Origin of the sequence: Sphingomonas paucimobilis NBRC 13935 (assembly GCF_000739895.2) — a bacterium.
Lineage (GTDB): Bacteria > Pseudomonadota > Alphaproteobacteria > Sphingomonadales > Sphingomonadaceae > Sphingomonas > Sphingomonas paucimobilis.
Map to the genome: position 1 here is coordinate 56,495 of NZ_BBJS01000030.1, position 57,671 is coordinate 114,165.

The following is a 57,671-nucleotide window of genomic DNA, read 5'->3' on the forward strand; positions in this document are numbered from 1 at the left end:
CCCCGTCCGCGCCCGGTTCGGGGTGAGCGTCCCCCAGCATCTGGACGCCAATCCGGCAGTGACGCGCGTCGAGACCGACGCGGCGCAGATCTATTATCAGGCCGATTTTCTGACGCCCGCGCAGTGCGACGCCCTGATCGCGATGATCGACGCCAATCGTCGGCCATCGACGTTGTTGTCCGATCGCCCGGACTATGGCTTTCGTACCTCGGAAAGCTGCGACATGAACCGCTGGTCACCCGAGGTGCAGCCGATCGACGAATCGATCGCCCAGCTGCTCGGCATCCCCCCCGAACAGGGTGAGACCATGCAGGGCCAACGCTATGCCCCCGGCCAGCAGTTTCGCGCGCATCACGATTATTTCCACGAAAGCGAAAGCTATTGGGAAAAGGTCAAGGTGCATGGCGGGCAGCGCACCTGGACGGCGATGATCTATCTGAACGACGTGCCGGAGGGCGGGGCGACCTGGTTTCCGCAGGCGGGCATCCGCGTGGCCCCGCGCCGGGGCCTGCTCCTTGCCTGGAACAACATGCTGCTCGACGGCAGCCCCAACGACGCCACGCTGCATGAAGGCATGCCGGTGGTCGAGGGCGTCAAATATGTCATCACCAAATGGTTTCGCGAAGGCAATTGGGTGAGTTGAACGCCGAGGGTTCGCCCCCGCCCCCTTGCCCCCGCTCGGGCCGGCATGGCATGGCGTTCGCGTGACGTTCCTGCCCATCGCTGTTCGCCCATGACCGACGTCCTCGGCATCGCGCAATCCATTCTTGGCCAGCCCTGGCGCTGGCGAGCCCTGTCCGCAGACGCCCGCGACGGGCTGGTCCATGACGATCTGGTGACCCAGTTGCTGCTGGCGCGCGGCTGTCCGCCCGAAGCAGTCGAGGACCATAAACAACCCTCGATCCGCAGCTTCATGCCCGATCCCTCGATCTTTCGTGACATGGACCGCGCCGCCGACCGCCTCGCCGATGCGGTGATCGCGGGTGAGCCGGTGGCGATCTTCGGCGATTACGACGTCGACGGAGCCACCTCCTCAGCGCTCATGGTCCGGCTGCTGCGGTCGCTGGGCCTATCGCCGCGCGCATACATCCCAGACCGCCTGGCGGAGGGCTATGGCCCGACCGAGGCCGCCCTGCTTCGCTTGCAGGCGGAGGGTGCGAACCTGATCGTCACCGTCGATTGCGGCGCCCAGGCGTTCGAACCACTCGCCGCCGCGCACGCCGCAGGGATCGAAGTGATGGTCGTCGATCATCACAAATGCGCCACCCTGCTCCCCCTCGCCCATGCGGTGGTGAACCCCAACCGCCTGGACGAGGATGAGGGTGCGGCGCATGGCCATCTCGCCGCCGTGGGCGTATGTTTCCTGCTGGGAGCCGCGCTCATCCGCACCTTACGCCAGCGCGGTTTCTTCGCCGACCGGCCCGAACCACGCCTGCTCGACCTGCTCGACCTCGTCGCGCTGGGTACGGTCGCCGACGTCGCGCCCCTACGCGGCCTCAACCGCGCCTTCGTGGCGCAGGGACTGAAGGTCATGGCCCAGCGCCGCAATATCGGGCTCGCCTCGCTGACCGAAGCCGCCCGACTAACCCGCGCGCCGACCTGTTCGGACCTGGGCTTCGCCCTCGGCCCGCGCATCAATGCGGGCGGGCGGGTCGGCCGCGCCGATCTCGGCGTCCGGCTGCTGACCACCGAGGACCCGGCCGAAGCGCGTGCGATCGCCGAGGAACTCAATCATTTCAACGACGAACGCCGCGCGATCGAAGCTGGTGTGCAGGCAACCGCCGAGACGATCGTCGATCGTGGCCGGCAAGTGGCGCTAGTCTCCGGCACGGGCTGGCATCCCGGCGTCATCGGCATCGTCGCGGGACGGCTGAAGGAAAAACTCGACCGCCCCGCCATCGTCATCGCCATTGACGAGAACGGCATCGGCAAGGGCTCCGGCCGCTCGATTACCGGGGTCGACCTGGGCGCGGCGATCTTGGCGGCCAAGGAGCATGGGTTGCTGATCGCGGGCGGTGGCCATGCCATGGCGGCCGGTCTGACGGTAGCGGCCAATCGCATTTCCGAACTGGCCGATTTCCTGGAGGATCGGCTGGCGCAAGCCGTCACGCGCGCCAGTGCCGGCCGAGCATTGCTGGTCGATGCCGTACTCGCCCCCGGCGGGGTCAATCCCGCGCTGGTCGGCAGCATGGAGGCGGGTGGCCCCTATGGCATGGGCTGGCCCGCCCCGCGCATCGCCGCCGGCCCCTTCCGCGTCATCCGCGCCGATCTGGTCGGCACCAACCATGTCCGTGCCATCATCGCCGGCGCCGATGGCCGCAGCCTGAAGGCCATGGCCTTCCGCCACGCCGAAACCCCGCTCGGCCAGGCTCTGCTCGGCGCCGGCAGCACGCGCCGCCTGTGGCTGGCCGGCCGCGCCAAGGTGGACGACTGGTCCGGCCGCGACGTCGCCGAACTCCATATCGAGGACGCGGCATGGGCCGACTAAAAAAAGCGCTTGACCGATTCCAAGCCCTCCCTTAGAGGCCCCTCCACGCCACCCGGCGGCCCCTTCGTCTAGCGGTTAGGACGCGGCCCTTTCACGGCTGAAACACGGGTTCGATTCCCGTAGGGGTCACCAGCACCCGCCAGAATGGCGGATTCGCGCGGTTTAGGCGGTCTTCATGGACGCTTTACCCATCCTTGTGTACAAAGGATGCGTACAAAGTGATCCGTATGGCCACCCCCTTCAAAGATCCTCGCACCGGCATTTTCTACTTCCGACGGGTCGTCCCCGCTGCACTGCGACCGTTCTTCGATGGCGCGTCGAGCGAGTATAAGCGCACCCTCGAGACCCGCGATCCCGACGAAGCCCGTCAGCGCTACCACCCGCATGCCGTGATCTATGAGCAGAAGCTTGCCGCGGCTCGTCGCGCATTGGCCAGCCAGCAACTCCGCTCGGCACGTGTGATGGTCGACGATTTTCTCGACGGAGAGTCGGACGAGCAACTCCGCGGCGTGGCGCAGAAGCTCGCCGCGCTCGAGCTCGGGGCATTCGAATATGCCAACGGCCTGACTGACCATGCGCCGGGTGCCCGCTACGACTTCGGCGTGCCGCCGGGCCTTGATGATCTGCGTGATCACGCAAGCCGAACCGCCATGCTGAACGCGGTGCCCGATTTCATGCCCCTGCCGTGGTTGGAGACGCTACAGCGGGTTGCCGCCCTCCCCACCCTCGATCCGATCGAGTGGTTGATCGCAGCGGTGGCCTCCGCCAATGCCCTCAGCTTGCCGCTGGCGCCGGAACTCTATGAGGCAATTGGTCGCGCTTACCTCGACAGGCTCTGCGCCGCCTGCGCCCTCAGTATCGATCCCGCACGAAGCCGTATCCTACCACCCTCGGTCCTTGTGACGGGCTCCGGGCCGATCGTCCCCGCGCTCTCCCCACCTTCGAACGAACCACAGCTGCCGACACCGCCAGCCAAGACGGTGCCGACCATCACCCAGGTTTATGAATCCTGGGCTAAGTTCGAGCCGCGCGAGGCCAAACTCGTCGACGAGTGGCGAACCGCCGTGAATCGCTTCGCCCAGCTTCATGACGACCCGCCCGTCGATCAGATCACGACTTCGATGGTACGTGCCTATCGCCGCACCTGTGCCGGACTTCCAAGCCGGGCAAAGAAAGAGGTTGCCGCCCTGCCCCTGCTGGAACAGGTCGCACTTGCAGAAGCCGAGGGAATGCCCACGCTATCGCCCGCGACTGTTAACAAGGCTTTGTCGGCCATAAGGGTGACCCTCGAACACGCGGTTGAGGAACTGGAGGTCATCGACGGCAACGTCGCCAAGACCGTGAAGTCCATGCCCAAGAAGTCAGTGGAGGACGCACGCCTCCCCTTCGAGCCGGAGGATATGACTAGGATCTTCACCGCGCCTCTGCCGGAACGCAGCGGGGTGGCGCCCCGAACGCTGTTCTGGATCCTGATGCTCGCCCCATTCACCGGTTGCCGCCTCGACGAACTGGGCAAGCTGCGGCCGGGCAATATCAAGACCTATGATGGCATCCCGTACATTGCCATCGAGCCCGATCGTCTGCGCATCCGCCAGGAGCAAGAGGGCCCGGCGAAGCGGATGAAGACTGCCAGCGCCAAGCGGGATATCCCGTTGCATTCGACGCTGCTCAAAGCGGGCTTCCTCGATATGGTGAGCGCGCGCCGCGCAGAAGGCGCGGAATGGCTGTTTCCCGAACTCGAAGCCAATGCCTATGGCAGCCGGACGCAGCGCCTGTCGCGCGTGCTGAACGATTTCCTTGATGCAATTGGCCTGTCCGATGCCGAACTGGTGTTCTACTCGTTTCGTCACACCGGAAAGCGCGCCGTGCGCGGCAAGGTTTTAAGAGAAATTGTCGATTTGCTCTTCGGCCATGCAGATGGATCCGTCAGCACGCTGTATGGGCGCGGCGCCGAAATGACGGTACTCCGCGACGCCGTAGAGAAGATCCAATACCCTTCGGTCGATTGGCAACCGGTGATCGCAACGGGCCGAACAATGACATGAGGACCAGCGCGGCCCGTCAAACTTCACGTTGCTGCTATGATATGCATTCAGCCGTAATGGACGATGATGAGCGGCGGCTACCGACCAGATTCCGACATTCGTATCTAGCGGCGCGCACGTCGCAATCCCAATAGATGCAGTCATTCGGGTTTCTCATGACATCACCCGGACTCAGATCGCCAGCGCTTACCGCACGACATTATTCCGCGGGGATCAGCAGGACGCAGACATCGTCCTTAGGCGACATGATTGTCGTTCGGATCTTCGCGCGGGTCACGCTGACGCGGAAATTCTGGCGCGCCTGCGTCATCGGGCCGACGTTCATGTTGCCGCCGACGATCCGATCTGGGTTGCCCACGATCTCGCCTTTGACCCGCTTCGGCCAGCCTTCAAAGATGATGACCTCGTCGAACTGCTTCCCCTTGGCTTTGTGCATGTTCATCACGACAACACCGGACTCAGGCTTGTGCGCCGTCGCGAAATGCTCCTGAACGAATGACTGACGCGTGATGGCAAGGGCGTTTTTATAGCCGCCGGTGTCGCGCCAATCCTGCGAGAGGCTCTGACGGAGCTGCGTGCCCCGTTCCAGCAGGCGAACATTACGGGCTTCTTGGGCAACCTCCACGAGCCGCTTGCAGCCACCCTCCTCGAGGACGGCGCGAACCGCCGTCCAGTCGGCATCAGGCTGGCCGGTCAGCACAACGGCGCTCGCAGCCTGGTGTACGGCGAACGTCGCCTGCAGGACACTGTTGCCCGGCGTCGCCTTGCCTTTTGCAAGGCATCCATTCCACTTTTCCAGCGCGGACCTGAACCGCGCGGCTTCCTCCAGGTCGCCCTTTGTCGGCGTCGCGCCGCCGCGTCCGCCGAAGAAGCTGCAAAGCACGTCGACGAACTCGTCGAAGCAGCCATTATGACTGCGCTGCTGCAGGAGGAAGGCGATCACCTCGGCGGCTAGGATAGGGCCTTCCATATCGACCGCCGCCGTATGAGCGATCGGCGGCACGTTTCCGAACGGCGCGCGCAGGTTGTCGGACACCAGACGCGTCATGCGCTTGGTGGGGACCAGGATCGCAAGCGACCAGTCGCGCTGGCCTAGCGCGAGGAGCCGTTGCCGGGCCTTCAGCACCTGAGCAACGAGCGAGGCATAGGCTTGATTCGGGTTCGACGCGAACCAATCGGCTTCCACGCCCTGATACGGTTCGTCGCGAAACTTGCCCGTGAGGAGATGATTGCCGAAGATGGCAATATCGGTGCCTTTGCTGCGGTGATTGTCGCCGGCGAGGTCGTGCTCCGACGGCGTGAACGCGGCCCTAAAATGGTTCAGCCGCTCGGGATCGGCACCGATGAAATCGAAAATGCGCTGCTCGGGATCGGCCAGCGCGATCAGCGTGCTGCTCTTCCCAATCGCCTCGACGGCGCGCCATTGCTCGGCGCTGGTGTCCTGAAATTCGTCCAGGATGATGAACGGGTACATGGTCGAGACGAGCTCGCGCACCTTGGCCGAACCGTGCAGCAAGATGGCCACGCGCTCGGCGAACAGGTCGAAGCAGACCTTGCCTTCCTCAGTCGCGAGCCGCATGCGTTCGGCAACTTCCAATGCCGCCTTCTGCGCTTTTTCCTCGTCCGACAGCTTCGACGGGGCCTTGAAGCCGCTGCGGATCGACGACAGCGCAATCGCTTCGTTCGGCGGCGTCAGGATCGTCATCCGCCGCGGAAACCCGACGAGGTAGCCATGGGCCTTGAGTATGCGCCAGAAGAACGAGTGATAGGTATCAACCTCGATCCGCTTCTTTTCCTCCTTGGTGACTGACCGCTCTTCGTCGATCGCCTCGAACACGCGTGAGACGGTCGCGCGCGCGAAACTCAGGAAAAGGATGCGCTGCCCAGGCCGCAATTTTTCACGCGCTATCTTCGCCGCCTTCAGGATCGACACCGTGGTCTTGCCCGAGCCGGGACCGCCGACGACGAGCTGGGGCCCGTCCGCGGCCAGAACTTCCTTTTGTGACGGCGTCAGGTCGACCATGGCACCCTCTAAGCAGCGGGTCCGAGGCCGGTCTGCCCGCCATTCCCGGCCAGCGGCACGGGCGGAGCCGGTGGAGCGGGCGGCGCTGGCGAGACTGGGGGCGCTGGCGGTACTGGCGGTGCCGCAACGGGCGCGGGCGGCGGATCACAGATGGCCTTTAGCGTTATGCAGGCGTCGCGGATCCACGACGGAATCTCGGCCTCGAAACACTGACCTAGAAAATCGGCGATGCCCCAATTGCCTTTGGCCCAACCGAAATACTCTTTGAGCGCCGGGATCAGATTGGCCTTGGGATCGGGATATCTGCCGAGAATGTGCAGCGGCCAATCGAGCGCATCCGAGAACCGCTCGAGCGCGTCCTGAGTCGTATTCTTGAGGATCAGATCCTCGATCCCCTTTTCGTCGTGCATAAAGAGCCGCTCGACCTGGGCCTCGATCGCCGCCTTCGCCGGATCAGTCTGCTTGTCGCATAGCGCGAAGGTCCGCTTGCCAAGGCCCTTATACAGCCCCGCGAGGTCGGCGATCTGCGACTCGGTCCCTGCATCGATAATGCAGATGCCCAGCGCCTCGATCGAGGCATAGGTCGCGGCATTAAGCTCGGCCAGTCGGCGCGCGGCCACGGGGAAGGCGCTGGCCTCGGTCGCCCCTTCGGCGATCAGCACGCGGCGAGATAGAAGACCCTCGCAGAAGCGGGTGCGAAACTCCTGACGGTAGCGCTTGTGCTTGACGCTATCGGGCAACGCGATCTGCGCCTGGCTCAGTGTGCCCACACTGTCCCGTGACAGAATCACAGTCTCGTCCAGCTTGAACTCCTCAAGGACGTAGGGCGAATGCGACGTGACGATCGACTGCGCCGCCAGCTTGCGCAGCTCGTGCACGATCCGCTTCTGCGCATAGGGCGGAATCGCCGTCTCGACCTCCTCCATGGCGAAGATGACGTTCTGCTTGTCCTCGGCGATCTGCGACAGCATCGCCAAGACCAGCATGTTGATCGTGCCGGTGCCCTGCCGGAAGAACGGCGCCGCATGAGTACCGTCGCCGGTCGCGATGAAGGCGGTCACGACCTTGCGCAGGTGCTCGCGCGTCAGGTTCGACACCTTGAGGTGCGGCTTCACGCCCCATTCGCGCGGCACATATTTCTTCAGTGACTTGTCGATGCTATCTAGCACCCCGGAAATGCCGATTGCCGGATCGCTTGCCACGTCGATTCCGGCGAGCGTTCCGATAGTTCCTTCCCACATCTGCGGCCGGATTTCCTTCAGGCGCAGGATGATGTCGAGGAGGCTGCCGTGCTCCAAGCTGAGAGCCCGCGACCCCGTGCGCAGCGAGCGCAGAAAAAGGAAGCCGCAGTGTTGCTTGTCCTTCTTTGAGAAGGGCTCGGGCTTGTCGCCTTCGATCAGGCTGCGCGAATAGAACGTATTGCCGGTAAAATCGTCTTCGTCCGGGTCATAGGCGCCGATGAAGGTGACACGCAGCGCGGCCTTAATGTCCGCTGCATCGATCCCCGCCGGATTGGCATCAGTGAAGAAATCGCCCGTCGCGACGTTGAGCCACTCGATATGCCCGCCGAACCTGGCCTCCTGCTCTTCGGACAGGCCAATGATGGTGACTTCAACCGTGATTTTCGGCGTCTCACCGGGGGCCGCGTCCGCACCCTTATCCGGCTCAGCGCCTTCCTCGGGCGCCGCTGGAGCGACGGCGAGATAGTTGCCCTCGAAAAAATCATGCTCGTCGACTGGCGGGCGCCGGCTCAGTCGATCCGGACCCAGCGCAAGGTCTATTGCTTCGAGAACAGAGGATTTGCCCGTATTATTGTCGCCGATGAGGACAGCGTGGTCAGGCAGGACCAGCGTCGTCGAACTGATGCCCCGAAAATTATCGATCGATACGGCGTAGATCTTCAACGCAGCCCTCCCCGGCGCAATGCAGTTCTAAAGTTTTATCTCTCCACAGTTACCTCGGATTGAATCAGACGTCACTCGCCTTTTTGGAAAATTACCGAGAAGATGGACGAGCGGCAGGGATTTGGAATGCAGCCACTGAGGCCGGTCGAACATTTTTTCGGACAAGGTCCTCATGCCTGCAACATCCGCGACGGAAGCCCCGTCCCCTTCATCGTCCCGATAAAATCATATGCTTCGCCGGTTCGGGGCGCGAACCAATACAGCAGTAGCAGATCCCGCGTCCCGCCTTGATCAAGCGCGCTGCTCGTTGCCCGCGCGACATTGGCGTGAAAGGTTTCCGGATCGGGAGGTGGCCCGATTACGAACGAGATGGTCGATGCGCGCTCCGCCTCGCCCGACGTGATGCCGCTGGTGAAAAAGCTGTCGACGGATTTCTCAATCGTCCGCCAGCCTTCGCGCAGCAAGCGATCGGCAGCCTTCTGCGTCTCGAAGTCGAAGCTCAGAAGCCGATGACCGAACCGCGTCCAGCCCGCAGGCTTCTTGTCCTCGAGGGATCGCAATATCGCCCCCCAAGTTTCGGTCCTGCGGATCGGAAAAGATAGCGTCCCCGCCGCCTTAGCCTCGCTGTAGCCATGCGCGACCTTCGCGGAACGTCCATACAGCCACAGCTCGCCATCGCGGCCCGCGCTCGGTACGTTGAACTGCGTGTCCAGATAGAATGCGAGCAAATCCAGTTCATCTGCGACATACGCCACCTGCCGCTCGAAGGCCTCACGGCGGCTCAGGTAGTGGCACCGCTCGACCTGCATCGTTAGCACCTCCATGACCGTTTCCAGCTCGAAGATGCTCATCGTCGGGGCTATGTCAGCCGTCTCCGGTATCAGACCCGCCTCCTTCAGCCTCGGCCAATGCGCAGAGAGTGGGCCTACCGAATCCAGCACCACGTTCACGCGAACGATGTCACGGATCACGTCGGCATCGATCTCAAGGACACCGTCGTCGGTCCTGAAATTCAAGACGCCGTGCGCGTCCTTCAGCATGCGCTTGAATCGGGCCGACTGGTCCGATGGATCGACAACCAGTTTCCGCAGCGCACCCTTCAGACTGTTCAAGGCGCCGCGTCGAGCCGGACCGTCGATCTTGGCTGACTTTGCCTCGAATACGATGACCGTCTTGTCGACCACCGCTACGATGTCGGATTCGTAGTTCCGGCCATCCGCCGGATCTGTCCAGAGCACCGACCTGTGTATCTCCGCGTCGGGCAGGAATGTCGCCAGGGTCGAGCGCAGCTTCCGCTCCAGCCACTCCGCGCGCTGATCCTCGACTCCCGACTTCGTCGAAGGCAATCTGTTGCAAACCTCCTGAAACGTCTCTGCCAGATTGGTCCCTAGACTATGTGGGTTGCACAGAAAGTATCGGCCGTCGTCCAGCTTTACGAATGGTCTCAGCCTGACAGGGTTATCAAGGTGAAGGTGATGAAGCTGATCATCTCCAACCTCCCCGAAGCGCAAGGAGATTGTGTCGATAAGGCCGAGCAAACCTTGGCTGTTCGCGACGACGGCGGGCGCCACAAGTTCCTCGCTGGTGAAAGTCATCATGGACGCAAACCGGCCTTCGGAGAGCGACCACAGCCCAGCCTCGACCACACGCCGATCATACCGGTGCGGCATCATTTCCGCCTCAACCTTAGCCGCAACCTCTGCGCTGAGCGGCTCCACGAACGCCCGTATCATCGCTATGCCGGATTTCTTTCGCATCCAGCTGCGAAGCCAAGCCATGTGAGACTCAAGACGCCGGTTGATCGTCTCGATCGCTCCCAGCATCACCGTGATGAGATCGTCGGGATCGCACCCATGCTGCCGCCGGAAGGTTTCCCGCACCGCCGCCGCTAGCGCACTAGCATATTCTTCCGTCTGATGAACGTGGCGAGCGCCCCTGATCGCCATCGTCCAGTCGCGCAGCAGTGAGAGCAGTTCCAGCCGATCGTTTTGCTCCAGATCTGCTGTCAGCTTCCGAAGCCAAGTATGCCGGTACGCCTGTCCATTCTCCTCCAGGAGATCGATACTGTCCTGCGTGAAACGGGCAACGTCGATGCCAGCACCTTTGCCATCGTCAACCCGCTCGGCCGACAGCGCCAACGCCTGCAGTATCTCCACGTGCCAGACCTCGATGCCCTTCTTGCCAGGCTCCTTCTGCAGGCCGGCGATCCTGAAGAACATCGCAAAGGCGACGCGCGCAAGCACCTCGACCGCATCGTGTTCGGTGATTAGGACACGGAGTTGAGAGAGAGTTGTCTCGTACGTCCGTTGGGCGGTGTCACCCGCTTCGTTTGCCTTGGCAATTCTTTCGGGCGTCCATCGCTGTCCTTTCGGCATACCCCCCCAGTCGATCACGCGATCCCCACCTTCAATACGGTTTGACGCTTCCTTCGCCATCGCGAACGACGGCAGACCGCTCGCGCGGTAGCAGGATGCAATGTGCCAACGACGGCGATATTGCTCAAGACTTGTGCGGGATTTCTACCGCGCTTTGATCTTTGGGATCGGCGGAGGCATGTCGGAGGAAGCTCACCTCGCGTCACAGGTGCGCGAATAGTAGCTATCCTGGAACCGTCCTTCGAAACCTGCCAGTCCGCGCTCGGCCCAGTTCCAGCTAGGTGCGAGGCAGGGCAGGCGAAAGTTGGTTGTCGGGTTTTGGCGAGAACTGCCGTTGAGCTCGGCGCGAGGGAATGACCGGTAAGTCCCAAGGGCGGCCGCCCCGGTGCCCGATAATGTAGTGGAATGACGTCTCGAGGCGCGATGGTGATAGCCACGTCCTCATACCCTATACGGACGAGGCGACATATTCGGACACGAAGGTAACAATTTCGTTGGCAGGTGTCCGAATTCGCTGGCTCGTCCGTATAGGGTGATAGACCTCGACCAGGGTCCGTCAGGCGGCCTGTGCCCACAGCGTGCACTGCGCGTCGTCATACTGGACGCCCGGCCGCGTGATCTGTCGGCTCAACCAGGCGCTGGCGCGTTCGATGCCCTCGCTCAGATCCTCGGCGGGCTTGCCGTCGATATGCACGATCTCGCGCGGCGCGAGCCGGAAATGCCCACGCACATGGGCCTGCGGCAGGATCAGCCCGCGCTTGCCCGTCTTCGACAGCCACGGGCGGCAGCCGCTCTGGGTGTGGCAGCGGCCATCGCGCGGTAGGAACAGCGCAATGCCAGTCAGCGCCGGGCTCGGACGGTTGCGAAATTCGAGGTGCAGCAGATCGTTGTCGGTCTCGACCGCATGGCGGCCCATCTCGATCTTTTCCTCGATCTCGAGCGCATCGCCACCGGTGATGACGACGCCGGGTTTGAGCTTGCGGCTGCCGAGCAGCAGCTTCACGACGGCGCGGGTGACGGCGGCTTCGTAGGTCGTGGTGGTCATCATTCTATCTCCTTGTTTCATCCCCGCATCGGGGCCGTTCATCATGTCGTTCATCTCAACCCTGGTGCTCGCTGCGGCAGGCGCGCACGATCTGGGCGGCGGCGCACTCCAGTCCGGCAGTGCGGTCCCACAAGCAGTTCCAGGGCAGCCGGGTGCCGATCTCGACTCCGTGGCGGCCGAGCTTCACCGACAGCCCGCCACGAGCGGGCACGAGATGCAGGCCCTGGTCGCGGTCCCGAAAGAAGTTGAGGTCGGTGAGCAGCAGCGGTCCGGTGATCGAGCGCAGCGCGACATCGACGCGGACGGGGTCGATGGTTTCCGGGTGAAAACCATGCCGGATCAGCAGCGTGTCGCGACGCCGCGTGGCGGCACAGCGCAGCAGCGCCTGGTCGAACAGCGGCTCGGTGACCGGCGTCATCGCGATGATGACGTTATGGTCGAGGCATTCGACCGCGCCGGGCAGGCCGGAGTTGCCGAACAGCGGCGCGGGTTCGTCGTAGCCGAGGGCTGCGAGGGCATAGTTCATCAGCGCGACCGAGGCGCTCGGCAAAACATCATGGATCATGGGGGGCATCGAGCCTTTGTGGACGTACGTGATCCCCGGACCGGCTGGTCCGGATCAGGCCCCTTCGATTTTCATTTCTCGCCAGGGCTTCGCTCGGCCCCACCCGATCTTCCCTTCCTCACGCGGCAGCGGTCGCGGCCATCGCGAAAGATGGCGTTGCCGATCACGGCATAGCCCCAGTCGTCGAGCGTGCGGGCGCTGTCCACAATGGTGCCCGAGCGATGGATCGCGGCGGCCGGGCAATGTACCTCGGCCATGGCGGGCACCCAGCCAGCGATGGTGCCGGCGGGCTGACGTTGCCACCATTGCCCAGCGATCAGGGCGGTCAGCAGCAGGATGGCGCTCACGCGGAACACCAACGGAAGGCGGCGCTTCATTTTCTTTCCTCGAGCAGATTGTCGCTGCTGGAGAGGGTAAGCTTCTCGAAATACGCCGGATTGTGCGGTCAGAAGCCGCCCAGCTTGCCACATGTTGCAGCAACTTGAACGTCGTTCCTGCACGGTGGGACTTGGTTCGTTAACGGGTTCCGCTTACACTAGTGCCGTTCGCCAGCAGGCGGACCGAGGCGTGGAAACCTCGTGATGGGTAGCCGCATGCCCGGTCGAAAGAGATTTCGGCCGGGGAGCGGGCGTGGATGTCCAAGGCTCTTCCAGGGCCCAAAGACGCTCGCGCCTGTCTCATCACAGGTTTCCAATCCCCGGCTTACGGGCCGGCATCGCCTCGTTTCACGGGGCGGTGCCGCCGGCTGGGGAAGCCGATGCATCGCCCGACACGGGGGTGCGTATGGTTGCGGGACTTGGCCGCCAATGGCGGAAAGCTTTTCAGACATCATCGGTGATTTCGGCAGCCATGCTGCTCGCGGCCTGTGGCGGCGGAGGCGGTGGCGTCGCTTCGTCCGGTTCATTGCCGACGCCCGCACCCACGTCGACACCCAGCCCAACACCGTCGCCATCCCCCACACCGACCCCGCCGCCCAGTGCTGCGGACAGCGCCGAGTATAAGGCATCGGGTGCGGTGGTCGGCGCGAAGGCCACCTATGCCTATGACAAGGGCATCACTGGCAAGGGCGTGACCATCGCCGTCATCGATACCGGGATCGCCACCAGCAGCGCCGAGTTCGCTGGCCGTATCTCGCCCGACAGCAAAACGTTCGAGAGCAAGATCGCGCGCTGCGCCACCTGTGCGCCGGAGACGGTGACCTTCCCGCTCGACGATGTGCAGGGCCATGGCACCGAGGTCGCCTCGGTCGCGCTCGCCGCGAAAAACGGCTCGGGCGTGCACGGCTTCGCCTATGACGCCACATTACTCGCCCTCAAGATCGCCGCCCCCGATCTCGAAGGCGTCACCGCGACCTCCGTAATCAAGGAGGCGGACAGCGCTAATCCGATGAATATCGCCCCGGCGATTGCCTATGCGGTGGAGAAAGGCGCGTTCGTCATCTCGCTGAGCCTGAACGGCGAAGCAGGCGGTCAGGCCGCAGCAGAACAACGCACCTCCATGGACGGGGTCGTCAAGGCCGACCGGCTGCTGGTCCAGTCCGTCTCCAACTTCGTCGACGACAAGAGTGCCGCCCCCGGCACGATCACGCGCAACCTTGTCGGCAACAATCTGGAGAACAAGGACAATTTCCTGTTTGGCGTCCGTGTCGACAGTGCGCTGCGACCGCCCAGCGGCAACGGCCTGCCCGGCGATCTCGCAGACCGCACGCTGGCGGTGGTCGCGACGGACGTCAGCGTCGTCGGCAAGGACGGACAAATCACCACGGTCACGGGCAACAGCTTCGCCGCCCCCGCGATCGCCGGGGCGGCCGCGCTGCTCAAGCAATACTGGCCGCAACTCGGCGGCAAGGCGATCTCGCGCATCCTGCTCGATACCGCAACCGACCTGGGCGACAAGGGTGCCGACCAGATCTTTGGTGCAGGCTTGCTCAACGTCGAAGCCGCGGTAAAGGCGCAGGCGCCCGCCAGCGCCTTTACCGCTGCCGACATGGTGCTGGCACGCTATTCCTCGCTCAGCCTGTCCGGTCCGTTCGGCAGCGGTGGCCAGCTATCCGACGCCGTGACCCGCATGACGGTGTTCGACCGCTATGGCCGCGACTTCACCATGACCGGCACCGCCGCACCACGCAGCCGGGGTTCGGGGTTGCTCGCAGGCGCCATGCTGGGGACGATCGATCCGCCGTGGCTCGCCACGAGTGCCAGCGACGCGAAACTCGGCTTGGCCTCCGCTGCCACGGGGCCATGGGCCGCGGCGCGGTCCAGTCGCTTGGCCACCTTCGCCTTCTCGCCTGCCGCAGGCCAGACCGTCAGCTTCAGCGCCAATGTCGCGGTCGGGCAAGGTGCTGGCATTGCCGGCTCTGCCCTGCGTGGTGTCGTCGCTGCACCGGTCGGCATGTCATCGTCGTGGAGTGGCAACGGCTGGTCGGCGGCCTTTGCATCCGGCGCATCACGCGACGGCCGCTCTGCTTTGCGCAGTGTCACCTTCGCCACCCCGCTGGGCCTTGGTGTCGAGCTATCGGACCTCACCGAACGCGGTCAGGTACTGGGTCTGCACGGGCCGGCTGGCTTTGCCCTCTCGGGCAGCCGGACGACGCTTGCCACCCTGATCGCGAGCCGCAGCCTTGCAGGCGTGCTGCTGTCGGTACGGGCCACGGCCGCCACCACCCAGGTCGCTGGCGGATCGGACCTGCTGCGCTTCACCGGCCCGATGACCGGGACGGCCTTCGCGCTCGACGCCGCGCATCGCCTCGGCGGCGGTACCGTCACACTTGGTCTATCATCACCGCTCCGGCTCGAACGTGCCCGCGCGGTGGTCGAGGCGCCCATCGCCTATGATCTCATGACCGGCGCGCTCGCCACCCGCCTTGCCAGCGTCGACCTGACACCGACCGCACGCGAGATGGATGTCGAGCTTGGCTGGTCGGCCGCGCTGTCGCCCACCTCCTCGCTGCGGTTCGGCGTCGCCCACGCCTTCGATGCCGGCCACGTCGCCGGCGCGCAGGACACCGCCGGCTTTCTCAGCCTGACCCTCCGCTGATCCAGCATCACCACAAGGACATAACCATGTACGACAGAATGATATTCGCGGCGGTTGCCGCTGGCCTGCTCACCTTCGCCGCGCCCGGCTATGCCGCCGATCCGGCCGCCATGGACGTGGCCGGCATTCGGCTCGGCGACACGCCGCAGCAGGTGAAGGCCGCCCTGCAACAGGCCGGATACAGGGTAACCGAAACGCGCAAAACTGCGTCCTTCGCCCAGCGCGTCGCGGTGGAAGTGGCGAACCGCAATGGTGCGGCGGCACCCAATCCGACCTATGCGGGGATCGCCGAAATCATCGCCATGGGGTCACACCAAGAGCGCGCCGACATCCAGTTCGCCCAAATCGCCGGCGGCGACAGCGTGTCGCGCGTCGAGGTCACCATCCCAGGCACCGCGATGGGCGAAGCCGCGATGAAGGCGCAGCTTTCCGCCAAGTACGGCAAGCCCGATGCGGTGAAGGATCAGGGGCTTAGCTGGCATTGGTGTGCGCCGCAGGCAATGAAGATCTGCGGCATGACCTATACCGGTGGCGAGCTCGATACGGCGTGGCCGACGCTGCGGGGCAGCACCGGCATGGGCACCAATTCCATCATCCTGGAAGCGGGCACCGATGCCGATCGCCGCCTCAAGCAGGCGTTCGATGCCGCCGTGCTGGCGCGGGCGCCCAAGACCGACCGGGCCGCGTTCTGACGATCAAACGGGGCGGCCGTCGCCGCCCCGTCCACCTGCTCAAGCGGCGACCATTTGCTCCCATCCGGCACGGAAAGCGCCCCATTCCTCCGCCCACATGCGGTGCGTTGTGTCGGCGAGATCGGAATGCTCGGCGGCCCAGCCGCTCGGGGTGTGCTGCCGTGCCAGCATGCAGATATGGACATGCGGCAGCGCGCGGCTCAGTTCGTCGCCGGGGGCATGGGCTACGACCACGCTGGTCAGCGAGCGGCCGCAGGCGAGATGGATCGCAGCATAGCTGGTCGCCATGTCGAACAGGTCGTGGAGCGGCGCGCTGATATCGCCGCGCACCGTCAGCACACCGGCGAGCAGGCGCTGGTGCGGGCGAACCGCTTGGTCGTACTCGTCGAGCAGCGGCGCCAACGCCATGTCCCCGACACCCCGAGCAAGCACGAGCCGGTGCTGGCGGGCGGTCACCGGGATGCCGCAGGCGGTCGTGCGCGCGGCGCTGGTCGGCTCGACGGGCGCCATCTTCGCGCGGAGCAGCGCGGCCGCGCTGTTCGCCTTCTGCTTTGCGCGGGGGCGTAGCAGGGCATAGCCCAAATCCTCGCACCCGGGCTCGCGCACATCGTACAGCGTATCCATCACTTGCGCCGGGCTCAGCCAGCCGGGCACCACGTTCGTCTTGGTCTTCATATCATTTCCAGTCCGGCGGCGCGGGGCTGCTCGCGTCGCCTTCAGGTCCATTTCACCATCATGGTGCAGCCGCCAGGCTATCCCCCTCCTTCCTTCTGGCCGATCGCATCGATCGGGGCGGCCCGAAAACCGTCATTATCTTTCTGAACCGCGATCCATCGGGCGCTGGGGCGCCGCTGCGTCGTCCGGCCCCTTGCTCCGGATACCCGGCGGTGGGCCGTTCGGCCTGTCCCGCGGGGCGGGCCTGGACGGCACCTGCCGCTCGCGTTCCTCCTCTCGCTGCGGATCGACCCTGGTCACAACGGGTGGATCAGGCGGTCGTCGATCAACGGGCTGGGAAGCGGGGGGAACAGGTTCGGGCGGCGATTTCCTTTCCGGCACGGGCGGCCTGCCCGGAGGCTGGGCAGCGGGCATGTCGACAACGACAGGTGCTGGCCGCGCACGGTCCTCCGGCGGCGATATCGTTCTGACAACCTTGCCCGCTTCCGCCTTCGCGGCCTGTTGCTCGCGACGGCCCGCCTCGGCGCGTTGCAGCGCTGCCTGCTTGTCGCGCTGCCGCTTGGCATCGGCTGCGGCCTGATCGGCCCGCCGCTCCCGTTCACTGGTAAGCCAATTCTGGAACTCCTCCTCGCCAGCGGACAGCCGCATCAGCCGGTCGATCGCTTTCGGCTGGTCCGGTGCCAGGCGCACGGTGCCGCCTTCAAAGATCAGCCGCCCCTCATCTCGTCCATGCTGCGTCAGCCATTGGCGAAGGCGTCCACGCACCTGCTCCCGATAATCCGGATGGGGCATCGTTGCGGCGGGCGCCGTCCGTGTGGAAACATAGGTGATCGCAGGAATGCGTTGGCCCTTTGTCGCAATCGCCGCCGCCACCTCGTCCCATGCGGCACCAACCTGCGCTTCGATCCGGGCGATCCGCTGCCGTTCCGCCGCACGCTCATCATCCGAGGGCGAATGCTGCACCACCCAGTCGAGATGCGCATGCGCCGCCTCCAACAGCGCACGGTCGCCAGCGCGCGGCTTGGTCCGGCGGCCGGGCTCCGGCTCCAGCGTTGCGATCACCGCTTCGGCCCTTGATCGCGATGCCGCCACCACGACATCGGCGACGTCCATGTCATGGCGGCGCTGGATCAGCCGGCGGGACAATCGCTCATACCGCCGGGCGGCGGCAACCGCATCGGGCTGGTCACCGATCGACGGCAGGATCAGCGCCATGTCCCTGGCCAGCACGTCCGTCGCAGCGGCCGCCTTCCTATCGCAGGCAGCAAGCTCATCGCTCACGATCCGCCGCGCGTTGCGGGTGCCGACCTCCGTCGCGACCCCACGCCGCTCGTGACCGGTCGCGCGATTGCCCATATGCTCGAGCGGGGTCAGGGCGATGCCGTTTTCCTTATAGGTGCCGTGGAGATAGCGCTCCTCACCCATCACCGCGTTGACGATGTCGATGAAGCGCCCGCGCATGAGCTCGGCGGTGTCGACCTTGGCACGCTTTCCGTTGTTGCCCGGCTCCGCGCGGTAGCTGACCTTGTTCTGCCGGTAGGGCCGGGTGTTCTTGCCATTCTTTCGCTCGACCACCTCGAAATCCCATTTGCCCTCCTCGTCCAGCCACTTCGCCGGGCGGTCATAGGCGTCGACATGGATGTGGAAATTGCGCTTGTCGCCGTGCTGATCGGGCTGGTGGATCACCCCCACCGCCATCCAGCCATCCGCCGCCAGCATCGCGACGATGTTGCGGAGGATCTGGCCATGCTGCTCGGGCTCGGAGTCGGCGGGCAGTTCCTGCACGAAGCGATGGTGACTGCGCCCCGTCCGTCCCTGCTGCCATCGCGGCGCGGGGAAGCTGGGATGCTTATCGAACCAGGTCAGCCGGTCGAACGCCTCCTCGGGCGTGACATCCCCGACGATGACCTGCCGGTCCTTGAAGGGGCGTCCCTTAGCCGCCGCCTCGGCTTCGGCTTCCCGTCGCGCTGCCTTCAGTCTGCGGCTCATGTCACGCAGCCAATCCGGACTTGTCGCAAATCCAGCCACCCTATCATATCGTTTGACGTCTGCGGTCGACGCGGTGAGATGGTGAAGCTTGGGCGTCCGTTCGCATTGCTCGGCCGCAATGAATAGCGACCGCTGACGGTCGGGGCTGCCAGCAATGTTCGAGACGATGGCCCGGGCGTTCATACCGCCCCGGATCACCTGCTCATCGATCATATCGATGACGAGGTTCTCGGCCAGATCGGCGACCGCTTGATCGCGCCGGATATAGTCGAGATGGCTGATGATCGTGACCTTCGCGCCGTCGCGCAGATAATCGAAATGCTCGCCTCCCGTGGCCTTGGCCTTGAAGCCGTGGTGAACCTTTCCGTCTCTGCTAGTCGGTACGTGGGTCTTGCCCATAGGCTTCATGTCGAAATGCGGTACCCGGCCGCCACCTGTCTGGCGGCCACCTCGCCGGATCGGGCTGGGTCGGTGGAAGTCGATGCCGACCGCTGCGGCGAGCGCATCCGCCTTGCGACGGGCTGGCGATTGTCCCGGCTCCGCCTCGGGCTGATGATTGCGTCCACACCGGTACGACGCTCCCACCAGATCCCGGTCGGCCTGCGCTTGACGCGCCAGGAGCGCGCGCACATGATGCGCAAAGACGGGCTGTTCGTCGGGCAGGCCAGGACCGGTCATGCCTCATAGTGTCCGGCATCAGTCCGGCGCCGACAAGTACCCCCTCCCGCCTTCCGGAAGCCGCGCGCGGCTGGAGGACACCGCGCTCGATCGCCCCTGAACGAGCGCGCGCACACCGGCAAATTGGCGGCCCAGCCGCCGATTTGCGTTGTTGCGCCTGAATTTCCTCATCTCCGGTCATGATGGCGCCTTTCCTCGCCCCTCAGGTCACCCAGCTTTACAGCGCCGATGCATATTCCATATTCTGTGGTGGGTTCCACCGCGGCAGAATGATCAGACACACATGGTAGACGGTGAGCCCAGCAATTCTCGAAGCCCGGTCGTGGTAGGAACCGAATTGAAGATAGCTGCGAGAGAAATCGTCCGACGGTGGGTCCGCGATGCCAGTGACGTTATACTCGACCGGATTGGCGAGGGTGCCATGCGAGCATCCTCCGATGCGACGGCTCACCTGCCTGCACTGGCCGAGGGCCGATCCGCGCAGACCATCATAGCGGACATCGGGCGGTCGATCGCGGCATGGGACGCGCCCCCGCCGCCGCCTCGCTTTCAGTGGCTACGGGTCCGTCAGCATTCTGCTCCCGGCCTATCAACCAAAGACATCGACACGCTGGTGATGCGCCTGGATGCCGAACGGGATGAATCCACGCGGCGGATGATCCTCCTCATATCGGCCCGCGATCGTCTGGCCAAGGCCGCTGGCGGATTGGAGCAGGCTTTGACGACGATCGAGCTATTACGGCCCATGATCGAGTCCGCGGCGCGGGAGTTGCGGGTCGAGCAGCCGGAACGCGCCGCCGCCGTGCAGGATCGCGGATCGGCCATCCTGCTGGAACGCGAACAGGCCCTGCTCACCCAGCAGGCCATTCACCGCCAGGCTGTGATGACGCTGGACCTGCTGATCGCTAATCAGACCGTGCTCGACAAGGCGATCGTCCAGGCGCGCAACGCAACGCTGTCGGCGCTGCAAGTCGCCATGGCGGCCCGGCAGGTGATGAGCGATCAGACGCTTATCGACCCAGGCCACGCCGCCGAGCGCGCCCGAGACAAGCTTCGTGCTGCCCTGGCCGAGGCGCACCAAGCGATGGAAACACTGGCATCGCGTGACAATTCCACCAGCCCGCTGGATTTGTAGCCGCTGCATGCGGTAGGCTCGCGTCCAGTTGGAGGCGACAAGCGCAAGACATGGTTTCGGGGTTTCTTGATCGGATCGCCAACTGGCTCTCGGCCCCCGATGACGGGTCGGCCACCCAGCCCCCTGCGCCCGTTCCAAGCACCCCTGCCATCAGCCCCGACGACGAACGCCTCCCCGATGCGTCGCGCCCGCGCGTGGCCCAGCTCGTCTCGCTCATTGCGGATATTGAGGCGCGTGCCCGGGACAACAGCCTGATGGTCTCGGCATTGGCCGAGGTTCGCCAGATGCGCGACACGCATCTGCCGCGACTGATCGCCAGCTATGCCGAAATCCCCCCTGCCCACCGCGCCGAGATTTTCCGCACAACGGGTCGTTCGGCGAGCTATAATCTCAACGAGGCGCTCGATCGCATGGTCACCCGCGCCGAGACGCTGTCCCGATCGATGGCGCAGGACGATATCGACAGCTTCGCCGACAATCTGCGCTTCATCGAGCAGCGCTATGGCGACAACGGCCCCGCCTGACGTCCCTCAGCCGAGCCGCATCGTCGGAGTGAGCCACACCGTGCCACGCCCGGAAAACACGAAGACCAGCCCCTCGCCACTCCGCATCGCATTGCGCAGCCCCCGGACCAACGGGCGAAGCTCGACCTGCAACCCGGCTGAATACATTAGCATCAGGTCGCCATCGACGATCAGTTCGTCACGCCCGTCCAGCTCGACCACCTCGATCTCGTCGACCGGCACCGGCGACTCCACGACAAAGGCCCCCGCCCCGGTCAGCTTGGGCTGCATGAGGCCGTTACCCGACAGCACACCCTGCACCGAGCGATGGATATGGGTCGACACCGCTATATTGCCGTCACAGGCGTAGAAGGCACCGTCATCGAGGATTAGGGCATCCTGCGGCCCATCCATCTGCGCCAGGATGAAATGCTTGGGCGTCGCCTCGGTCCAGACCTCGCCCTGTCCGGCATAGCGGGTCGCGAAGGCGCTCTCGCCGGTCCCGGCAGAGGTTATGGCGCGGGCAAAAAAGCCACCGGCACCGGCATTCTTCTGAATGTCGATCTGCAACCGACCCTTGGCATATTGCAAGGCGCCCGGCTCCAGCAGCGCCGCACCACCATCGAGCACGATCCGCAGCTGGCGCGCGGTGGCACGATGTGGCGGATGAAGGTGGATAGTGGCGGCGGTTCCGTTGGGCGAGGCATTGGGGACGTGCACCGGCGTGCCGAGCGCGTGGCTCTTGCGCACGAATTGATACAGTTCGAAGCGGACACCGTTGCCGACCTGCTCGTCGATCTTGGTCCGATAATCGCTCATGCTACTCTCCCCTATCCTCATGCGCGCAGCGGTATCGACGCGGGGTGTGCCATGGGATCCGCCACGCCGAAGGCATCGGCGCGGGCAAGGGTCCGCTCGGCCCAGCCGCGATGGGTCGATGGTTCGCACATGACCCCATGATGGGCAAACACCGCTGCACTATCCGGCGCCAGGATCGCCTGCGCCTCTCTCCATTGGTGCGACGGCACCGCGAGCGCCGCCTGGATAACCGGAACCTGATTGGGATGGATCGCCGATTTGGTGAAGAGGCCATGCTCGACATCGCGCTGCACTTCGTCGCGGAGCAGCGAGGTGTCGCCGAACCGCTCGAACACCGGCGCGCTGAGGGCAAAGCCCCATGGCGCAAAGCAGCTGACCAGCATTCCGATCACCGCGCTCAGCGGCCCGTCATAGGCGGTTCGCCCCGCCACGCGGCGCAACCCCATGGTCTGCAGCAGATCATTGCCACCGATACGCAGCGCAAGAATGCGATCCTGCACCGCTAGCAACTGATCGCGCAGCCGACGCAGCTCATAGGGGTCGAGTGCCTCCCGCGTCTCCAGTGTCGGCATCAATCGATGCCCCGGCGCATAGGGTAGCGAGAGATAGGCCGGCATGTTGTCGGCATGGGCCTTGGGCAGGACGAAGCCCTGGACCCGCTCGATGCCGGGCAGGCGGAGGATATGATCCAGCATTGCCCCATCGCGCGGCCGGACGAAGATCATCGGCTCGCCTGGTACGGCGTCTCGCTGCGCCAGCCGACGCAGCAGCGCCGCCAGATGCGCCATCGCCAGCGGGATGTCGGAATCGAGGACCGCATCTTCCAAGCACAGTACCGCCGAGCGCAGCCCTGGCACGGCAACCGGACCGAACAACCGCTCGAACAGATCGGGCCGGGTACATGGCATGTAGAGCGTCGCACCCAGCGTCATCGCCGACATCATAAGTCGTTCCCCAGGCTGCGGATGATCGCGACTGCGCGGTAACAGCTGTCGTCGCCAAGGCCCGAGACGGGAACGCCGCCGCGTTCGGCCAGATGAAGCAGATGTGCGACATCGGGATCGTCGCGATCGCGGACCAGCAACCGTTCGGGCATACGACGCAACAAGGCGCGGGTCGCCTCGGCGATACCGGGCTTGATCCGGTTGCGGTCAATGGTATGCGCCAATTCGAGCAGACGCGTGACCATCGCCTCGCATGCCTGACGCAGCGCCGGTCGCCGTGCCGCATGTCCGTCTATAGCCCTGGCATGCGCCCGTAGCGCCAACGGCGTCAGCGCATCGACAAACGCTTGCGAACGATCGGCCGCGGCGAACTGCGGATAGGAGACGCAGGCATGGAAATCGTCAGGGCCAACCAGATCGTCCCGCAGGATCGACCGGCTGACCAGCCCCGAGACGATCCCGTTGAGCAGGCCCGAGGCGATCAGATAGTCATCATCGGTCGCGGCGATGTCCGCCTGTCCGGCGGGATCGGCGACGACCGCCAGCACCGGCGCGAAGCCGAAGGGCTGGTCGGCAAGGCTGGTACGCATTTCCTGCGCGATGGCCCCCTTCCCCGTCCACCCGTCGACGAAGACGATATCGGCCGGATCGTGGCGATCGGCGATATGGCGCAGCGCGTTCCGGTCGATGCCGCGATCGCGAATGATGCTGATGGCATAGTGATCCACCCCATGCCCGGCGGCACGCAGCACCCGCGTCAGCAACACCCCGATCGGCGTGCCCGCACGGGCGAGGCTGGCGATCACCACAGGCCGTCCGGGACGTCGCGCCGTCAGATGCGCGGCAAGGCTTGCGATATCCTGCGCCAGCCGCGCGCCATTACGCGCCAAAGCCGCGTCATACAGCGAGAGATAGGCGTCGCCGGGCACGGCTTCGGGCGCGATCATCTCGGAGTAATGGCGGCGGCCCGACTGGATCAGCGCCTCCTTCTCCAAGACGTCCGTCGCGTCGAGCGCGACCGGCTTGAGCAGGAACGTCACGTCTTCCGGCGCGTAGCTGCCCGAGAATGGCGCTCCTACAGGGACGGTGACGGGATCAGCCGCCACCCAGCACCTGCTTGCCCAGTTGCGATCCCACCGGCATCATCGCGAAGTCGCAGGCCGCCATGAACGGCGCATCGGTCAGGCTGTCGCCGATGCCCAGAACCGGCAGGTCGCCATGCGCGGCCCGCAACCGGGGCAGCAGCCGCTCGACCGCATGCCGCTTGCCCAGATAGGGCGGCATCAGCGCGATATTGTTGCCGTTGCGGTGATCGGTCCAGCCGACGGGCAGGCCCGGTACGGCGGCGTCGACCACCTCGTTCAGCGCCGCGCTGTCCGCCGTCGCATGTTTGACCAGCACGTACAGCGGCACATCGTCTTCGGTCAGGACGCGAACGCGGATCGCCTGCTCCCTATGCTCGGCCTCGGCTGCAATGGCGTCGGCATAACCGGTCAGCTCAGCGACATGCGCAGCGGCGCTGGCGGCGATGCGGGCGGCCCATTCCTCGTCCACCTGCCCATGATCATCGAGGATCACCCCGCCATGCGCGCAGATCGCGGCGGCGAAGGGGATATGAACCCGGCGCAGCGCATCCAGGCTCCGTGCCGTGACCGGGATCAGACGCGTCGTCTGAGCCAACCAGGTTAGGAAAGACATCTGGCGGGGCGTCGCATAGCTGAGCGGGTCGCCCTCCCTAGTGAAGCCCAGCGGCGTCAACCGATCCACCGGCACATCGTCGGGACATTTCCCGATCGTCTGAAACAGCGTATCATCCAAATCGACGAACGCGATCGCCCCTATCGTCATCGCCATCCCAGTACCGAAGCATCGAGCGCAGAGATCAGCGCCGGATCGACACTGGCTATCGGCGTTTCATGACAGATCCAATTCGCACGCCCATCGGCCGGATCGGCATTGTAGAGATAGTTGGCGACCCCGGTGTCGTAATTGTCGCCAAAACACAGCTTGGTCACCATCGCGCCGCCGATCCGCGCCGGGCTGCGGCTGGTCGCCTGCACCACGACGTCGCGTCCCGCTTCCTCCAGCCGTTCGGCGAGGCGAAAGGGCAAATAGGTAAACTCGCCGGTACCGATGATCCGCAACGGCTCTATACCATCGGGTAACGGCTCGACGGGCAGGATGTTGGGCGAGTCAGACCGCCCCAACCGGCCGTAATTGATATGTGTCGGCATGGTGCCGAGCGATCCCGCCCGCGCCTCGAATCCCGGATCGGAATGGTGGTCGGTGGCAGGCGTCCAGTCCAATTGCCCGCGAAGCAGCGATACTACTTCGGTTGGGCGCGGCATGGCGCTCCAACGCTCCGTACCCGCCGTCCAGTCGGTCAGCGTCGCCACAACGACCCTTTCAACCTGCGGCCATTCGGCGATCAATGCGGCTGCAAGGTTGCGAAGGGTGGTGCCGGTCGAAATCTCGTCATCGACGATCACCAGCGATCGGGGACAGGCCAGTGCATCGAACTGCGGGCGATAGATCAGATGCGCCGAGGCGTGGCTGTGCGGTTCCTCGAACCGGCACAGCAGCGGTGCGTCGACCGTTTGTCGCGTGGAATGGATGAAGCCGGCATCCTCGCGCCCGGTCAGACGCTGCCATTCCTCGTGCAGCGTCTGGCCCAGACAAACCGCCGTCTCGGCCAGTCCGATGACCAGCACCGGGCCGGGCATATCGGCGGGGATGGCGGAAGCCAGGTCGCGAACGCTGCGCCGCATGACGCTGGGCCGCGCGGGCAGATGCCGCCCCAGCACTCGCGACACGACCAGATAGCCGCGCTTGGGGTTCTCCCGCGCGGCAAAATCACAAAGCGCGTCCAACGGCCAGCGGCTGTGGTCGACGCGGATGGTCAACTGACCGGTCGGCAGAGCGATGCGATAGGGCGGAGGCGCGAGGTCCGGCACGGCCGACATGAAGTGAGAATGTCCCGAATGAACGACCACGACAGGCCGATCCCGCCGGTTTGCCCGGCGGGATCGCGTCGTCAGATATTGACGCCCAGCGACTGGGCGAGCGGCCCCAGACCACCGGCGAAGCCCTGGCCGATCGCCTTGAACTTCCACTCGCCATTGTGGCGATACAGATCGCCGAAGATCATCGCCGTTTCGGTCGAGGCGTCTTCCGACAGATCGTAGCGTGCGATCTCCGTACCGCCGTCCGCGTTAACCACCCGGATATAGGCGTTGGACACCATGCCAAAATTCTGGCGGCGCCCCTCAGCTTCGTGGATCGTCACCGCGAAGCTGAGCTTCTGGATGTCGGCGGGAAGCTGATCGAGACCGACGACCACGACTTCGTCGTCGCCGCTGCCCTCGCCGGTCAGGTTGTCACCCTGGTGGACGACCGCGCCGTTCGCGCCGTTCTTGTTGTTGTAGAATACGAAATCGGCATCCGAGCGCACCCGCCCACCTTCGTTCAGCAGGAACACGCTGGCATCGAGATCGAACGCGCTGCCATCCGTCACGCGCGTGTCCCAGCCCAAGCCGACACGCACGCCGCGCAGGCCTGGTGCTTCCTTGCTAAGGCTGACATTGCCGCCCTTGGAGAGAGAAACTGCCATTTTTGCTATCCTCGATAAGGTCGGCGATCAGCCGACATTGACGCCATAATTGCGGGCCATGGGAGCCAGGCCGCCCTTGAAACCTTGGCCGACAGCGCGGAATTTCCACTCGCCATTATGGCGATAGACCTCACCGAAGATCATCGCCGTCTCGGTCGAGGCATCCTCGGACAGGTCATAACGCGCGATCTCGCGACCGGTGACATCGTTGACCACGCGGATGAACGCGTTCGACACCATGCCGAAGCTTTGGCGCCGCGCCTCGCCCTCATGGATGGTGACGCTGACCGCGATCTTCTGGACATCGGCGGGCACCTTGCCCAGTTCGACCTTCAGCGCCTCGTCATCACCATCACCCTCGCCGGTGCGGTTGTCGCCGGTATGCTCGACCGAGCCGTCGGACGAGCGCAGGTTGTTGTAGAAGATGAAATCAGAATCCCCGCGAACCTTATCGCCTGCACCCAGCAGGAAGGCGCTGGCGTCTAGGTCAAAATCGGTGCCGTCCGTGGTCCGCGTGTCCCAGCCCAGACCGATCAGGATATGGGTGAGGCCGGGTTCTTCTTTCGACAGGCTGACATTGCCGCCCTTGGCCAGACTGACTGACATGAATGTGCTTCCTCTCTCTTGATCGTTCAGATGGACAGGCGTTCGCCGGTCGGCGCGACCGGCACCGCATCCTCCAGCGCCACATCGCCATCGCCTTCCCGCCGATTGGCGCGAACCGATGCGAACAACGCCATGCCGATGAACGCCGCGCCGATCAGGCCGGTCACGGTTTCGGGCACTTCGACCCGGATCGAGATCAGCATGATCGCGGCCAGCGCGATGATGGCGTAGAATGCACCATGCTCCAGGTAGCGATATTCGGTCAGCGTTCCCTTATCGACCAGCATAACCGTCATCGACCGGACGAACATGGCACCGATACCCAGCCCGAGTGCGATGATGAACAGGTTGTTCGATAGTGCGAACGCACCGATCACCCCGTCGAACGAAAAGCTGGCGTCCAGCACTTCGAGATATAGAAACGCCGCCAAGCCAGACTTGGCCACCGCGACCGTCGCAGCCGCATTGCCCGAGGTGGGTTCCTCGTCGTCCTTCTCCAGGATCGCACCTACCGCCTGCACCGCGATATAGGCGAGCAGGCCGAAAATCCCGGCGGTCAGGAAGGTCATCGCCTCCTCCGCAGGAATGGCGCGCGAGATGCTATAGAGCGCCAGCAGCACGATGCCGATCGCCAGCCCCGAAATCCGCGAGAGACCGGCAAAAGGCCGCTCGATCAGGCCAATCCAATGCGAATCCTTTTCCTCGTCGAGGAAGAAGGTCAGCCCGACCATCGCCAGGAATGCGCCACCGAAGCCCGAGATGCCGACATGCGCGCCGGTGATGATCCGTTCATAGGCGACAGGGTCGGTCGCAGCGAGCACCACCGCATCGATCGGCCCCAGGCGTGCCGCGATCGCGACGATGACCAGCGGGAACAGGATGCGCATCCCAAACACCGCGATGATGATGCCCCAGGTCAGGAAGCGACGCTGCCAAACCGGCGTCATGTCGCGCAGCACGGTGGCGTTGACCACCGCGTTGTCGAACGACAGCGAGACCTCCAGGACACCGAGCACCAATACGATCCACAAGATGCCGAGCGTGCCTGCGATATCGTGCGTCAGCGTCCAGCCGATCCAGGCCCCGATCGCGAGACAGATCGCCGCGAACACGAACGATCCTTTGAAATATTTAAACATTCTTCCCCCGTATGCCGTCGACCATGGTGGGACGGCCTTAATCCTTGCTGCCCGCGACCCAGCGAAGGCCCCAGTCGAAACGTTCGTCGAGCACCTGCTGGTCGCGAACATATTCGACGATCCGCGTCGCCTTCAGCCGCCCGCCGTCATTCTCGATCAGGACGATGCCGCACAGACGACGGTCATTGCGCCCCTCGGTCATGCGGACTTCGATCGGCGGCTGGTCCGGCATGGTGACCGTCACCACGCCGTCGGTCTGCTGCCAGTTCGGGACACCGTCATAGATATTGGCGAAGACGACGATGCGACGCAGGTCCGACCAATGCGCGCCATTGATGCGCATCGTTTCTCCCTGCGAGACATCGCCCGTGCGATCGTCACCAGAGAGGGCGATATAGGGGGCCTGATCAAAACCACCGAATGCCCGTCCCAGCGCCTGTACCACGCCCTTACGACCATTGGTCAGTTCAAACAGGCACCCCAAATCCAGATCAATCGCGGTGCTGCCACCGAAAAACGCTTTGCGCCCGCGCGACCAATTGAGGTTGACGACGATCTCGCCGAAATGATTGCCCTTCTTCTCCAGGCTGACCGTCTGCCCCGGCTTGTCGAGCGTGACCTTGCTCAAACGAACAGGCGGCGCCGGTGGGGGTGGCGGAGGCGCCGGCGGCGGAGCGGCGTCCTCGGCCACCTCGATCCCAAAGGAGCGCGCCAAGGGTGCCAGGCCGCCATTGAACCCCTGCCCCACGGCGCGAAACTTCCACTGGCTACCCCGCCGATAGAGTTCACCCAGCACCATCGCCGCTTCCGTCGCGCCAGCCAACATCGGCCGATAGCGGATCGTGTCGCCGCCGCCCGCCGGGGTCACGGAGATTTCGGCATCGGCGAGCAGCGCCAACGTCTGCCCCTTGGCCTGCGCCTCGTGGATCGTCACGCAGAAAACAATGCGCTCCAGCTCGACGGGCAACTGCGCCAGATCGACAGTAAAGCCGCCGCGTGGTCCGGTACGATCCCCGAAGCGCACCGCGCCAGCCGCACCATCAGGCTGGTTGTAGAACACCATGTCCGCATCGCCGCGGACCTTACCGCCTGCGGTCAGCAGATAAGCAGACGCATCCGCCTCGACATCACGCCCCGATGGTATCGCCCACGAAAAGCCGACAGACATCCTGCTGCCGGTGACAGGCGTGTTGCCGCCCTGTTGAAGCTCGGTCATGCCCCGCAATTCCCCGCCTGGACGATAGCTCAGAGAACAGCGTTGATCGCGGAACTCATGTCGTGGAACGTGCGCCCCATGGTCCGCTCGCCCAACGCCTTCATGTCCCAACTCTGACCGTTGCGGGTCAGCTTGGCCATCACCTGCCCGGTGTGGCTGCCCTCCCCCGTCAGGTCGTAGCGCGCCATCTCGCGTCCCGTGGTCAGGTCGACCAATCGGCAATAGGCATTGGCGATCCGCTCAAAGCTGTCGCCCTGGAAGCTGTTGACCGTGAAGACCAAGGTCTGGACCGAAGATGGAACGCGCGACAGATCGACATTGATCGTCTCGTCATCGCCGTCGCCAGCACCGGTCCGATTATCGCCGCTATGGACGATGCTGCCATCCTTGCTCGACAATTGGCGGAACCAGACCTCATCGACCATGCGGCGGTTGCCATCGAACAGCAGGCACGAGGCATCGAGATCGATGTCGCCGCCACCGCCGCCGAACAGACCGAATAGCCCTTTACCCTTGCGGACATCCCAGCCCAATCCCATCGCAACCTTGGTCAGGCTGCCGCCATCGGACTTCGCAAGCGAAACCGTCTGTCCCTTTTGCAAGCTAACCATATACGATCGTCGCCCCCGTTAGATATCCAGATGGTGGCGCGAACAGTGACACAAGGTCAAGGTCGCATCCGCCCGAATTTTTTCATCCATTTTGGTCCGTGCAAAAAAGATGACCGATACCCCTTCATCTTTCTATGCTTGGCGTGTGAAGGTGGGATGACATCGAGCAAAGGCGACGGGGGTTTATGATCGAGCGGGATCGCTTGACGGCACTGATCGAATATGTCGAGGCAACCGAACGAGATCGATTGCGCACGGTCAGCGACATGGCGGACTATCGTGCATTTCGGCGATCGGGTGAGGATATCATCCTTCTTCCCGGCGTCCTCGTCAACGTGCGCGACGGCGACGATCATCGCTGGTTGAGTGTCGACCGCCTTGTCCGCCGCCCTCCACCGGTGCCAAGCGACCCAGAATTGCGACGCTGGATCGACCTGCGCGACGATGTCGCGCAGGTACCAAGTCTGCGCCGCGAACTGCCTAGAGAGATGCTCGATGACGCGCTACGCGACGGGATCGAAACGTCCGGCCTGGCGCTGATCGATCACCCTGAAGCTGCGCGATTGAACGCGGCACTCGAGGGTTACAAACGCGAGATCTGGTCCGCCTGGGCGCTGGAGGAACGGCCCCGCCGCCAAGCGATCGACCTGTACAACAGCCTTTTCGCGCTTCGTCAGACGCTGGACGGCGGGTCGGAGCAGCCGGTCGAACTAGTATGGGGCATCGGCGTCGCGCGCTGGTCCCGGCCATTCGGGCGGCTGCATCACCCGCTGCTCACCGTCCCTGTCGAACTTACGCTCGACGAGGTCACGCACCGCATCGACATTCGCCCGCGTAGCGAAGCCCCACCGGGGATCGAGACAGCTCCGCTCGATGCGCTCGATGCGCCCTCGGTCGACGAGTGGCAGGCCGGCACCCAGCGCTATCTCGACGCGATGGAGGGCGAAGGCCTATCGCCTTTCGATGCGGAGAGCTTTGCACCGCCGCTACGCCGGGCGGTCGCACTGCTCGATCCCGACGGGCATTATCTGCCCGATCTGGGCGAACGCTACCCACCGAGCGGCGAGACGCTGCAGGTCGATGGCGGCTGGGTCCTGATCGAACGCACGCGGCAGGCGACGCAGTTGATGGACGACCTGCGCCGGTTCAAGGACGCCCTAGTCGCGATCGACGATCCGGAGGCGTTGCCTCCCGCCGTCCGTGTCCTGTTGCAACCTCCCGCCGACAGCGCGACGACGGAGGCCTATCCCAGCTATCGCGGCGTCTCGACGGTGCCGGGCGTCACATCGTCGGACGGATCGGGCCATGACCTGTTCTTCCCCATGCCGTTCAATCGCGAACAGGTGGAAGTGATCCAGCGTCTTGCTACTCGGCCAGGGGTGGTCGTGCAGGGGCCGCCGGGCACCGGCAAAACCCACACCATCGCCAATATCATCAGTCACTATCTGGCGCTCGGCAAACGGGTCCTCGTCACCTCGCAAAAGGCACCCGCGCTGAAGGTCCTGCGCGACAAGCTGCCCGCCGCCGTTCGCCCGCTTGCTGTCAGCCTTCTCGACAGCGATCGCGATGGACTGAAGCAGTTTCAAGAATCCGTCGACATCATTGCCGACCGGCTGCACCGCACTCGCCCGACCGAAACGGCGCAGCAGATCGCGGTGCTCGATGCCCGGATCGAAGCGATCCATCGCCAGCTTGCCACCATCGACCGGCAGGTGGAGGATATCGGTCGACAGGCCATGACCGGCGCGACCATCGACGGCGCCGCGATCGAACCCGCCGATGCCGCACGACGGGTAATTGCGGCGGGAGAACTGGCGGATTGGCTGCCCGATGCGATCGACATCATCGCCTCGCACGAACCCGAATTCGACGATGCCGCCCTCATCCGGCTGCGCGCGGCACGCAAGGAAGCGGGCGAACGGATCGCGCTGTTCGACCAGCCACCGCCGCCCGGCGACCTGCCCGATGCGGCGGCGATTGGCGCGATACACCGTGATCTGGTCGAGGCCCGCGCGCTTGGTGAACGGACCGGGGGCGATCAGGCACTGGGACGTCAGATCGGTGCCGAGGCCGTCGCTACCTTGCACGCGCAGGCCGAGGCTCTGCTTACCCTCCGGCGGCAGGCGATGGCGGGCGGTTTTGCCTGGTCGGCCACCGTGCGCGACCGCTGGTTAGCCGATGCCGACGATCCCGCGCTGGTCGCCCTCGAGGGATTGGCAGAGGAAGCCGCGCAGGTTGCCGCCGAGGCGCGGCACTTTCTAGTCCGCCCGGTCATTTTGCCCGATGATGCCCTCATCAATACGGCTTTCCGCGAGACCGTTGGTCGATTGGCGGCGGGTGAGGATCTTGGCCTGTTTCAGAGCCTGTTCGCGCGACAGCTCAAGACGCAGGTCGCCACCGTCCGGCTTTCAGGCCGCGCCCCCGGTGATGCCAGCGAATGGGCCGAGGTTCATCGCTATCTCGCGCTGTGCGATCGGGCGATCCGGCTGGCGGCGGCGTGGAACCATGCGGGACCGCTTGCCGGAGTTGATCCGGTGGCCGGGCAAGAGCCAGCCGCTGCCGAAGCCATGCGGCGGCAGCTTGCACACATCGCCGCCCTTCGCACACTGGCGCACGAAGAGCGGGCATTGGCCGATGGCGTTCGGACAGTCCTGCCCGGATGGCGACGCCCGCTTATCGGCGACGATGCCGCGACCGAGGCGCTGATCATGCTGTGCGACCAGCATCTGCTGGTATTCCGCCTATCCGCCGCCGAACAGGACCGCGACCGACTGGTGACTCTGGCGCGCACCATTGGCGGCGCCATCGGTGATGAAATATTTGCCATACTGCAGGACATGGTCGGACAGCAGGGCATCGACGCTCATCTGCTCGAACGTCGGTGGCAGGCGGCGCTGAGCGAGGTGGCGGTGCTGCGCGCATTGATCCCCAGCTTCGCGACGATCCGCGATCTGACCGCGCTGATCGCCGAAAACGGCGCACCCGGTTGGGCGGAGCGACTACGCAGGGAAGCCGTGACGGGCACTGAAGACGCGCTGACGCCCGGCGACTGGCGGGAACGTTGGACGCTACGCAGGCTTTCCACCTGGCTGCGCCGGGTCGATCGGCATGATCGGCTGCGCGCGCTGGGGCAGGAACGCGGCGAGCAGGAGGACCTGTTGCGCCGCGCCTATGAAGAGGCGATCGAACTTCGCACCTGGTGCCGCCTAGCCGAGAAGGCCAGCGATCAGGTTCGCACGGCGCTCGCTTCCTATGCGCAAGCGATGCGAAAGCTGGGGCGCGGCACCGGCATCCGTGCGGGTCGCTATCGTGCCGATGCGCGTGCCGCGGCTGACCGCGCCAAGAACGCCCTGCCCTGCTGGATCATGCCGCATTACCGCGTGTCGGAATCGCTACCCGCCGAACTGGGCCTGTTCGATCTGGTGGTCATCGACGAAGCGTCGCAATCGACCGTCGCCGCCCTTCCAGCCCTTCTAAGGGCCCGCCAAGTCCTGATCGTCGGCGATGACCGGCAGGTCAGTCCGGATGCAGGTTTCCGTGAAGAGGCACGGATGAACCAACTGGCCGACCGCCATTTGGGTGGACAGGTCGCAGACTATCGATCGGCGCTACGCGAGGAAAAGTCGCTATACGACCTGGGTACGGTCGTCTTTGCTGGTGGCGCGATCCTGCTCAAGGAACATTTCCGCTGCGTCGGGCCAATCATCGAATACTCCAAAGCGCAATTCTACAGCCACCAGCTAGTACCGCTGCGCCTGCCATCGGCATCCGAGCGGCTTGATCCGCCGCTGATCGATATTCTGGTCGAGGACGGCTATCGCCGGGGGAAGGTCAATCCGCCCGAGGTCGACTGTATCGTCGATGCCATCGGTCGCATCGCCGACGATCCGGCGATGCACAAGCGCTCGATCGGCGTGACCACGTTGCTCGGCCAAGAACAGGCCGTCGCGATCATGACAGCGATCGAGCAGGTGCTGGGCTCCGAAGTCCAGCTGCGTCACAACATTCGCGTCGGCGAGCCCGCAGCCTTTCAGGGCGACGAGCGCGACATCATGTTCATCTCGCTGGTCGCGGATGGGAAGAGCAGCGGCCTGTCCGGCCTGGGCTATGAGCAGCGCTTCAACGTCGCCGCATCACGGGCGCGCGACCGGATGGTGCTGGTCCGCTCGGTGGAGTTGGAGGATTTGCGCCCGGCCGACAAATTGCGCCGAAGCCTTATCGAACATTTCCATGCGCCCTTTGCGGGCGACACTGCCATGGTCGCCGATCGCCGGGCCAGATGCGAGTCGCCATTCGAAATCGAAATGTACGACCTTTTGGTCGAACGGGGTTATCGCGTCGACACGCAGGTGCCGGTGGGTACCAAGCGGATCGACTTGGTTGTCGAAGGCGAGAACGACCGGCGACTGGCGATCGAATGCGACGGCGACCGTTACCACGGCCCCGATCAATGGCCGCACGACATGGCCCGCCAACGCATGCTGGAGCGCGCGGGTTGGACGGTGTGGCGCTGCTTCGCCTCACGCTTCGTTCGCGAACGTGATGGTGTCATGGCCGAATTGATCGCTTTGCTGGATTCTCGCGGAATTGAGCCACAACGGGAGGAAGGCGCCCCGCCGAGCCGCTTTACGGAGCACCGCCGATGGCGCAGCACGCCAGAACAATCGGACCCTGTTCCTTACGCGTGGCTTGTTGCAGAGGATATCGTCTGAACCGAGCCGCACGGCCTGTCGGTTGGTATCGGCGCTTAGTAGAAAGCAGTTCGGGTACCTGTCTGCATCACTTGACGGTGGCCGATGCCATGATCAAATAGCTGCTGCACACGGGTACAGACCGTGTGTACAAACCGATGGGCAAGCGACCCATAAGAACCGCAGAAATACGTGCTTTTTACGCTGGATCAACGCCTCCCGTAGGGGTCACCATTGTCAAGGCAAAAGCGGCAGAAATTTGCGCTTTTTGCGGACACGGTGCGATTAGCGACATCATCTCGTCCCCCAAAATAATCTGGCTGTGATGGTTTGATATGGACCGCCTTGGGTCGAAGGTTATCGATTTGGATATGCCATCGCGTCTCGCATCCGAGTGTGGTTTCAGGCCCCATGAAGGCCGCCACGCCCCGCGCGTGAGCCGCTCTTCCCGTCGACGTCAGTTCGCTTCGATCTGACTCACTATTCCAGGCGTGGGTGACTCAGCATTCCAGCGCGACGGCATCAGCCAGTACGTCGCATTCCGTCAGTCAGCCGCAGCAGAGACCCACTTGCGGACGTTCATCCCAGCACATCCAGCGCCCGAAAGCAGACGTTCGTTCAGGCAGATGCCGACCTGCTACAACCGTCTACCGACAGGCCTCTTCGTGCCGGTAAGATGAAGAAGTCAACGAATCCCCGCCTATTCTTAGACCGTCGGAACCGTACCGCCATCGATGACGAACTCGGCGCCATGGATGGCGGCAGCACGATCCGAGGCCAGGAAGGCAATCAGGTCCGCCACCTCCGATGGCTCGGCGCCACGGCCGATCGGGATGCCGCCGATCCACGCCATCACGGCCTGCCGTGCGTCCTCATAGGTGCCGCCGTTGCTCGCCTGCATACCCTTCACGAGATCGACCGCACCCTCGGTCATGATCCAGCCGGACACACGATGTTGACGCGGACGCCCTTCGGACCGAGCTCCTTGGAGATGGATTTGCTGTAGGTCCTCAGCGCCGCCTTCGCGGCAGCGTAGGCGGTGGTGGACTCCGGCAAAGGCAGCACCGATTGGGTCGACGTAACATGCACCACCGCGCCACCGCCGCGATCGATCATTTGCGGGATCAGAAGGCGGTCGAGGCGCACCGTCGCCAGCAGGTTCAGGTTCAGCTCCGACAGCCAGATGTCGTCGGTCAGGGCTGCAAAGCCACCGGGCGGCATCGCGGAGCCGCCAATCACATGGGCCAGGATGTCGATCCCGCCCAGCCGCTCCAACGCTGCCGCCGCCAGCGCCTCGCCTCCCTCGGCCGTCGTCAGATCCGCCTCGACATACGCGACGCCCTCAATTGGATTCTTGATAGTCCGGGCGGCGGAGATGACCTGCGCGCCACCAGCGAGGAAACGCTCGACCGTGGCACGGCCGAGCCCCTTGGTGCCGCCGCTGACGAGCACACGCTTGCCCGCGAGTTCGTTGGGATCGGCCTCGATGCTCATACCGTCGTCTCCAGCGTCTTAATCGCGCCGTCCTCCAGCGTGAAGCGGTAGGTGAAGCGCAGCGGGCTGCCGGGAAAATCGCCGTGCGCGGGGCCTTCGACGATGACATCGCCGCCGTCGTTTCGGACGGTGTCGGGCGTAAAGATCGCCTTCACCAGCATCACCTCTTCCTCGAACAGCCGGCGGATCGCCGCCTGCCCGTCGAAGTGCTTGCCGTTGTCGATGAAGACCGCGTCGGGCCGGAACGGCTTCAGCATGCCGTCAAGATCGAGACGGGCATTCGCCTCGACATAGTTGGCGATCGGCTTGGGCAGGTCCATCAGCATGGTCATTTCCTCAACGTTGATGAGGATGATCTAGCGATGGACTAATCCCGTGATAATCGAGACAAAGCGGCATGAGGCATCGCGATAACCGGGACAATCATGCGTCATTCCCTCATCGAGCTTGAGGCCGTTCTCGCCATCGTCCGGTGCGGCTCGTTCCGTGCGGCGGCGCTCGATCTCGGCATGTCGACCACTGCCATCAGCAACGCAGTCGGCAAGCTTGAGCGGGAGCTTTCGGTTCGCCTGTTCAACCGCACCACGCGCAGCGTCTCGCTCACCTATGCGGGGCGCAGCTTCGTCGCACAGATCAAGCCGGCGCTCGAAGACACCCAAAAGACGATGAACACGGCGCGTTCCCAACAGGAGACGCCGTCCGGCACCTTGCGGATCAACGCCTTCGCGACTGCCGCGCGCGAAATCATGGCGCCACTCATTCTCACCTACCTTCAGCGCTACCCCCAAGTTCACATCGATCTCGTCACCGAGGGGCGGCTGATTAATGTCGTGGCGGCCGGCTTCGATCTCAGCATCCGCAGCGCCGATCTGGTGCCCAGCGACGCGATCGCCATCTCGCTTGGCCAGATGCGGCGAATGGCGGTGGTCGCATCACCGACCTTTCTTGCCGACAGCACCATCCCGCAGGTGCCGCAACAGTTGCTGGGCTTTCCTTGCCTTCGGATACGCCTTCCCAACGGGGCCTTGTTCCGATGGCGTTTTGAGAAAGGCGGCGAAGAGCTGCAGGTCGACGTCGAGGGCCCGATCACGCTCGACGAAGCATCGCTCGCCCCGATCGCGGTGACGAACGGTGTCGGGATCGGATACTTCATGGAGCCTGACGTGCGTGAGGACATCGCGGCTGGACGACTCGTCCGCATCCTCGAAGACTGGACGCCGCCTCTCGCGCCGCTGTGCCTCTACTACCCCAACCGACGCAATTCCTCAGCGGCCTTTCAGAGGTTCGTCGCGCTCGCTCGGGATTTTGCCGCCGGACGACTTTGACCCATAGTCGGTCATTGGGGGCACCTCACCAGCTTCCCATCTTCTGCCATTCGTTCATATTGGAAATAGCGCATCTTCCACCGTCGCGCTGGTCGGACGAACGTCCCGCAAAGGGTAGAAAGCAGACATCAGTGATGGAATTCGAAGCCGCAGCGAGTGCAAACCGCATGGGGCTCAGCAAGGATCGTCCTCCATGGACTTCGCTCGTTCCAGTAGATGCTCTGTCGGCAACGCGGACATGCGGAGCTAAGGTCAACATCCCGTTGCTAGCGAGCCAAGCCGCTGTCAGCCAAAAGCTTGCGCCAGCAGCCATAAGCAAGACTGCGACCGGTGCGAGCGCGATCGCAATGGGCCGGGCGAGAGCCGCCAGCTTCAACTTCGTCGCAGGCTTCAACGTCATTGACCGATGAGTAGCCAACTCGCGAATGGCCGCAAGTGGGCGAGAGCGAATCTGACCGACCGTCAACCATTGCAGCAAGCGCCGTGGATCGGGGCGCTTCCGCTAGGGAACCGGGACGATACTAAAATAGTCTGATCCCATGCCGGCCATCATCCACCGGCCTAAGCCGCAGGTATCAGCCGCCCCCCCTGATCTCGGCAAACACCTTCATAATAATTTCGAATACGTTGAAAAACCTCTTTGTTTCGCTGATGATCTGCAACGAACCATTCAATTGGCATCTTTCCCGATCGAAATATTCTAACCAAACTGAAGCATTTACATGTCTAAATATAGTTTTGCCTTGGTTAACCTAATATTTGCGATCTTTACTTTTCCTGGCAAGGTAAAAATGATAGGCTCTATCGCGCATTTCCTGAATATTTATGGTGTTTAGTGCTAGATCGATGTGCCAGGTATTGGTTGCACCGAACCCGGATGCGGACTGTGCCTTCGAAAACTGGTTGAACTCTGACTTTTCGGTATTGCATCCGACAAGCATCAAGATAGCGACAGGAAGGCAATAGATGCGCATCGACACATCTGTGAGAAATTATGGAATGCCCGCGAGTGGGCGGAAGCCGCCCTGCCCTGCCGCCGAGGAGGCCCAGGATCAGACATCCATAATCCCTTTTCTGCCGCCCAACTTCCGCGGCTTTTTCATCACCGCGTTCTGGACACTTTAGGAAGCAGGCTGTGCAAATCCGAGCTTCATGCTCGACGAGGTGCGGACGGCTTTGGCGGGCTATGGTACCCGGCGAACTGCCACGCTATGTCGAACCGTAGATGCCGAACCGGGCTCCTCGTAATACAGAACAAGGATGGTAGCTAACGGGGCAGCGGTGAGGATTAACAGAAAAAGGCCGACCAGCCAGTCGTTGGTATCTAGCGGCTTCGAGAAACTACCGCTGGGCGGCATGGACGGGTTAGGTCGGATAGGGCGCCTGCCGGCTGTCCTCGTATGAACCGGGCGATGCCCGCTAGATTGATGAGCGGACTGCTTGAAATGTAGGCGATCGTAGGCTGCGCGCGCTTCCTTCTTCCCTAAAACGGCATACGCCTCATTGATCTCCTTCGCGCGAGCAGAAACATCCACACCATGATTGGCATCGGGATGATATTGACGGAGGAGCGCCTTCCACGCGGAGTGTATGGTGTCACGACTTGCCGTCGAGGGCACCCCGAGAACGGCATAATAGTCGGGTGATAAAGCCATCTGGTTGTCACCTGTCGCTAAAACGTAAAACGAACCTACACCTGGCGGGCCATCACAATCAAACCTTCACGGCGATCAGAAGAGCGACTTTTGGCGTCAACCGTCAGATGGCTACCATTTCCGTACGCATGTTGGGTATTTCAACAAAACCACAATCGCCTCCGATGCCAATTCTTAGAAAGTGACATAGGCCAGAACCTTTGCGATCAACAGTATCGGACGATCCTTAATGTGTCTGGATGATAGGGCATCCACCACGTTTCCAAGCCGCGCATTTACTGCGGGCGATTATGATGTTGGCACCGACTTGGCGCAATGGAGGAAAGCGATGGGTCACTCGGCAATGGCCCCCGCCTTCCACGTACTTCGCCCTTGGAATGAGGGCCGATTGGTTGGTGCCAAGCGGGCATTTAAGCAGCAGCAAGTTTGGGCCATTCGCTTTTGGCTGGATCAACATCGGCGAATACGTGATCGAGCGCTGTTCGACCTTGCTATCGATAGAAAATTACGCCGCTGTGACGGGGTCAAAGTTCGCATCGGTGATCTGGTATCAGGCGGGCGTGTGCGGGATCGCGCCATCATCGTACAGCAGAAGACCAAGCGTCCTGTTCAGTTCGAACTCATGGATACGGCCCATAAATCAATACGTGTGTGGCTGGAACGGCGCGGTGGTACACTCAACGATTCCGTCTTCCCGAGCCGCAACGATTACATGGCTTACATGAGCACACGCCAATATGCCCGTCCTGTACGGGAATGGGTGATCGGCATCGGCCTGACGCCGCAGGATTACGGAACGCACTCACTTCGGCGAACGAAGGCCTCGATTATCTACAAGGCGACCGGCAATCTCTGCGCCGTTCAAATTCTCCTTGATCACGCAAAGGTTGATAGCACCGTTCGCTATTTAGGCGTCGATGTGGAGGACGCTTTGGAGTTGGCCGAACGAACGGACGTCTAACCGGCCCAATTGCGGTCATTCAAAGCCCCCTGCCTGCTTCCTGACCTCGAATATTCGTTCATGTCGATTTTCACAGCAGAATTGGACGGGGGCAGCAATGGCAATGGCGCGGAGCGGCGGAAAGCTTCCAGTCCGCTATTCTCGATTTTCGCTTACGGTCACTCGTTCAGCAGGGGCAAGCTTGCTCCCCACTTGCGCGAAAACAGCGTCGCGCATTCTGCATCGGACAGATCCTGCCAATACGCCTCGCGGCTTACCCCCTCGACGATGTCGAGCAATATTCGTGCGATCGTCTCGTCCGACCGTTCGGATCGCTCCATCGGGAGGACCGCCGTGACGTATCGCCGGTAGAAGGCGAAATGCTGGTCTCGCCAGGAGCCCAGCCAATGGCGCACGGCGGTGTCCTCCAGCGCCTCCGCCATGAGGATCGTCATGGTCCGTTCGCGTACCCCGCCGTCCGGTTCGCACATGCGGCGGGACAGCTCCTTCAGGGCGAGCAAGGCGTCGTCGGGCAGGTCCTGGCTCAGCTTGGCGTGTATCTTCGCCATCACCCGGTCCATCACGTCCATCAGCAGCCGGATCTTGCTCGACCAGCGGCGATAGACGGCCTGCTTGCTGACGCCGACCGACTGGGCGATCTGCTCGATCGAGATATCGAGGCCCTGCTCGACAAAGGCCGCGATCGCCGCCTCGACGACCAGATGGCCGATCTCCGCCGCTCGTTCGAGACTGGGGCGGCCGCGCCCGGCTACCGGCATCGCGGGGCCGCCATCGCGCAGGGGCAGGACCATCCTGTCACCCATTTTGCCTAGTTCAGCCCGCCGCCCAGCGCGCGGTACAGCTCGACCATGTTGCTCTCGCGGTTGAGGCGGGTGGTGACGAGCAGCTGCTGCGCGGAATAGGCGGTGCGCTGGGAATCGAGCGTCGTCAGAAAGGAGGTGACGCCCGTCCGGTAGCGCGCATCGGAGATCTTCAGGGCGACGTTGGCCGCCTCGACCCGCGCGGTCTGTGCCGCGATCTGCTCGTCGATGGTGCCGCGCTGCGCCAGCGCGTCGGCGACCTCGCGGAAGGCGGTCTGGACGGTCTTTTCATAGGTCGAGACGGCCGCCTGCTGTTGCGCCCGCGCGGCGTCGAGATTGCCGCGCAGCCGCCCGCCGTCGAACAGCGGCAGCGAGACCGACGGCGCGCCGGTATAGGTGAAGCTGCCGCCCGCGAAGAGCCCACTGAGTGCGGTGCTGATCGTGCCCAGTGTCGCAGTCAGCGAGACGCGCGGGAACATCGCCGCGCGCGCCGCACCGATATTGGCGTTCTGTGCGATCAGTTGATGCTCGGCCTGCAACACGTCGGGACGGCGCAGCAGGATATCGGAGGACAGGCCGGTGGGCAGCAGCGGCAAGGCCGCGCCCCCATCGGCCAGGCCCTGTGGCAACAGATCGGTCTGCACCGGCGTACCGACCAGCAGGTCGAGCGCGTTCTTGTCCTGCGCCACCCGCGTCTTGAGCACCGCGATGTCGTTGCGCGCACCCTGATAGGTCGTCTCGGCCTGGCGCGCCTCCAGTTCCGAGGCGACGCCGATGCGGAACTGCGCCCGCGTCAGTTCCAGCGATTGCTCGAACGACTTCAGCGATTCCTGCGAGATGCGCAACTGGTCCTGATCCGAGGCGTAGGTCAGCCACGCCGTCGCGATCTCGGCGATCAGACTGATCCGGGTCGCGCGCTGGGCTTCCTCGGTCGCGAAATACTGTTCCAGCGCGGCGCGGTTGAGGTTGCGGACGCGCCCGAACAGGTCGAGCTCGAAGGCCGAGAAGCCGACATTGGCCGAGTAGAATTCGAGGTTGCGCGACGAGGAGCCCACCCCCGTGCCGAGGCCGGTGCCACCGGTACCAGCCCCCGCCCCTGCACCGGTTCCGCCGCCGGCCGCTCCACCCAGCGCGCCCGCTGCGCCCTGGATGTTGTTGGTATAGGTGCCCGAACCCGACAGGCTGGTCGAAGGGACCAGATCGGCGCGCTGGACACGGTATTGTGCCCGCGCCTGCAGCACATTGGCGGCGGCGATGCGCAGGTCCCGGTTGTTCTCCAGCCCCAGCGCGATGGTGCGGCGCAGGCGGTCGTCGGTGAAGAACGACTGCCACCCGATCCTGGTGACGTCCGGCGCGTCGGAGGCGGCGGGCGGATAGATGCCGTCCTGGGGCAGGGTCGCGGGAACGGCCCCCACCGGGCGGATATATTTGGGGGCGAAGTTGCACCCGGCGAGCATCGTGGCCGCCAGCAGGGCGAGCGTGGATTTGGAACGGATCATGGATCAAACTCCCTGCGGCACGGACGGCGCATCGGGGTGGCCATCGTCGTGCGGACGCACATCGCCCTCGGCCCTGCGCTGCTTGCTGCGGTCGAACAGCCGCATGACGACGACGAAGAACATCGGGACGAAGAAGATCGCCAGGATCGTCGCCGACAACATGCCGCCCACCACCGCGCGACCGATGGCGTTCTGGCCGCCCGCGCCCGCGCCGTTGGCGATGGCCAGCGGGAACACGCCGAAGACGAAGGCCAGGCTGGTCATCAGGATCGGGCGGAGGCGAAGTTTGGCGGCCTCGATCGCCGCGTCGAACGCGCTCAGACCCTCGCGCATCTTCTCCTCGGCGAATTCGACGATCAGGATCGCGTTCTTCGCCGACACGCCGATCGTGGTAATCAGGCCTACCTGAAGATAGATGTCGTTGTTCAGCCCGGTCAGCATGGCGGCCAGCAGCGCACCGACGACGCCCAGCGGCACCACCAGCATCACCGAGATCGGCACCGACCAGCTTTCGTACAGCGCGGCGAGGCACAGGAAGACGATCAGCAGCGACAGGCCGTAGAGCGCGGGCGCCTGACCGCCCGACAATTGTTCCTCATAACTGAGGCCGGTCCAGTCAAGCCGGGTGCCGGGCGGCAGCTTGGCCTGCATCTCCTCCATCGCCTTGATCGCGGCGCCTGACGACACGCCCGGCGCGGCCTGACCCAAGATTTCCATCGAGGGTTGGCCGTTATAGCGGGTGAGCTGCATCGGCCCCTGATGCCAGTCGAAGGAGGAGAAGGCGGTGAACGGCGCCATCGTGCCGGTGGCCCCGCGCACATAGAGGTCGCCGATATCCTCGGGCGCCATGCGATAGGCGGCATCGGCCTGGATATAGACCCGCTTCACCCGGCCGCGATCGATGAAGTCGTTCACATAGGAACCACCCCAGGCGGTCGCGATGGTGCTATTGACGGTCGACAGGTCGAGGCCGAGCGCGCGCGCCTTGTCCTGGTCGACATTGACCTTGAGCTGCGGCGCGTCGTCGAGCGCATTGGGACGCACGCCGACCAGCGACTTGTTCTGCGACGCCATACCGAGCAGCTGGTTGCGCGCAGCCAGCAGCTTGTCGTGCCCGATGCCGCCTTCGTCGACCAACTGCATGTCGAAGCCGGTCGCGTTGCCCAGTTCCTGGACGGCGGGCGGGATGACCGCGAAGATCAGGCCGTCATTATAGCGGGCGAACGCCCCCATGGCGCGACCGATGATCGCCTGTGCCTTGTTCTCGGCGCCCGGACGGTCCTTCCACTCCTTCATCGGGATGAAGGCGATGCCGCTATTCTGGCCCTGGCCTGCGAAGCTGAAGCCGTTGATCGTGTAGACGCCGCGAATGGCGTCGCCCGCATCGCTCAGGAAATGGTCCCGGACGAGGTCGAGGCCCTTCTGGGTCCGCGCCGTGGTCGCCCCCGGCGGCCCCTGGACCAGCGCGATCATCACGCCCTGATCCTCGTCGGGCAGGAAGCCGCTCGGCAACCGCATGAACAGGAAGGCCATGCCCGCGACGATCAGCGCATAGACGACCAGCGAGCGCCCCCAGCGCCGCGCGGTCGAACGGACGCCCTTTTCATAACGGTCGCGCCCACGGTCGAACCGGTCGTTGAACCAGCGGAAGAAGCGCGCGAGCGGGCCATGGCCTTCCGCCTTGTTCGGGTCGTGCGGCTTCAGGATGGTGGCGCACAGCGCCGGCGTCAGGATCAGCGCGACCGCGACCGACAGCACCATCGCCGAGACGATCGTGATCGAGAACTGGCGATAGATCACGCCCGTCGACCCGCCGAAGAACGCCATCGGCAGGAACACGGCGGACAGCACCGCCGCGATGCCGATCAGCGCGCCGGTGATCTCGTCCATCGATTTGCGCGCCGCCTCCTTGGGCGACAGATGCTCGGTGGTGATCAGGCGCTCGACATTCTCGACCACGACGATCGCGTCGTCGACCAAGAGGCCGATCGCCAGCACCATGCCGAACAGGGTCAGCGTGTTGATCGAATAGCCGAACGCCGCCAGCACCGCGAACGTCCCCGTCAGCACCACCGGCACCGCGATCGTCGGGATCAGCGTGGCGCGGAAATTCTGGAGGAACAGGAACATCACGAGGAAGACGAGCACGACCGCCTCGACCAGCGTCTCGATCACCTGCTCGATCGACAGCCGCACGAAGGGCGAGGTGTCGTAGGGGAAGATGACCTTGACGTCGGAGGGGAAGGTCTTGGCGAGTTCGTTCACCCGCGCCTTGACCGCGACGACGGTGTCGAGCGCGTTGGCACCCGGCGCCAACTTGATGCCGATGCCCGAAGCGGGCTTGCCGTTCCACTGTGCCGAGAAGGCGTAGTTTTCCGCGCCGATCGCGACACGCGCAACGTCGCCCAGCCGGACGATCGAACCATCGGTGTTGCTCTTCAGGCGGATCTGCGCAAACTGCTCGGGCGTGGTGAGCCGCGACGAGACCGAAACGGTCGCGTTGAGCATCTGCTCCTTTGGCGCGGGCTGTGCACCGATCTGACCCGCCGACACCTGCGCGTTCTGCGCCGTGACCGCGTTGGTCACGTCCGCCATGGTCAGCGCATAATTGTTGAGCTTGATCGGATCGACCCAGATGCGCATCGCATATTGCGAGCCGAAAATCTGGGTATCGCCGACGCCGGTGACGCGCGACAGCGGATCGGAAATCCGCGAGGCGACGATGTCGGCCAGGTCGTCGGCGTCATGCTTGCCGTTCTCGGAATAAAGGCCGACGAACAGCAGGAAATTCTGTGTCGCCTTGGCGACGATGATGCCCTGACGCTGCACCTCCTGCGGCAGAAGCGGGGTTGCCGCCTGCAGCTTGTTCTGAACCTGTACCTGCGCGATGTCAGGGTCGGTCCCCTGCTCGAAGGTCAGCGTGATCGTCACGCTGCCCGCCGAGGAGGATGAGGACGAGAAGTAGCGAAGGTGATCGATCCCCTTCATCTGCTGCTCGATGATCTGGGTGGTGGTGTTCTCCAGCGTCTGGGCGTCGGCGCCCGGATAATTGGCGGTGATCGACACCGCAGGCGGCGCGATCGCCGGAAACTGTGCGATCGGCAGCGTGCGCAGGGACAAAAGCCCCGCGATGACGACCAGCACCGCCAGCACATAGGCGAAGATGGGGCGGTCGATGAAATAGCGTGACATGGCTGTTACTTCGCCTGTGCCTGGGCCTTGCCGGGCTGCGCGGCCGCGGGCTTGGCGTTGGGATCCCATGGCTTGCCCTGCACCGGCATGCCCGGGCGCAGCATCATGCCGCCTTCGACGATGATCTTGTCTCCGGCCTTCAGCCCGCTGGTCACGAGCCAGTTGTCGCCGACGGACCGACCGGTCTGGAGCGTGCGCCCCTCGACCTTGTTGCCCGCGCCGATCACCATCACGGTCGCCTGCCCCTTCTCATCACGGCTGACGGCGCGTTGCGGCACGAGGAAGGCGTTCGATCGGGTCCCCTCGACCAGCGACGCGCGCACGAACATGCCGGGCAGCAACAGGCCGTTGGGATTAGGGAACAGCGCGCGGATCACCTGCGTGCCCGTCGTCGGATCGACGGTGACGTCGGCGAAGCGCAGCGTCCCCTGGGGACCATAATCGCTGCCATCCTCCAGCTTCAGCTTGACCGGGGCATGGCCGTCACGAGTCAACTGGCCACTCATGATCTGCTGGCGCAGCTTCAGCAGCTCGGCACTCGGTTCCTGAATGTCGACATAGATGGGGTCGAGCCGCTGAATGGTGGCGAGCGCATCGGTCTGCGACGCCGAGACCAGCGCACCGGTCGTGAAGACCGATCGGCCGATCCGGCCGGTGATCGGCGCACGGATGGTGGTGCGGGCCAGATCGATTTGCGCCGTGCGCAGCGCGGCCTGTTGCGCGGCGACGTCGGCGCGGGCCTGGGCGGCGCTGGTCTGCGCGTTCTCGAATTCCTGCTTGGCGATCGCGTTGATCTTGACCAGTTCGCCGTAACGGCGCGCCAGCGCGGCGCTCGACGCGATGCTCGCCTGCGCACGGGTCAGCGCGGCGCGGGCACTGGCGACCTGGGCTTGGTAGGGCGCCGGGTCGATATGGTATAGCGGCTGCCCCTGGCGGACCAGGTCGCCCTCGACGAACAGTCGCTGAGTGATCAGGCCGTTGACCTGGGGACGGACATCGGAGGTTTCGAATGCGGCAGTCCTGCCGGGCAACTCGGTTGTGAGGGTGACAGGCTGCTCGTTCGCCACCACATAACCGACTGGCGCCGGCCCCTGCGCCGCCTGCTGCTGCTGTTGCTTGCCACCAGCACCGCAAGCGGCCAGTGCGAGCAAGGCGGCAGATGCCAACACACGACCCATAAGCCGATTGGAAGACATATCATTTCCCGCTTGAAAAATTGTTTGAGAGCGATCACTCACAAACAGCGGAGTTAGACCCGCCGATCGAGCGCGTCAACCGATTAGAAGAGGCCCCATTGTGACGAATATCGATTGCACAACCCCTACCCGCGCAGAACTGCGCCGGAACATCATCAAGGAGGTCGCCCGGCGCTTGTTCGTCGAAAACGGCTTTCATGCTACGGGGATAGCCGCGATCGCCAAGGAGTCCGGGGTCGCCGTCCAACAGCTCTACCGCGACTTCCCCTCGAAGGAGGACATCATCGCCGCGATCGTCGCGGCCGACTGCGAACGGATTGCCGACCAGGAGACGCTCAACACGGCACTGACGAACCGAGATCGCGCCGGAATCATCAGCTGGCTGGTCTCGACGCCGTGCCGAAAGGATGAATGCGGCGACCGGCTGTTCCTAGAGATCGCGGCGGAGGCGGCGCGCAACGAGCGGATTCGCGCGATCTTCCTCGAGGTACGCGCCGAAGCCTTCACAAATATCAGCCGCGCCTTCGCCGGATTAATGGGTAGCGACGTAGTGGAGGAAGAGCACCGCACCCTGGCGCAGGCCTTCATGATCATCTCGCTCGGCTCGGTCTGCGCCCGGACGCTTCATCAGGAGGCCGTGAAGCCCGCCAGCGATAGGTTGATCAAGTGTCTGATCGACGGGGCAAAATAGTATCAGACTAATCCCAATTTATCCTCAGCCCAAGCCCGATGCGCCAATCGTATTCGGCACGGTTGGCGTCTCCAAGGTTATTGAGGGCCTTCCTGACCGCGAGGCCATCTCCAACATGATGATCGACATGGCGGGACGTGCTGTTCGGCGGCATCTTCAGAAAGCAAATGAACAGATCGGCGCGATGAAGACCCGGCTGAAAATGCCAGACGCTGGCGGCCTGCTCATCCTAATGAATGAGGCCGAGCCAATGATTGACATTTCTGCGATCGGCTACACCCTAAAAACCGCCTTTGAGACGGTCGAAGGCGCGTATCCCCACATCACCAACGTATGGGCAATCGTCGAGAGTCACCGGATCGCCATGCCCGGCGGGCGGAAGGGCTTACCCCACCTACACGCCTTTAAGTCTTTAGACCGTCTGGCCGAACTTAGCTTCATCGAACGATGCTCGGGTCTTGGGAGCATCACGCCGGTTCGCATATGGAACGACTTGAACATCGAGGCGATTGGAGCGCCATGCGCCCGATCTATGACGACGCCCCGCCGATCTGGTCTGCTGCCGGTTTCGTGAACACCGAGATAAGGTGTTTTTGGGACCGGAGGGTGTGAATGCAACGACGGAAGTTCAGCCGGGAGTTTAAGCTCGAGGCGGTGAAGTTGGTCCGGGAGCGCGGAGTATCGGTGTCGCAGGCCGCCCGGGATCTGGACCTTCACGAGAACGTGCTGCGCAAATGGGTGCGTGAACACGGGTCGGATCCTGGCTCGGCCTTTCCCGGTCATGGAATAATGAAGCCCGAGCAGCAGGGGATTGAGCGGCTACGCCGCGAGTTGGCCAGGATGAAGGCGGAGCGCGACATTCTAAAAACAGCGGCGGCCTACTTCGCCAGGGACTCGATATGAGGTTCGAGTTCGTAGCGAAGCACCGGGGGACCTGGCCCGTATCGTGGATCTGCGAAGCGCTCGGTGTTTCGCGCAGCGGCTTTCATGCCTGGCTAGTTCGGGTGCCCGGAGCGACGAGGAGTTCGGCGCCAGGGTTCGCGCCAGCTTCATTTCCAGCTATCGGACGTACGGTGCACGCCGCGTCTGGCATGACCTTCTGGCCGAAGGCCCCTCATGTGGTTTGCATCGCGTCGAGCGGCAGATGAGTGTTCACGGTCTGAAGGCGCGCCCGCGACGTCGTGGCTTGCCCAAGGACGACGGCCTGCGGTCGGTCATTGCCGACAACCTCCTCAATCGCCAGTTCACCGCCGAGGCGCCCAACCAGAGGTGGATCGCGGACTTCACCTACATCTGGACCGCCGAGGGTTGGCTGTACGTCGCCGTCGTCATCGACCTGTTCTCCAGGCGCGTGGTAGGTTGGTCGATGAGCGACACCATGACCGCCCAGCTCGTCACCGATGCCCTGATGATGGCGATCTGGCGGCGCGGGAAGCCCGACGCCCTACTTCACCACTCGGACCAGGGCAGCCAATACACCAGCGAGCAGTTCCAGCGGCTGATGGCCGACAACGGCGTGACCTGCTCGATGAGCCGGTCGGGCAACGTCTGGGACAACGCGGCGATGGAGAGCTTCTTCTCCTCGCTGAAGACCGAGCGGGTTGGACGGAAAACATATCGTACCCGCAATCACGCGAAGGCCGACGTGTTCGATTACATCGAGCGCTTCTACAATCCGACGCGCCGCCACTCGACCCTGGGCTACCTCAGCCCCATGGACTTCGAGCGGCAAGCGCAGGTAGCTTAACCTCGTGTCCGCGGAACCGGCAGCAGGCCAGTTCAGCAAATCTACCGAAATGCGGACGCTCGTTCATAACGCTCCAAGCATTTAGTCAGACTCCCATTTGCTATTGATGGCGGCGGTGCGAAGCCTATCGTTGTTCAATGATCGCTATCGCTTTGCTTGCCGCCACTGCCGCTTGCTCGCCGTTGGGCGACTGGGACGGCTCGCTCACCGTCCCGGCGGGGATCCAGCTTCCGCTAGTGCTGCATTTGAGAGCAACAGCCAGCACGATCGACAGCCCCGACCAGAATGCGCGCGGCATTCCAGTCAACGTCACGTCCGGCGATGACGGCGTGAAGGTCGTGATGCCGTCTACAAAGGCCGAGTTCGACGGTACTCTGTCTAGGGACTGCGCCGTTCTTGCGGGGCCGTTTCGGCAAGGCGGAATGGAGATGAAAGCGAGCTTTCAGCGCCGCCAGGCTGGGGCATCGGAGGCGGTGCGGGAACGTCCTCAGACACCTCAGCCACCCTTCCCTTACGCGACAGTAGACGTAAGCGTACCTGCCGGTAACGTTACTTTGGCGGGCACCTTGACCATGCCAAAGGGCAAAGGTCCCTTTCCTGCCGTCGTCATGATCGCCGGATCCGGCCCACAAAACCGCGACGAGACCATCGAGGGTCATCGCATCTTCCTTGTTCTGGCCGATCGATTGACGCGGGAAGGCATAGCGGTGCTGCGCTACGATAAGCGCGGCGTTGGCAAGTCCACCGGTAGCTATGCTACAGCTACCCAGCGCGATTTCATCGCCGACGCGACCGCCGCATTGAACTGGCTGCGCAAACAATCCGGAATCGCCACCGGGAAAGTCGGATTGTTGGGACATAGCGAAGGTGCCGAGATCGCCCCGGCCGTGGCGAATGCCGACGGGCGTGTCGCTTTCGCGATCTTATTGTCGACCCCAGCGGAAACAGGAACGGAAACGATCGCATCGCAGGCCAAGGCCATATCCATCGCCAACGGCGTGCCAATCGCGACCGCGGCCGCTAACGACGCACTGCAACGGCGCCTGCTGGCCGCGGTGGCGGCAGCACCGGACAGCGCAACGGCAGAGCGCTCGGCACGGCACATTCTTGTCACGGCGGGTGTACCGAACGACCGCGCCGCCATGCAGGCGAAGGGTCTCGCATCACCATGGTACCGTGCGTTTCTGAAAGACGATCCCCTGCCTGCGCTACAGGCTCTTAAGGTGCCGACCCTCGTCGTTGCAGGCGCGAAGGACCTTCAGGTCCTACCCGATCGCAATCTGCCCCTCATTCGCCAGGCGTTAGCGAGCAACACGAAAGCCAAGATCGTCGAGCTGCCTGGGTTGAACCATCTGCTGCAGCCCGCAACCACCGGATCACCCAGCGAGTACGGGCGGATCACCACGACGGTCGATCCGTCCGCGCTCGACCTCATTAGTGGTTGGATAAGGTCAGGCTCGTCATCATGACCCAGTTGCAGTCATTCGGACCACCCATACCGCCCTCCAAAACTGGACGTTGGTTCATCCGGGGCCGAGCGATCGGAACAGCCGTTCGTGATTGGTCCGCTTTCTTCAAGCGGACGCTGAAGATGCCCAAGCTGAGTCGTGTTTCCCACAACGTCGCGTCCGCTTCGGCAGCTCGATTGGTAGCGGCTCCGTAAGTGTTCTGGGCTATTACCGGGCGCATGGTCCCCCGCGCCTGCTTTCGCCGCTTTCTGGTGCTGCTGGCGGCAGCAGCGGTGCTTGCTGTAATTCGTGTTGCGGCATGGGTGCGCGAGCGCGAGCGCGACGGGCGGGTGCCTGCCCACCTCCGTTCGGTCGCCACCCCGCTCGGCCGGGTGGCAGCGGACGAACACGGCTTGTCAACCCGCCGAACCGTTCTGATCGTGCCGGGTACCGCAGGCTGGAGCGGCTTCTGGCGCGACGTGTCGCCGCATTTGGCGGCACGGGGCTATCATGTGGTCGCAGTCGACCTGCCGCCGTTCGGCTATTCCGAACACGATGCGGCCGCACGCTACGACCGGCGCTCGCAGGCCGCTCGCCTGTCTGCGGTGTTGTCGGCAACGGCGCGCGGCTCTGCGGTCGTGGTCGCGCATAGCTTCGGTGGCGGCTCGGCGACCGAACTCGCGCTCGGCCATCCGGATCAGGTCGCGCGGCTGGTGCTCGTCGATGGTGCGCTGGGCGAGCTTGATCCCCCCTCGTCCGGGGGCGTGCCCCTGCTCCGGTCAGCCGTCCTGTCACAGCCGCTGATTGCGGCGACTCTTACCAACCCGCATGTGATCGGCGCCCTGTCTCGATCGATGCTCGCCCACAAGGAAGCGGCAACGCGCTGGCGGGAGACGCTGCGCGCGCCGATGCGCCGGCCCGGCACCACCGCCGCCTATGCGGCCTGGCTTCCGGTGCTGCGCCTGATGAAGCCATCCGTGCGGCTGATCTGGGGAGAGGCCGATACGGTGACGCCGATCGCCCAGGGCCTGCGCCTTTCTCGACTGTTGGGTGCGCCGATCACCCGCCTGCCCGGCGTCGGCCATGTGCCCCATATCAAAGATCCCGTTCATTTCCTGCCGGCGCTCGACGCCGCCATTGCGGAGCCGGTCCGATGAAGCCTCAGCGCCTGTTGGTTGGAACCTCCATTCTGGCGCTCGCCGCCGCCGGGGCTGCCGCCTATGTCGCGCCGCTGGCTGCCGATCCCGCCGGCCCCAAGGATTGCGCCACCGTGCTGCCGCCACTGCCGCAGGAGCGGCCGCGCGCCGCCGCCGCGCGCGAACCGAACTGGGCGCAGCGCGGCGGCCATGTCAATGACGCGAGCTGCCTCAGCCGCACGCCCGTCGCCGGCGTGGTCCGCGTGCGAAGCGAGGCCGATGTCGCCACGGCGCTGCGTTATGCCAGCGCCCACGGGCTTACCGTTTCCGCAGCGGGCGTGAAGCACTCGATGGGTGGCCAGGCGTTCCGCGCCGGGGGCGTGGTGCTCGACATGCGCGACATGGACGCGATCCGGCTCGACCCTGCGGCACGCACTGTCACGGTGGGTAGCGGCGCGACCTGGCACGCGATCCAGCTTGCCGTGCACCCGCGGTTCGCGGTGAAGGCGATGCAGTCCACCGACATCTTCTCCGTCGGGGGGTCGATCAGCGTCAACGCGCACGGCATGGATCATCAGGCGGGCGCGGTGATGGGCTCGCTGCGCAGCGTCCGGCTGATGCTCGCAGATGGCCGGGTGGTCACCGCGTCGCGCGACGAGAATGCGGAGCTGTTCAGGCATGTGGTCGGCGGCTACGGACTGTTCGGCGTGATCCTGTCGGCGACGCTCGATGTGGTACCCAACGACGTCTATCGCTCCGGCCGTGAGATCATCGACTACCGCACCTTCCCGGCCACCTTCGAGCGGATCGCCGCCGACCCCCGCGTTGGGCTCAGCTATGTCCACCTGTCAACCTCGCCCGGCAGCCTGTTGCGCGAGGCGTTGGTGTACACCTACACCAAGCACCCCGAGGATCAGGCGCTGAACCGCGCGGCCCTATCAGAAGTGACCTCCACCAAAATCCGCCGCGTGACCGTCAACCTCGCCAAGCGCAACGACACGTTCAAGCGTTGGAAATGGTGGAGCGAGAAGCATCTTGAGCACCGGTTCGAGAGCTGCACGATCACGCGGGCGCAGGCGCAAGGGTCGGGCGAGGCTTGCTTGGTCGCGCGCAACGACCCTATGCACGATTCGGTCGCCTATCTGTTCAACAATCTGCCGAGCGAGACCGACATCCTCCACGAATATTTCATCCCGCGCGCGCAGATTGTGCCGTTCATCGACGGCATGCGCGCGATTTTCGAACGCGAGCACGCCAACCTCGTCAACGCGTCGATACGGGCGGTGGGCACGGAGGACAACGCGCTCAGCTACGCGCCCGAGCCGGCGTTCTCGGTAGTGCTCTACCTCAACCAGCCGACCACGCCCCAAGGCACGGCGGCGATGCGGCGGCTGACCGGCGAATTGATCGACCTCACCGCCAGCCACGGCGGCCGCTTCTTCCTTCCCTATCAGCTGCACTATACGCCCGCACAGCTCGAGCGCGCCTATCCCGAGATCGGCACCTTCTTCGCCGCCAAGCGCGACTGGGATCCGCAAGGGCTTTTCAGCAACACCTGGTACGCCCGCTACGCGCCCCTGGTCGCGAAGCAGCCGGCGCCAATCCGACCCTCGATCACCGCGCGCGCGCCGTTGGCGTAAAGCCGGCGAACGAAGCCGGCATCGTCACCGCGGGCCAGCGTCGCTCCACGGCGGACCTCCACGACGTGCCCGCCCGCCGCGGCGATGACCCGCACTGCCGCCGGTCCATCGCCGATCACCGCCACTTGCCGGCCGGCCGGCCCGACAAAGGGCATTGCCAACAGGATCAGGACCCACGCGCCGAGCACTACGACCAGCTGGGCAACGGCACGGCCAACCGCCCTAATAGTCGTAAACATGCTCAACCGTGCCGCCGAGCGCGCGGACGCGCGTCATCAGGGGGAGCAGGCGGGCTACCGGAATAGGGACCCCGACGCGTCGCCAACCCGTCCGATCGATCGGCATCGCTAGCACGGCGGGTCCTGGTGGGGGCACGCGGTCAGGCAGGATCAAGGTGGCGAAGATCGTGCCATTGCCTGCGATCTCAACCAGTTGAACCTGCGCTGCCGACAACTTCGCCAGCAGATCGTTGAACTGCTGATAACGCGGCGCCTCCACCACCCTCAGCCCACCAGGCAGCGATCCGACCACCTTCAACCGCGAGTCAATGGCGCGGAGGACGGCAGGATCGCCGCGCACTACCAACCGTAGCGTCGGTTCGTCACGCCCGACGGTAGCGCCGGTCGCAGCATCGATCGCCTTGGCGTAGAGCGCCTTGACCCCGTATTCCGCCGACAACGCGAACCGGCGTTCCCAATGCCGGGCATGGAGCGTCGGCTCCCGGGTCTGCCATTCGCCTTTCAGCGCTTCGCGGAAAGGAAATCGGTACCAGGGCGTTTCATGCAGGAAGGCGCCGTAGCGTTGCTGGACGTGCGCACCATGGCGGTCGTCGGCGCTGTTCCACCCGCTCGTCGCTTCGAACAGTCGCCCGATCGTCCGCTCATAGGCGGCCTTGACCGCTAGCTCGACCGTGTAGCTGATGCCGATCGTGTAGATCGTCACCTTGGCCGCGCCTGATTCCGGGCTTGTGTGGGTGATCCGGTTGACGGCGCAATAGCTTGTCCAGAACTGTCCGATCTGCTTGCCATAGGCAAAGCTGCTCGGTGGTTTGCCGGCGGCCAAGTGCCGCGCAAAGGCTTCCGCTTCGTAGACGATGTGCCATTCGGGATATGTGAGAAATGTGCGCGCCTCCGGCCGCCGATCGGCTGCGGGGAGAAGCGGAGTACGGTCAGGCGCGGCGGCAAGGCCTGGGAGCGGCGCACGACAGCCCCCCTCGATATACGCCATTGGCACCAGCACGATGGCGGCGATCAGCCCACTCGCAAGCGCTGCCAGGCGCCAGCGGCGCTTCACGCCACCGCCGGCTGCGCTGCCCCCGCAGGCGCCTGTGCCAATCGATAACCGACCCAGATCGCGACGCCACCGATCACCAGGTGCGGTAGGTTGGCGAAGACGTGAGCATACATCGACTCCCGGAGCGGTCCGTACAGGAAGATGCCGCCATCCAGATAGCCGCTGCCCAGGAACAGCCCCATCACACCGTCTGCGAAATAGAGCGGCCCGAACAGGCGGAAATAACGGCGTGTCGCGCCATAGGACCACCACGCGGCGATACCAGCCCACAGACCGGAAAAGAAGTGCAGGCTGTCGTCATAAAGGTCGAGCTTGAACAGCCCGAACAGATTGCCATCGGCGTCATGAAATTGCGGCACATAGCCGATGGCCACCACGAGCATGAAACCGATGCAGTACGCTGCCCCGAACACCCGAACCCGGTTCATCGTCACCCCCTTTGACTTCCCCAGCTTGCCACGAAGGCGGTTAGCAAACAATGAGCGGATTGCGGGACAAATCGTGCGACAGTTCTCAATTCCACTCGCTTAACCGGAAGAGGATCACGGGTGTGTCGGTCGCCCGCCCCTGTTATGTCCCACCCCGCGCCGTCGGGGTGTGGGCTGGGCCAATCATAAAGCATTAATCTGATATAGATTGTTAACCAAGACGTGGGATAGCCGTAGCCACTTCTTTGCTGTGATCGGCTCCCCCTTGATCTCCTCTTTACTGCCTTATTCAGCTTACCTTCTTGCGGTTTCTATCGGCATCTGCCTGACGTCAGGCTGGTTGGTAGCGCTGCTTACGGCAGAAGTTCGTCATGCCCGCATCAGCCCAATTGGGTGGCGCGACGGAGGGCTGGCGCTCGCCGCCGGGTTGGGAGTGTGGTCGACCCATTTCAGCGCGATGACCGCCTATCGCCCAGATCTGATCCTGACTTATGCACCTGATCGCACAGCACTTTCTGCTGTGGTGGGGATCCTTCTGGTCGGCCTGCCCATCGCGGCCCTGGCCAGGGTCGAGCGACGGAGCAGGAAGCTCGCCCTTGCCGTGACAGCAGGTTTCGGCATCTGGTGCATGCATGCCGTCGGCCTGTCCGCATTGATGGATTGCGGTCACCAATTCTCCACCATGACAAACCTGATCGGCGGGCTGATCGGTACGGCGATCCTGATCAACTGGCAAATCCGTCGTTCGTCCAATTTCCCCCGGCTGGCGACCAGCATCTCTTTTGTCGGTGCTGTATGCGCTATCCATTTCATCAGCCTGGCTGGAGACGTCGTTACCGCGCCGCTGGCAATCGTCCATGGCAGCGCCATGTCTCCCGGCCTCGTCGCTGCATGCACGGCCTTTGCCGTCTTGATCGCCTGTCTGGGTGGCGTTCTATCCGCCTCGCAAGCGCGATTGCGGCGCGAGCGGGAAGCGCAGACGCTCAAGGCGGTGATCGAGAGCATGTCAGACGGCTTGGTCTTTATCGACAAGGCCGGGCGGCTTCGCCAGTACAACAGGCGTTTCCTGACCCTGTTCGATACGCCGCCCGAGGCACTGCGAACGGGTGTGACCATCGACACCTTTCTGGACACCATTGCACGGTACCGAAACTGGCATCCCGACAAACGGACGCTTGTTGGCCAGTCGATGAAGGCCTGGGTTCATGCCGCTGAATCGTTCGACCGTGAGTGCGAAATGGAGGACGGCCGCACCTATGTCATGCAGTGCCGGCCGGTAACCGAGCAAGGCGTGGTCCTGACGTTCAACGACGTGACGGTCGAACGGCAGGCCAGCCGCAAGCTGAGTTACCATGCGCATCATGACGTCCTGACCAATCTCGGCAATCGCCGGGCGCTTCAAGAACGCATGGCGGCCCTGATCGATAAGGCGAAAACGTTCAGTCTGCTGCTCATTGACCTCGATGAATTCAAGGAGGTCAACGACACCTTCGGCCATGGCATCGGCGACAAGCTCCTGATCCATTGTGCGGAGGTGTTGCATGGCCTGGTCGGTCCGGACAGCTTCGTTGCCCGTATGGGCGGCGACGAGATGGCCATCGTGATGGCCTTGCCGATCGGTCAAGCCACGACGTTCGCACAGACTGTCGTGACCCAGATGTCGAATGCCGTCACTATTGATGGCTATCGCCTCCTGCCGGGATGCAGCATTGGTGTAGCGGAGTGGGAGGCTGGGCTGTCGGGTGAGGAACTGATGAGGCGCGCCGACCTCGCACTCTACGACGCCAAACGGGCCGGCCGTCGACGGGCCCATCGTTATGAGCACGCCATGACAGAGGCGCTCCTGAAGCGGCAGGAGATCGTTGACGGCCTTCATGATGCCGTGAAAGGCGGCGGCTTTCGCCTGGCCTTTCAGCCGATCGCCGACCTCGCTTCCGGTATCACCTGCGGCTATGAGGCACTGTTGCGCTGGCAACATCCCGTCCGAGGATGGATTTCGCCCGATGTCTTCATTCCCATCGCCGAGGATGCAGGCCTGATCGACGAAATCGGGCGGTGGGTGATCGCCGAAGCGTGTCGGCACCTGGCAGGTTGGTCGCCTCATCTATATGTAGCGGTCAACGTTTCCGCCGCACAGTTGGCATCGGATGCGTTGCTCGATCACCTCGCACAGGCCGTTATAGCCAACGGCTTGGCTGCCGAGCGGCTGGAGATCGAAATCACCGAAACTGCGCTGATCCGCGATCCCGTGAAGGTCGCAGGCCGGTTGGAGCGTATCTGCAAACTGGGGTTCAAAATCGCGCTGGATGATTTTGGGACCGGCCAGTCGTCGCTCTCCCATCTTCGCGATCTGTGCTTCGACCGGATCAAGATCGAT

General features: G+C 63.9%; 46 protein-coding genes and 1 tRNA gene (2 of these 47 running past the window's edge). 19 read left to right on the top strand and 28 right to left on the bottom strand.

Annotation, left to right across the window (positions count from 1 at the left end):
* The 4 genes from SP6_RS10000 to SP6_RS10015 all read left to right on the top strand — a co-directional run.
* A protein-coding gene (locus SP6_RS10000; protein WP_007405820.1) for a prolyl hydroxylase family protein crosses the window boundary here: on the top strand, nucleotides 1-643 show its 3' portion. 44 nt of this gene lie to the left of the window's left edge; only the last 643 of its 687 coding nucleotides appear in the window; its start codon lies beyond the left edge, outside the window; the stop codon is at nucleotides 641-643.
* Nucleotides 644-733: 90 nt separating this feature from the next.
* Nucleotides 734-2,488: a single-stranded-DNA-specific exonuclease RecJ gene (gene recJ / locus SP6_RS10005; protein WP_007405848.1), complete on the top strand. Its 1,755-nt coding sequence runs from the start codon at nucleotides 734-736 to the stop codon at nucleotides 2,486-2,488.
* Nucleotides 2,489-2,545: 57 nt separating this feature from the next.
* Nucleotides 2,546-2,620, top strand: a tRNA-Glu gene (locus SP6_RS10010).
* 95 nt (nucleotides 2,621-2,715) lie between these two features.
* Nucleotides 2,716-4,533, top strand: a complete 1,818-nt coding sequence (locus SP6_RS10015; protein ID WP_007405833.1) for a site-specific integrase — start codon at nucleotides 2,716-2,718, stop codon at nucleotides 4,531-4,533.
* Nucleotides 4,534-4,732: 199 nt separating this feature from the next.
* Here SP6_RS10015 and SP6_RS10020 read toward each other — a convergent pair whose 3' ends face one another.
* The 6 genes from SP6_RS10020 to SP6_RS10045 form a co-directional block, all read right to left on the bottom strand.
* Complete coding sequence (locus SP6_RS10020) at nucleotides 4,733-6,556, bottom strand: UvrD-helicase domain-containing protein (RefSeq protein WP_007405800.1); 1,824 nt, start codon at nucleotides 6,554-6,556, stop codon at nucleotides 4,733-4,735.
* An 8-nt stretch (nucleotides 6,557-6,564) separates the two neighbouring features.
* Nucleotides 6,565-8,460 (bottom strand): ATP-dependent nuclease, encoded by a 1,896-nt coding sequence (locus SP6_RS10025; RefSeq protein WP_007405830.1) that lies wholly within the window; start codon nucleotides 8,458-8,460, stop codon nucleotides 6,565-6,567.
* A 170-nt stretch (nucleotides 8,461-8,630) separates the two neighbouring features.
* Nucleotides 8,631-10,895 (bottom strand): hypothetical protein, encoded by a 2,265-nt coding sequence (locus tag SP6_RS10030; RefSeq protein WP_045078209.1) that lies wholly within the window; start codon nucleotides 10,893-10,895, stop codon nucleotides 8,631-8,633.
* Nucleotides 10,896-11,391: 496 nt separating this feature from the next.
* Nucleotides 11,392-11,880 (bottom strand): hypothetical protein, encoded by a 489-nt coding sequence (locus SP6_RS10035; RefSeq protein ID WP_130119985.1) that lies wholly within the window; start codon nucleotides 11,878-11,880, stop codon nucleotides 11,392-11,394.
* A 55-nt stretch (nucleotides 11,881-11,935) separates the two neighbouring features.
* Nucleotides 11,936-12,445: a hypothetical protein gene (locus SP6_RS10040; protein ID WP_007405854.1), complete on the bottom strand. Its 510-nt coding sequence runs from the start codon at nucleotides 12,443-12,445 to the stop codon at nucleotides 11,936-11,938.
* A 71-nt stretch (nucleotides 12,446-12,516) separates the two neighbouring features.
* Nucleotides 12,517-12,822: a hypothetical protein gene (locus SP6_RS10045; protein ID WP_037569153.1), complete on the bottom strand. Its 306-nt coding sequence runs from the start codon at nucleotides 12,820-12,822 to the stop codon at nucleotides 12,517-12,519.
* A gap of 637 nt (nucleotides 12,823-13,459) precedes the next feature.
* Between SP6_RS10045 and SP6_RS10055 the strand changes: the two genes are divergently transcribed.
* Together SP6_RS10055 and SP6_RS10060 are read left to right on the top strand one after the other, a co-directional pair.
* Nucleotides 13,460-15,481, top strand: coding sequence for a S8 family serine peptidase (locus SP6_RS10055; protein ID WP_007405847.1), 2,022 nt, complete (start codon nucleotides 13,460-13,462; stop codon nucleotides 15,479-15,481).
* Nucleotides 15,482-15,507: 26 nt separating this feature from the next.
* Nucleotides 15,508-16,173 carry a hypothetical protein gene (locus tag SP6_RS10060; RefSeq protein WP_007405771.1) on the top strand — a complete coding sequence of 222 codons (666 nt, stop codon included), beginning with the start codon at nucleotides 15,508-15,510 and terminating at the stop codon, nucleotides 16,171-16,173.
* Nucleotides 16,174-16,212: 39 nt separating this feature from the next.
* Here SP6_RS10060 and SP6_RS10065 read toward each other — a convergent pair whose 3' ends face one another.
* A complete protein-coding gene (locus tag SP6_RS10065) occupies nucleotides 16,213-16,848 on the bottom strand; it encodes a hypothetical protein (RefSeq protein WP_042468921.1) in 636 nt (211 codons plus the stop codon).
* Nucleotides 16,849-16,983: 135 nt separating this feature from the next.
* On the bottom strand, nucleotides 16,984-19,515 hold the full coding sequence (locus tag SP6_RS10070; protein WP_007405834.1) for a MobA/MobL family protein: 2,532 nt from the start codon (nucleotides 19,513-19,515) through the stop codon (nucleotides 16,984-16,986).
* Between the two features lie 421 nt (nucleotides 19,516-19,936).
* Here SP6_RS10070 and SP6_RS20940 point away from each other — a divergent pair, with 421 nt between their 5' ends.
* Nucleotides 19,937-20,650, top strand: coding sequence for a toxic anion resistance protein (locus SP6_RS20940; RefSeq protein ID WP_158005328.1), 714 nt, complete (start codon nucleotides 19,937-19,939; stop codon nucleotides 20,648-20,650).
* 50 nt (nucleotides 20,651-20,700) lie between these two features.
* Entirely contained in the window at nucleotides 20,701-21,174 is a 474-nt protein-coding gene (locus SP6_RS10085; protein WP_007405758.1) for a hypothetical protein, read from the top strand.
* Nucleotides 21,175-21,180: 6 nt separating this feature from the next.
* Here the strand turns inward: SP6_RS10085 and SP6_RS10090 are convergent, their stop codons facing one another.
* The 10 genes from SP6_RS10090 to SP6_RS10135 all read right to left on the bottom strand — a co-directional run bounded on the left by SP6_RS10090 (nucleotide 21,181) and on the right by SP6_RS10135 (nucleotide 30,098).
* Nucleotides 21,181-21,972, bottom strand: a complete 792-nt coding sequence (locus SP6_RS10090) for an AIM24 family protein (protein WP_007405838.1) — start codon at nucleotides 21,970-21,972, stop codon at nucleotides 21,181-21,183.
* Nucleotides 21,973-21,989: 17 nt separating this feature from the next.
* A complete protein-coding gene (locus SP6_RS10095; RefSeq protein WP_233419823.1) occupies nucleotides 21,990-22,913 on the bottom strand; it encodes an HpcH/HpaI aldolase/citrate lyase family protein in 924 nt (307 codons plus the stop codon).
* Nucleotides 22,913-24,022 carry a cysteine protease StiP domain-containing protein gene (locus SP6_RS10100; RefSeq protein WP_007405767.1) on the bottom strand — a complete coding sequence of 370 codons (1,110 nt, stop codon included), beginning with the start codon at nucleotides 24,020-24,022 and terminating at the stop codon, nucleotides 22,913-22,915. The genes SP6_RS10095 and SP6_RS10100 overlap by 1 nt, the downstream gene beginning before the upstream one ends.
* Nucleotides 24,012-24,770, bottom strand: coding sequence for an HAD family hydrolase (locus SP6_RS10105; protein WP_232252397.1), 759 nt, complete (start codon nucleotides 24,768-24,770; stop codon nucleotides 24,012-24,014). The genes SP6_RS10100 and SP6_RS10105 overlap by 11 nt, the downstream gene beginning before the upstream one ends.
* Nucleotides 24,761-25,879 carry a phosphoribosyltransferase domain-containing protein gene (locus SP6_RS10110; RefSeq protein ID WP_007405798.1) on the bottom strand — a complete coding sequence of 373 codons (1,119 nt, stop codon included), beginning with the start codon at nucleotides 25,877-25,879 and terminating at the stop codon, nucleotides 24,761-24,763. Before SP6_RS10110 ends, SP6_RS10105 begins: the two co-directional genes overlap by 10 nt.
* Before the next feature lie 71 nt (nucleotides 25,880-25,950).
* On the bottom strand, nucleotides 25,951-26,526 hold the full coding sequence (locus SP6_RS10115) for a TerD family protein (RefSeq protein ID WP_007405832.1): 576 nt from the start codon (nucleotides 26,524-26,526) through the stop codon (nucleotides 25,951-25,953).
* Nucleotides 26,527-26,553: 27 nt separating this feature from the next.
* On the bottom strand, nucleotides 26,554-27,132 hold the full coding sequence (locus SP6_RS10120; protein ID WP_007405768.1) for a TerD family protein: 579 nt from the start codon (nucleotides 27,130-27,132) through the stop codon (nucleotides 26,554-26,556).
* A gap of 26 nt (nucleotides 27,133-27,158) precedes the next feature.
* Nucleotides 27,159-28,271, bottom strand: coding sequence for a DUF475 domain-containing protein (locus SP6_RS10125; protein ID WP_007405778.1), 1,113 nt, complete (start codon nucleotides 28,269-28,271; stop codon nucleotides 27,159-27,161).
* A 37-nt stretch (nucleotides 28,272-28,308) separates the two neighbouring features.
* The gene (locus SP6_RS10130) at nucleotides 28,309-29,487 is read right to left on the bottom strand and encodes a TerD family protein (protein ID WP_007405763.1); all 1,179 of its coding nucleotides are present in this window, start codon (nucleotides 29,485-29,487) and stop codon (nucleotides 28,309-28,311) included.
* Nucleotides 29,488-29,516: 29 nt separating this feature from the next.
* A complete protein-coding gene (locus tag SP6_RS10135) occupies nucleotides 29,517-30,098 on the bottom strand; it encodes a TerD family protein (protein WP_007405797.1) in 582 nt (193 codons plus the stop codon).
* Between the two features lie 185 nt (nucleotides 30,099-30,283).
* On the opposite strand from SP6_RS10135, the gene SP6_RS10140 reads away from it, so the two are divergent.
* On the top strand, nucleotides 30,284-34,810 hold the full coding sequence (locus tag SP6_RS10140) for a PDDEXK-like endonuclease domain-containing protein (RefSeq protein ID WP_042468924.1): 4,527 nt from the start codon (nucleotides 30,284-30,286) through the stop codon (nucleotides 34,808-34,810).
* A 685-nt stretch (nucleotides 34,811-35,495) separates the two neighbouring features.
* Here the strand turns inward: SP6_RS10140 and SP6_RS21640 are convergent.
* Genes SP6_RS21640 through SP6_RS10150 form a run of 3 tightly spaced genes read right to left on the bottom strand, consistent with a single transcriptional unit; the run spans nucleotide 35,496 to nucleotide 36,609 of the window.
* Entirely contained in the window at nucleotides 35,496-35,723 is a 228-nt protein-coding gene (locus SP6_RS21640; protein ID WP_269153438.1) for an SDR family oxidoreductase, read from the bottom strand.
* Nucleotides 35,720-36,283 carry an oxidoreductase gene (locus tag SP6_RS10145; RefSeq protein ID WP_007405808.1) on the bottom strand — a complete coding sequence of 188 codons (564 nt, stop codon included), beginning with the start codon at nucleotides 36,281-36,283 and terminating at the stop codon, nucleotides 35,720-35,722. Before SP6_RS10145 ends, SP6_RS21640 begins: the two co-directional genes overlap by 4 nt.
* Nucleotides 36,280-36,609 carry a nuclear transport factor 2 family protein gene (locus tag SP6_RS10150; RefSeq protein WP_007405840.1) on the bottom strand — a complete coding sequence of 110 codons (330 nt, stop codon included), beginning with the start codon at nucleotides 36,607-36,609 and terminating at the stop codon, nucleotides 36,280-36,282. The genes SP6_RS10145 and SP6_RS10150 overlap by 4 nt, the downstream gene beginning before the upstream one ends.
* A gap of 99 nt (nucleotides 36,610-36,708) precedes the next feature.
* On the opposite strand from SP6_RS10150, the gene SP6_RS10155 reads away from it, so the two are divergent.
* Nucleotides 36,709-37,608, top strand: a complete 900-nt coding sequence (locus SP6_RS10155) for a LysR family transcriptional regulator (protein WP_007405776.1) — start codon at nucleotides 36,709-36,711, stop codon at nucleotides 37,606-37,608.
* A gap of 1,184 nt (nucleotides 37,609-38,792) precedes the next feature.
* On the opposite strand, the gene SP6_RS21700 is transcribed toward SP6_RS10155, so the two are convergent.
* On the bottom strand, nucleotides 38,793-39,263 hold the full coding sequence (locus tag SP6_RS21700; protein WP_082052475.1) for a J domain-containing protein: 471 nt from the start codon (nucleotides 39,261-39,263) through the stop codon (nucleotides 38,793-38,795).
* Between the two features lie 343 nt (nucleotides 39,264-39,606).
* Between SP6_RS21700 and SP6_RS10160 the strand changes: the two genes are divergently transcribed.
* Nucleotides 39,607-40,224 carry a tyrosine-type recombinase/integrase gene (locus SP6_RS10160; RefSeq protein WP_037569163.1) on the top strand — a complete coding sequence of 206 codons (618 nt, stop codon included), beginning with the start codon at nucleotides 39,607-39,609 and terminating at the stop codon, nucleotides 40,222-40,224.
* Nucleotides 40,225-40,382: 158 nt separating this feature from the next.
* On the opposite strand, the gene SP6_RS20070 is transcribed toward SP6_RS10160, so the two are convergent.
* The 4 genes from SP6_RS20070 to SP6_RS10180 are packed head-to-tail and all read right to left on the bottom strand — an operon-like array spanning nucleotide 40,383 to nucleotide 46,911.
* Nucleotides 40,383-41,015: a TetR/AcrR family transcriptional regulator gene (locus tag SP6_RS20070; RefSeq protein WP_007405825.1), complete on the bottom strand. Its 633-nt coding sequence runs from the start codon at nucleotides 41,013-41,015 to the stop codon at nucleotides 40,383-40,385.
* A gap of 17 nt (nucleotides 41,016-41,032) precedes the next feature.
* Nucleotides 41,033-42,523 carry an efflux transporter outer membrane subunit gene (locus tag SP6_RS10170; RefSeq protein WP_007405811.1) on the bottom strand — a complete coding sequence of 497 codons (1,491 nt, stop codon included), beginning with the start codon at nucleotides 42,521-42,523 and terminating at the stop codon, nucleotides 41,033-41,035.
* A gap of 3 nt (nucleotides 42,524-42,526) precedes the next feature.
* On the bottom strand, nucleotides 42,527-45,715 hold the full coding sequence (locus SP6_RS10175; protein WP_007405846.1) for an efflux RND transporter permease subunit: 3,189 nt from the start codon (nucleotides 45,713-45,715) through the stop codon (nucleotides 42,527-42,529).
* A gap of 5 nt (nucleotides 45,716-45,720) precedes the next feature.
* Complete coding sequence (locus SP6_RS10180) at nucleotides 45,721-46,911, bottom strand: efflux RND transporter periplasmic adaptor subunit (protein WP_007405845.1); 1,191 nt, start codon at nucleotides 46,909-46,911, stop codon at nucleotides 45,721-45,723.
* Between the two features lie 100 nt (nucleotides 46,912-47,011).
* Here SP6_RS10180 and SP6_RS10185 point away from each other — a divergent pair, with 100 nt between their 5' ends.
* The 7 genes from SP6_RS10185 to SP6_RS10215 all read left to right on the top strand — a co-directional run bounded on the left by SP6_RS10185 (nucleotide 47,012) and on the right by SP6_RS10215 (nucleotide 53,573).
* Nucleotides 47,012-47,602: a TetR/AcrR family transcriptional regulator gene (locus SP6_RS10185; RefSeq protein WP_007405786.1), complete on the top strand. Its 591-nt coding sequence runs from the start codon at nucleotides 47,012-47,014 to the stop codon at nucleotides 47,600-47,602.
* 115 nt (nucleotides 47,603-47,717) lie between these two features.
* On the top strand, nucleotides 47,718-48,176 hold the full coding sequence (locus SP6_RS10190) for a hypothetical protein (protein WP_037569168.1): 459 nt from the start codon (nucleotides 47,718-47,720) through the stop codon (nucleotides 48,174-48,176).
* Nucleotides 48,177-48,214: 38 nt separating this feature from the next.
* A complete protein-coding gene (locus tag SP6_RS21505; RefSeq protein WP_037569171.1) occupies nucleotides 48,215-48,505 on the top strand; it encodes an IS3 family transposase in 291 nt (96 codons plus the stop codon).
* A gap of 43 nt (nucleotides 48,506-48,548) precedes the next feature.
* The gene (locus SP6_RS10200) at nucleotides 48,549-49,349 is read left to right on the top strand and encodes an IS3 family transposase (RefSeq protein ID WP_232252396.1); all 801 of its coding nucleotides are present in this window, start codon (nucleotides 48,549-48,551) and stop codon (nucleotides 49,347-49,349) included.
* Nucleotides 49,350-49,486: 137 nt separating this feature from the next.
* Nucleotides 49,487-50,818, top strand: coding sequence for an alpha/beta hydrolase family protein (locus tag SP6_RS10205; protein WP_007405805.1), 1,332 nt, complete (start codon nucleotides 49,487-49,489; stop codon nucleotides 50,816-50,818).
* A gap of 194 nt (nucleotides 50,819-51,012) precedes the next feature.
* A complete protein-coding gene (locus tag SP6_RS10210; protein WP_269153437.1) occupies nucleotides 51,013-51,954 on the top strand; it encodes an alpha/beta fold hydrolase in 942 nt (313 codons plus the stop codon).
* A complete protein-coding gene (locus SP6_RS10215; RefSeq protein WP_007405823.1) occupies nucleotides 51,951-53,573 on the top strand; it encodes an FAD-binding oxidoreductase in 1,623 nt (540 codons plus the stop codon). Before SP6_RS10210 ends, SP6_RS10215 begins: the two co-directional genes overlap by 4 nt.
* Before the next feature lie 222 nt (nucleotides 53,574-53,795).
* Here the strand turns inward: SP6_RS10215 and SP6_RS10220 are convergent, their stop codons facing one another.
* Together SP6_RS10220 and SP6_RS10225 are read right to left on the bottom strand one after the other, a co-directional pair.
* On the bottom strand, nucleotides 53,796-54,866 hold the full coding sequence (locus SP6_RS10220) for a hypothetical protein (protein WP_007405792.1): 1,071 nt from the start codon (nucleotides 54,864-54,866) through the stop codon (nucleotides 53,796-53,798).
* The gene (locus SP6_RS10225; protein WP_037569173.1) at nucleotides 54,863-55,294 is read right to left on the bottom strand and encodes a DUF4383 domain-containing protein; all 432 of its coding nucleotides are present in this window, start codon (nucleotides 55,292-55,294) and stop codon (nucleotides 54,863-54,865) included. Before SP6_RS10225 ends, SP6_RS10220 begins: the two co-directional genes overlap by 4 nt.
* Nucleotides 55,295-55,502: 208 nt before the next feature.
* On the opposite strand from SP6_RS10225, the gene SP6_RS10230 reads away from it, so the two are divergent.
* Nucleotides 55,503-57,671 carry the 5' portion of a bifunctional diguanylate cyclase/phosphodiesterase gene (locus SP6_RS10230; RefSeq protein ID WP_139063038.1) on the top strand. Its footprint extends 243 nt past the window's final position, so the window shows 2,169 of its 2,412 coding nt (coding positions 1-2,169); the start codon lies at nucleotides 55,503-55,505; the stop codon falls past the right edge of the window.

Bases quoted from the DNA above. Each gene is read 5' to 3' on its own strand.
- SP6_RS10215 (WP_007405823.1), top strand. From the start codon at position 51,951: ATGAAGCCTCAGCGCCTGTTGGTTGGAACCTCCATTCTGGCGCTCGCC.
- SP6_RS10160 (WP_037569163.1), top strand. From the start codon at position 39,607: ATGGCCCCCGCCTTCCACGTACTTCGCCCTTGGAATGAGGGCCGATTG.
- SP6_RS10170 (WP_007405811.1), bottom strand. From the start codon at position 42,523: ATGATCCGTTCCAAATCCACGCTCGCCCTGCTGGCGGCCACGATGCTC.
- SP6_RS10145 (WP_007405808.1), bottom strand. From the start codon at position 36,283: ATGAGCATCGAGGCCGATCCCAACGAACTCGCGGGCAAGCGTGTGCTC.
- SP6_RS10180 (WP_007405845.1), bottom strand. From the start codon at position 46,911: ATGTCTTCCAATCGGCTTATGGGTCGTGTGTTGGCATCTGCCGCCTTG.
- SP6_RS10065 (WP_042468921.1), bottom strand. From the start codon at position 16,848: ATGAAGACCAAGACGAACGTGGTGCCCGGCTGGCTGAGCCCGGCGCAA.
- SP6_RS10090 (WP_007405838.1), bottom strand. From the start codon at position 21,972: ATGAGCGATTATCGGACCAAGATCGACGAGCAGGTCGGCAACGGTGTC.
- SP6_RS21505 (WP_037569171.1), top strand. From the start codon at position 48,215: ATGCAACGACGGAAGTTCAGCCGGGAGTTTAAGCTCGAGGCGGTGAAG.
- SP6_RS10225 (WP_037569173.1), bottom strand. From the start codon at position 55,294: ATGAACCGGGTTCGGGTGTTCGGGGCAGCGTACTGCATCGGTTTCATG.
- SP6_RS10190 (WP_037569168.1), top strand. From the start codon at position 47,718: ATGATGATCGACATGGCGGGACGTGCTGTTCGGCGGCATCTTCAGAAA.
- SP6_RS10045 (WP_037569153.1), bottom strand. From the start codon at position 12,822: ATGAAGCGCCGCCTTCCGTTGGTGTTCCGCGTGAGCGCCATCCTGCTG.
- SP6_RS10015 (WP_007405833.1), top strand. From the start codon at position 2,716: ATGGCCACCCCCTTCAAAGATCCTCGCACCGGCATTTTCTACTTCCGA.
- SP6_RS10105 (WP_232252397.1), bottom strand. From the start codon at position 24,770: ATGGCGATGACGATAGGGGCGATCGCGTTCGTCGATTTGGATGATACG.
- SP6_RS20070 (WP_007405825.1), bottom strand. From the start codon at position 41,015: ATGGTCCTGCCCCTGCGCGATGGCGGCCCCGCGATGCCGGTAGCCGGG.
- SP6_RS10030 (WP_045078209.1), bottom strand. From the start codon at position 10,895: ATGGCGAAGGAAGCGTCAAACCGTATTGAAGGTGGGGATCGCGTGATC.
- SP6_RS21640 (WP_269153438.1), bottom strand. From the start codon at position 35,723: ATGACCGAGGGTGCGGTCGATCTCGTGAAGGGTATGCAGGCGAGCAAC.
- SP6_RS10175 (WP_007405846.1), bottom strand. From the start codon at position 45,715: ATGTCACGCTATTTCATCGACCGCCCCATCTTCGCCTATGTGCTGGCG.
- SP6_RS10070 (WP_007405834.1), bottom strand. From the start codon at position 19,515: ATGACCGGTCCTGGCCTGCCCGACGAACAGCCCGTCTTTGCGCATCAT.
- SP6_RS10155 (WP_007405776.1), top strand. From the start codon at position 36,709: ATGCGTCATTCCCTCATCGAGCTTGAGGCCGTTCTCGCCATCGTCCGG.
- SP6_RS10130 (WP_007405763.1), bottom strand. From the start codon at position 29,487: ATGACCGAGCTTCAACAGGGCGGCAACACGCCTGTCACCGGCAGCAGG.
- recJ (WP_007405848.1), top strand. From the start codon at position 734: ATGACCGACGTCCTCGGCATCGCGCAATCCATTCTTGGCCAGCCCTGG.
- SP6_RS10135 (WP_007405797.1), bottom strand. From the start codon at position 30,098: ATGGTTAGCTTGCAAAAGGGACAGACGGTTTCGCTTGCGAAGTCCGAT.
- SP6_RS10205 (WP_007405805.1), top strand. From the start codon at position 49,487: ATGATCGCTATCGCTTTGCTTGCCGCCACTGCCGCTTGCTCGCCGTTG.
- SP6_RS10040 (WP_007405854.1), bottom strand. From the start codon at position 12,445: ATGATCCATGATGTTTTGCCGAGCGCCTCGGTCGCGCTGATGAACTAT.
- SP6_RS10020 (WP_007405800.1), bottom strand. From the start codon at position 6,556: ATGGTCGACCTGACGCCGTCACAAAAGGAAGTTCTGGCCGCGGACGGG.
- SP6_RS10125 (WP_007405778.1), bottom strand. From the start codon at position 28,271: ATGTTTAAATATTTCAAAGGATCGTTCGTGTTCGCGGCGATCTGTCTC.
- SP6_RS10035 (WP_130119985.1), bottom strand. From the start codon at position 11,880: ATGACCACCACGACCTACGAAGCCGCCGTCACCCGCGCCGTCGTGAAG.
- SP6_RS10095 (WP_233419823.1), bottom strand. From the start codon at position 22,913: ATGTCGGCGATGACGCTGGGTGCGACGCTCTACATGCCATGTACCCGG.
- SP6_RS10120 (WP_007405768.1), bottom strand. From the start codon at position 27,132: ATGTCAGTCAGTCTGGCCAAGGGCGGCAATGTCAGCCTGTCGAAAGAA.
- SP6_RS21700 (WP_082052475.1), bottom strand. From the start codon at position 39,263: ATGGCTTTATCACCCGACTATTATGCCGTTCTCGGGGTGCCCTCGACG.
- SP6_RS10115 (WP_007405832.1), bottom strand. From the start codon at position 26,526: ATGGCAGTTTCTCTCTCCAAGGGCGGCAATGTCAGCCTTAGCAAGGAA.
- SP6_RS10140 (WP_042468924.1), top strand. From the start codon at position 30,284: ATGATCGAGCGGGATCGCTTGACGGCACTGATCGAATATGTCGAGGCA.
- SP6_RS10150 (WP_007405840.1), bottom strand. From the start codon at position 36,609: ATGCTGATGGACCTGCCCAAGCCGATCGCCAACTATGTCGAGGCGAAT.
- SP6_RS10085 (WP_007405758.1), top strand. From the start codon at position 20,701: ATGGTTTCGGGGTTTCTTGATCGGATCGCCAACTGGCTCTCGGCCCCC.
- SP6_RS10060 (WP_007405771.1), top strand. From the start codon at position 15,508: ATGTACGACAGAATGATATTCGCGGCGGTTGCCGCTGGCCTGCTCACC.
- SP6_RS20940 (WP_158005328.1), top strand. From the start codon at position 19,937: ATGCGAGCATCCTCCGATGCGACGGCTCACCTGCCTGCACTGGCCGAG.
- SP6_RS10110 (WP_007405798.1), bottom strand. From the start codon at position 25,879: ATGTCGGCCGTGCCGGACCTCGCGCCTCCGCCCTATCGCATCGCTCTG.